The 56,535-nt window shown below is 70.1% G+C and carries 53 protein-coding genes and 2 pseudogenes (2 of these 55 cut by a window edge); 38 read left to right on the forward strand and 17 right to left on the reverse strand.

All coding sequences use genetic code 11. The features are described 5' to 3' along the window. Positions 1-455, forward strand: the 3' end of a protein-coding gene (locus VJT49_RS07125; RefSeq protein WP_324163907.1) for a sensor histidine kinase. The gene continues 1,288 nt to the left of window position 1, outside the view; 455 of the gene's 1,743 nt are visible here — the last part of the coding sequence; its start codon lies off the left edge, out of view; its stop codon occupies positions 453-455. Between the two features lie 13 nt (positions 456-468). Here the strand turns inward: VJT49_RS07125 and VJT49_RS07130 are convergent, their stop codons facing one another. Further along, positions 469-846 carry a MarR family winged helix-turn-helix transcriptional regulator gene (locus VJT49_RS07130; protein ID WP_324163908.1) on the reverse strand — a complete coding sequence of 126 codons (378 nt, stop codon included), beginning with the start codon at positions 844-846 and terminating at the stop codon, positions 469-471. A gap of 210 nt (positions 847-1,056) precedes the next feature. On the opposite strand from VJT49_RS07130, the gene VJT49_RS07135 reads away from it, so the two are divergent. Then, positions 1,057-1,206, forward strand: coding sequence for a hypothetical protein (locus VJT49_RS07135; protein ID WP_324163909.1), 150 nt, complete (start codon positions 1,057-1,059; stop codon positions 1,204-1,206). Positions 1,207-1,259: 53 nt separating this feature from the next. Here VJT49_RS07135 and VJT49_RS07140 read toward each other — a convergent pair whose 3' ends face one another. After that, a complete protein-coding gene (locus VJT49_RS07140; protein ID WP_324163910.1) occupies positions 1,260-2,168 on the reverse strand; it encodes a DUF4921 family protein in 909 nt (302 codons plus the stop codon). A gap of 187 nt (positions 2,169-2,355) precedes the next feature. Here VJT49_RS07140 and VJT49_RS07145 point away from each other — a divergent pair. The 5 genes and pseudogenes from VJT49_RS07145 to VJT49_RS07165 form a co-directional block, all read left to right on the forward strand. Beyond that, positions 2,356-2,556: pseudogene (locus VJT49_RS07145) on the forward strand (flavodoxin domain-containing protein); the annotation flags it as partial. Positions 2,557-2,911: 355 nt separating this feature from the next. Beyond that, the gene (locus tag VJT49_RS07150) at positions 2,912-3,178 is read left to right on the forward strand and encodes a DUF1876 domain-containing protein (protein WP_324163911.1); all 267 of its coding nucleotides are present in this window, start codon (positions 2,912-2,914) and stop codon (positions 3,176-3,178) included. A gap of 124 nt (positions 3,179-3,302) precedes the next feature. After that, positions 3,303-5,045 (forward strand): AMP-dependent synthetase/ligase, encoded by a 1,743-nt coding sequence (locus tag VJT49_RS07155; protein WP_324163912.1) that lies wholly within the window; start codon positions 3,303-3,305, stop codon positions 5,043-5,045. A gap of 52 nt (positions 5,046-5,097) precedes the next feature. Continuing rightward, the gene (locus VJT49_RS07160; protein ID WP_324163913.1) at positions 5,098-6,237 is read left to right on the forward strand and encodes a lysylphosphatidylglycerol synthase transmembrane domain-containing protein; all 1,140 of its coding nucleotides are present in this window, start codon (positions 5,098-5,100) and stop codon (positions 6,235-6,237) included. Between the two features lie 39 nt (positions 6,238-6,276). After that, on the forward strand, positions 6,277-6,693 hold the full coding sequence (locus tag VJT49_RS07165; RefSeq protein WP_324163914.1) for a hypothetical protein: 417 nt from the start codon (positions 6,277-6,279) through the stop codon (positions 6,691-6,693). Between the two features lie 59 nt (positions 6,694-6,752). Here VJT49_RS07165 and VJT49_RS07170 read toward each other — a convergent pair whose 3' ends face one another. Further along, a complete protein-coding gene (locus tag VJT49_RS07170; RefSeq protein WP_324163915.1) occupies positions 6,753-7,379 on the reverse strand; it encodes a hypothetical protein in 627 nt (208 codons plus the stop codon). Between the two features lie 303 nt (positions 7,380-7,682). Here VJT49_RS07170 and VJT49_RS07175 point away from each other — a divergent pair, with 303 nt between their 5' ends. Both VJT49_RS07175 and VJT49_RS07180 read left to right on the forward strand, forming a co-directional pair. Then, positions 7,683-8,750 (forward strand): helix-turn-helix transcriptional regulator, encoded by a 1,068-nt coding sequence (locus tag VJT49_RS07175; protein WP_324163916.1) that lies wholly within the window; start codon positions 7,683-7,685, stop codon positions 8,748-8,750. After that, on the forward strand, positions 8,747-9,916 hold the full coding sequence (locus VJT49_RS07180; RefSeq protein WP_324163918.1) for a hypothetical protein: 1,170 nt from the start codon (positions 8,747-8,749) through the stop codon (positions 9,914-9,916). The genes VJT49_RS07175 and VJT49_RS07180 overlap by 4 nt, the downstream gene beginning before the upstream one ends. A 22-nt stretch (positions 9,917-9,938) precedes the next feature. On the opposite strand, the gene VJT49_RS07185 is transcribed toward VJT49_RS07180, so the two are convergent. From VJT49_RS07185 to VJT49_RS07195, 3 genes are all read right to left on the reverse strand, one after another. After that, the gene (locus VJT49_RS07185; RefSeq protein WP_324163919.1) at positions 9,939-10,571 is read right to left on the reverse strand and encodes a response regulator transcription factor; all 633 of its coding nucleotides are present in this window, start codon (positions 10,569-10,571) and stop codon (positions 9,939-9,941) included. Between the two features lie 173 nt (positions 10,572-10,744). Continuing rightward, the gene (locus tag VJT49_RS07190) at positions 10,745-11,392 is read right to left on the reverse strand and encodes a response regulator transcription factor (RefSeq protein WP_324163920.1); all 648 of its coding nucleotides are present in this window, start codon (positions 11,390-11,392) and stop codon (positions 10,745-10,747) included. A 15-nt stretch (positions 11,393-11,407) separates the two neighbouring features. Next, on the reverse strand, positions 11,408-13,642 hold the full coding sequence (locus tag VJT49_RS07195) for a histidine kinase (RefSeq protein WP_324163921.1): 2,235 nt from the start codon (positions 13,640-13,642) through the stop codon (positions 11,408-11,410). 172 nt (positions 13,643-13,814) lie between these two features. Between VJT49_RS07195 and VJT49_RS07200 the strand changes: the two genes are divergently transcribed. From VJT49_RS07200 to VJT49_RS07210, 3 genes are all read left to right on the forward strand, one after another. Continuing rightward, positions 13,815-14,471 carry a DUF4255 domain-containing protein gene (locus tag VJT49_RS07200; protein ID WP_324163922.1) on the forward strand — a complete coding sequence of 219 codons (657 nt, stop codon included), beginning with the start codon at positions 13,815-13,817 and terminating at the stop codon, positions 14,469-14,471. After that, positions 14,468-16,510 (forward strand): ATP-binding protein, encoded by a 2,043-nt coding sequence (locus VJT49_RS07205; protein ID WP_324163923.1) that lies wholly within the window; start codon positions 14,468-14,470, stop codon positions 16,508-16,510. Before VJT49_RS07200 ends, VJT49_RS07205 begins: the two co-directional genes overlap by 4 nt. 235 nt (positions 16,511-16,745) lie before the next feature. Then, positions 16,746-17,474: a DUF4157 domain-containing protein gene (locus VJT49_RS07210; RefSeq protein ID WP_324164016.1), complete on the forward strand. Its 729-nt coding sequence runs from the start codon at positions 16,746-16,748 to the stop codon at positions 17,472-17,474. Positions 17,475-17,573: 99 nt separating this feature from the next. Here the strand turns inward: VJT49_RS07210 and VJT49_RS07215 are convergent, their stop codons facing one another. After that, a complete protein-coding gene (locus VJT49_RS07215; RefSeq protein ID WP_324163924.1) occupies positions 17,574-18,140 on the reverse strand; it encodes a hypothetical protein in 567 nt (188 codons plus the stop codon). 24 nt (positions 18,141-18,164) lie between these two features. Beyond that, positions 18,165-21,980, reverse strand: a complete 3,816-nt coding sequence (locus tag VJT49_RS07220; protein WP_324163925.1) for a hypothetical protein — start codon at positions 21,978-21,980, stop codon at positions 18,165-18,167. A gap of 270 nt (positions 21,981-22,250) precedes the next feature. Between VJT49_RS07220 and VJT49_RS07225 the strand changes: the two genes are divergently transcribed. The 18 genes from VJT49_RS07225 (at position 22,251) to VJT49_RS07310 (ending at position 43,254) form a co-directional block, all read left to right on the forward strand. Further along, positions 22,251-23,786 (forward strand): phage tail sheath family protein, encoded by a 1,536-nt coding sequence (locus VJT49_RS07225; protein ID WP_324163926.1) that lies wholly within the window; start codon positions 22,251-22,253, stop codon positions 23,784-23,786. Between the two features lie 18 nt (positions 23,787-23,804). Further along, positions 23,805-24,251 (forward strand): phage tail protein, encoded by a 447-nt coding sequence (locus tag VJT49_RS07230; RefSeq protein WP_324163927.1) that lies wholly within the window; start codon positions 23,805-23,807, stop codon positions 24,249-24,251. A gap of 2 nt (positions 24,252-24,253) precedes the next feature. Then, complete coding sequence (locus tag VJT49_RS07235; protein ID WP_414635857.1) at positions 24,254-24,697, forward strand: hypothetical protein; 444 nt, start codon at positions 24,254-24,256, stop codon at positions 24,695-24,697. Beyond that, positions 24,694-24,852, forward strand: coding sequence for a DUF6760 family protein (locus tag VJT49_RS07240; protein ID WP_324163929.1), 159 nt, complete (start codon positions 24,694-24,696; stop codon positions 24,850-24,852). Before VJT49_RS07235 ends, VJT49_RS07240 begins: the two co-directional genes overlap by 4 nt. 169 nt (positions 24,853-25,021) lie before the next feature. Beyond that, complete coding sequence (locus VJT49_RS07245) at positions 25,022-27,934, forward strand: hypothetical protein (protein ID WP_324163930.1); 2,913 nt, start codon at positions 25,022-25,024, stop codon at positions 27,932-27,934. An 11-nt stretch (positions 27,935-27,945) separates the two neighbouring features. Continuing rightward, positions 27,946-28,380 carry a phage tail protein gene (locus VJT49_RS07250; RefSeq protein WP_324163931.1) on the forward strand — a complete coding sequence of 145 codons (435 nt, stop codon included), beginning with the start codon at positions 27,946-27,948 and terminating at the stop codon, positions 28,378-28,380. A gap of 1 nt (position 28,381) precedes the next feature. Next, on the forward strand, positions 28,382-29,146 hold the full coding sequence (locus VJT49_RS07255) for a LysM peptidoglycan-binding domain-containing protein (RefSeq protein WP_324163932.1): 765 nt from the start codon (positions 28,382-28,384) through the stop codon (positions 29,144-29,146). 28 nt (positions 29,147-29,174) lie between these two features. Then, on the forward strand, positions 29,175-30,950 hold the full coding sequence (locus VJT49_RS07260; protein ID WP_324163933.1) for a VgrG-related protein: 1,776 nt from the start codon (positions 29,175-29,177) through the stop codon (positions 30,948-30,950). Positions 30,951-30,967: 17 nt separating this feature from the next. Next, the gene (locus VJT49_RS07265) at positions 30,968-31,249 is read left to right on the forward strand and encodes a PAAR domain-containing protein (protein ID WP_324163934.1); all 282 of its coding nucleotides are present in this window, start codon (positions 30,968-30,970) and stop codon (positions 31,247-31,249) included. Between the two features lie 68 nt (positions 31,250-31,317). After that, on the forward strand, positions 31,318-31,728 hold the full coding sequence (locus VJT49_RS07270) for a GPW/gp25 family protein (RefSeq protein ID WP_324163935.1): 411 nt from the start codon (positions 31,318-31,320) through the stop codon (positions 31,726-31,728). A gap of 73 nt (positions 31,729-31,801) precedes the next feature. Beyond that, entirely contained in the window at positions 31,802-33,742 is a 1,941-nt protein-coding gene (locus VJT49_RS07275) for a putative baseplate assembly protein (RefSeq protein WP_324163936.1), read from the forward strand. Between the two features lies 1 nt (position 33,743). Beyond that, entirely contained in the window at positions 33,744-34,292 is a 549-nt protein-coding gene (locus tag VJT49_RS07280) for a phage tail protein (RefSeq protein WP_324163937.1), read from the forward strand. After that, the gene (locus tag VJT49_RS07285) at positions 34,289-35,425 is read left to right on the forward strand and encodes a zinc ribbon domain-containing protein (RefSeq protein ID WP_324163938.1); all 1,137 of its coding nucleotides are present in this window, start codon (positions 34,289-34,291) and stop codon (positions 35,423-35,425) included. The genes VJT49_RS07280 and VJT49_RS07285 overlap by 4 nt, the downstream gene beginning before the upstream one ends. Positions 35,426-35,558: 133 nt before the next feature. Next, positions 35,559-38,810 (forward strand): VWA domain-containing protein, encoded by a 3,252-nt coding sequence (locus tag VJT49_RS07290; protein WP_324163939.1) that lies wholly within the window; start codon positions 35,559-35,561, stop codon positions 38,808-38,810. A gap of 98 nt (positions 38,811-38,908) precedes the next feature. Continuing rightward, positions 38,909-40,249: a hypothetical protein gene (locus tag VJT49_RS07295; RefSeq protein WP_324163940.1), complete on the forward strand. Its 1,341-nt coding sequence runs from the start codon at positions 38,909-38,911 to the stop codon at positions 40,247-40,249. Positions 40,250-40,313: 64 nt separating this feature from the next. After that, on the forward strand, positions 40,314-40,727 hold the full coding sequence (locus tag VJT49_RS07300) for a lytic polysaccharide monooxygenase (RefSeq protein WP_324163941.1): 414 nt from the start codon (positions 40,314-40,316) through the stop codon (positions 40,725-40,727). Positions 40,728-40,849: 122 nt separating this feature from the next. Then, positions 40,850-42,139 carry a glutamine synthetase family protein gene (locus VJT49_RS07305; RefSeq protein ID WP_324163942.1) on the forward strand — a complete coding sequence of 430 codons (1,290 nt, stop codon included), beginning with the start codon at positions 40,850-40,852 and terminating at the stop codon, positions 42,137-42,139. Beyond that, the gene (locus VJT49_RS07310; RefSeq protein ID WP_324163943.1) at positions 42,136-43,254 is read left to right on the forward strand and encodes an amidohydrolase family protein; all 1,119 of its coding nucleotides are present in this window, start codon (positions 42,136-42,138) and stop codon (positions 43,252-43,254) included. The genes VJT49_RS07305 and VJT49_RS07310 overlap by 4 nt, the downstream gene beginning before the upstream one ends. Here VJT49_RS07310 and VJT49_RS07315 read toward each other — a convergent pair. Together VJT49_RS07315 and VJT49_RS07320 are read right to left on the reverse strand one after the other, a co-directional pair. Beyond that, a complete protein-coding gene (locus tag VJT49_RS07315) occupies positions 43,180-45,918 on the reverse strand; it encodes a hypothetical protein (RefSeq protein WP_414635862.1) in 2,739 nt (912 codons plus the stop codon). The two genes, VJT49_RS07310 and VJT49_RS07315, sit on opposite strands and share 75 nt — an antisense overlap. A gap of 188 nt (positions 45,919-46,106) precedes the next feature. Next, complete coding sequence (locus tag VJT49_RS07320) at positions 46,107-46,526, reverse strand: DinB family protein (protein WP_414635858.1); 420 nt, start codon at positions 46,524-46,526, stop codon at positions 46,107-46,109. 10 nt (positions 46,527-46,536) lie between these two features. Here VJT49_RS07320 and VJT49_RS07325 point away from each other — a divergent pair, with 10 nt between their 5' ends. From VJT49_RS07325 to VJT49_RS07330, 3 genes and pseudogenes are all read left to right on the forward strand, one after another. Next, complete coding sequence (locus tag VJT49_RS07325; protein ID WP_324163945.1) at positions 46,537-46,740, forward strand: hypothetical protein; 204 nt, start codon at positions 46,537-46,539, stop codon at positions 46,738-46,740. Continuing rightward, positions 46,737-46,784: pseudogene (locus tag VJT49_RS35110) on the forward strand (hypothetical protein); the annotation flags it as partial. The gene VJT49_RS07325 and the pseudogene VJT49_RS35110, both read left to right, overlap by 4 nt. A 175-nt stretch (positions 46,785-46,959) precedes the next feature. After that, the gene (locus VJT49_RS07330; protein ID WP_324163946.1) at positions 46,960-47,091 is read left to right on the forward strand and encodes a hypothetical protein; all 132 of its coding nucleotides are present in this window, start codon (positions 46,960-46,962) and stop codon (positions 47,089-47,091) included. A 6-nt stretch (positions 47,092-47,097) separates the two neighbouring features. Here VJT49_RS07330 and VJT49_RS07335 read toward each other — a convergent pair whose 3' ends face one another. After that, positions 47,098-47,763: a transcriptional regulator gene (locus VJT49_RS07335; protein ID WP_324163947.1), complete on the reverse strand. Its 666-nt coding sequence runs from the start codon at positions 47,761-47,763 to the stop codon at positions 47,098-47,100. Positions 47,764-47,878: 115 nt separating this feature from the next. After that, positions 47,879-49,009: a GAF domain-containing sensor histidine kinase gene (locus VJT49_RS07340; RefSeq protein ID WP_324163948.1), complete on the reverse strand. Its 1,131-nt coding sequence runs from the start codon at positions 49,007-49,009 to the stop codon at positions 47,879-47,881. Positions 49,010-49,186: 177 nt separating this feature from the next. On the opposite strand from VJT49_RS07340, the gene VJT49_RS07345 reads away from it, so the two are divergent. The 3 genes from VJT49_RS07345 (at position 49,187) to VJT49_RS07355 (ending at position 50,432) form a co-directional block, all read left to right on the forward strand. Continuing rightward, positions 49,187-49,399: a CBS domain-containing protein gene (locus tag VJT49_RS07345; protein WP_324163949.1), complete on the forward strand. Its 213-nt coding sequence runs from the start codon at positions 49,187-49,189 to the stop codon at positions 49,397-49,399. 7 nt (positions 49,400-49,406) lie between these two features. Beyond that, the gene (locus tag VJT49_RS07350; RefSeq protein ID WP_324163950.1) at positions 49,407-49,592 is read left to right on the forward strand and encodes a CBS domain-containing protein; all 186 of its coding nucleotides are present in this window, start codon (positions 49,407-49,409) and stop codon (positions 49,590-49,592) included. A 156-nt stretch (positions 49,593-49,748) separates the two neighbouring features. Further along, positions 49,749-50,432 carry a hypothetical protein gene (locus tag VJT49_RS07355; RefSeq protein ID WP_324163951.1) on the forward strand — a complete coding sequence of 228 codons (684 nt, stop codon included), beginning with the start codon at positions 49,749-49,751 and terminating at the stop codon, positions 50,430-50,432. A gap of 84 nt (positions 50,433-50,516) precedes the next feature. Here VJT49_RS07355 and VJT49_RS07360 read toward each other — a convergent pair whose 3' ends face one another. Continuing rightward, a complete protein-coding gene (locus VJT49_RS07360; protein WP_324163952.1) occupies positions 50,517-50,918 on the reverse strand; it encodes a ChaB family protein in 402 nt (133 codons plus the stop codon). 100 nt (positions 50,919-51,018) lie between these two features. Next, complete coding sequence (locus VJT49_RS07365) at positions 51,019-51,864, reverse strand: SDR family oxidoreductase (RefSeq protein ID WP_324163953.1); 846 nt, start codon at positions 51,862-51,864, stop codon at positions 51,019-51,021. Between the two features lie 74 nt (positions 51,865-51,938). Here VJT49_RS07365 and VJT49_RS07370 point away from each other — a divergent pair, with 74 nt between their 5' ends. Together VJT49_RS07370 and VJT49_RS07375 are read left to right on the forward strand one after the other, a co-directional pair. Then, on the forward strand, positions 51,939-52,985 hold the full coding sequence (locus tag VJT49_RS07370; protein ID WP_324163954.1) for an NAD-dependent epimerase/dehydratase family protein: 1,047 nt from the start codon (positions 51,939-51,941) through the stop codon (positions 52,983-52,985). A 112-nt stretch (positions 52,986-53,097) separates the two neighbouring features. Beyond that, positions 53,098-54,411, forward strand: coding sequence for a M20/M25/M40 family metallo-hydrolase (locus VJT49_RS07375; RefSeq protein WP_324163955.1), 1,314 nt, complete (start codon positions 53,098-53,100; stop codon positions 54,409-54,411). Position 54,412: 1 nt separating this feature from the next. On the opposite strand, the gene VJT49_RS07380 is transcribed toward VJT49_RS07375, so the two are convergent. The 3 genes from VJT49_RS07380 to VJT49_RS07390 form a co-directional block, all read right to left on the reverse strand. After that, complete coding sequence (locus VJT49_RS07380) at positions 54,413-54,634, reverse strand: DUF5703 family protein (RefSeq protein WP_324163956.1); 222 nt, start codon at positions 54,632-54,634, stop codon at positions 54,413-54,415. After that, positions 54,631-55,665, reverse strand: a complete 1,035-nt coding sequence (locus tag VJT49_RS07385; RefSeq protein WP_324163957.1) for a hypothetical protein — start codon at positions 55,663-55,665, stop codon at positions 54,631-54,633. Before VJT49_RS07385 ends, VJT49_RS07380 begins: the two co-directional genes overlap by 4 nt. Before the next feature lie 81 nt (positions 55,666-55,746). Then, positions 55,747-56,535, reverse strand: the 3' portion of a protein-coding gene (locus VJT49_RS07390; protein ID WP_324163958.1) for an aldo/keto reductase. Its footprint extends 168 nt past the window's final position; 789 of the gene's 957 nt are visible here — the last part of the coding sequence; the start codon falls outside the window, past its right edge; its stop codon occupies positions 55,747-55,749.

Here is a 56,535-nt window from a genome sequence, read left to right on the forward strand (position 1 = left end):
CGGCGCGGGCGGCGGAAGCCACCAGCGGATGGGACTTCGCGGCGGACGTGGGATTCCGCGCGGTCCAGGCGGCGTCGCAGTCCGAGCCGACCAGCTACACCGAGGCGGGACTGCCGCGCCGCCGTCGTGGCGAACAGCTCATGCCCGGCGGGATCATCGCGGCCGCCGGCACGAACGTCCCGAAGCGGCTGCCGGAGCCCGGCCAGTCCATCCCCGTGCGCGACGCGGACGATGTCCGGGGCCGCCTGAGCAGCTTCCAGCGAGGCGTCAACCGTGCCCGGCACGCGGCGTGCGAACAGCCCGCCCAGGAGAGCCCGGACGAACCGGCGGCGTGGTCGTTCAACGCCGAGGAGAATCGGACGCCCCGGGAGCCTTCGAGGGGTCTACGGCCGGGAGCGCGGCGAGGGCGGCACCGGGCCGACCCCTCCACCGACCCGGGCGGCGACACCCGCTGACCCCTTCGGGCCGCTATTCCCGGGGGCGGGAACGAAAGCAGGAGTGCTCGCCGCCCTCGAGGTTGGCCAGCACGGCCCGGAAGATGTCGCGGAGTTGGTGGACCTGCTCCGGGGCGATCGCATCGAAGATGATGCGGCGGACGTGCTCGACGTGGCTGGGCGCCACCTCGGCCAGCGCCGCGTAGCCGGCGTCGGTGAGGGTGGCGACGGTGACCCGCGCGTTGCCGGCCCGGCGGTGGCGGCGCACCCAGCCTTTGGCTGCCAGCTTGGCGACCGCGTGGGACATCCTGCTCGGCGACGAGCGGGTGAGGTCCGCGACCTCGCTCATCGTCATCGACCGGTCCGGCGCTTCGGACAGCATGGCGAGGATCAGGTAATAGCTGTGCAACATCCCGGCGCCGTACAGCTGCCGGTCCAGCGACTCGTTCAGCCGCTGGGAGGCGAACAGGAAGGTCCTCTATGCTTCCTGCTCGTCGTCGTCGAGCCACCGCGTCGCACCCACGACTCCAGCATACGGCGATCACTTGAACTCTCAACCGTAGCGGTCCACGGTGACGGTCGAGCGTTGAAATGATCATGCGAGGAGCCGACGACGAACGTTGTGCTGTGGGTTCCGCAGGGCCTGCTGGCCGCGGCCTTCCTGGCCTCCGAACTGATGAAGCTCGGCAGTCCCAAGGAGAAGCTCGCCCCGAACATGGCATGGGTCGAGGATTTCTCCGCGGCCGCGGTGGTGTCAACGTCGTCCTGCTGATCCTGGCCGCGGCCGTGGCTTGGGGACGGTTCGGCCCGTACTCCCGTTGGCCCTCAGGGGATCCGGTCGCGGAGGCTCTTCGCCGCGTGTTCCGGGGTGATCGTGACGACCGGGATGCCGGTGGCGAGTTCGAGTCCGGCCGGGGTGGCCAGCTTCGGCCGGATGTGCAGCGACCAGGACAGGTAGGGCACGTGCTCGAGGCCGACCGGCGTGGTGTGCAGGACGAGGTTGTAGGACGGGTCGTCGAGTTCGTCCCGCAGCGCGGCGAGAACCAGGCGCAGGACCCGGGCGACGCCGGCGAGTTCGCCGGGTGATACCGCGGCGAAATCGGCGCGATGCCGCGCGGAGACGACCCGGACCTCGAAGGGCGCCGAGGGGGCGAACGGGACGAACGCGACCGCGGGGCCATTGGCGTGCACGATCCGTTCCCCGGAGGAGAGTTCACCGGCCAGCACTTCGGCGGCAAAGGGCCGTCCGGAGCGGTCGTAGTGCTCACGCATGGTGGCGAGTTCGCGCCGGGCGGCCGCGGAAAGCACCGGGAGCCCGACCACCTGTGAGTGCGGATGGGACAGCGACATCCCCGCGTCCGATCCCCGGCTGCGGAAGACCACTACCTGTTCCGCGCCGTGACGCAACGCCCGATGACGCTCCTGCCACGCGGAGAGCACATCGGCCACTTCCTCGTCCGTGCCGTTCGCCAGATCCCAGTCGTGCCGTGGGGATTCGATGATCACCTCGTGCCGGTCGGACAGTGGGTACCGGTTCGGCACCGCGCGCACCCGCCAGGTGCCGTTTTCCTCACCCGGCAGGCGCCAGGTTTCCGGTGGTGTGTCCTCGCCCGGCCCGGGACAGAACGGGCAGGGATCCGCCGGTGCCGCGCCGCGGCCAGGGGTGAGCACCGTCCATTCCCCGCCGAGATGGTCCCAGCGCAGCTCTCCACCGTGCCATTGCTTGACGGTCATACCTCCAATATCCGCCTCCCTGCGCCGCTTACGCAGGGTCGGTCGGCCCGAGTCGCCGTCAACGGGTGACGGCGACGATGGCGGGACCCGCGGCCGATCTTCTTCGCACCGCGTCCTCGCCCGCGCGGGTGGCCGGGAGAGTGGGAAGGGGCAGGCGGGCAATCCCGGAGCGAGGGAGGCGCGAGCCATGGCGGTGCTGGTGGCGGTCGCGAGCAGGCACGGCGCGACCAGGGAGATCGCCGAGGAGGTCGGCGAAACGCTCGGTACCGCGCTGGACCGCCTCGGTGACGACTCCCGGGTGGACGTGCTGTTCGCGGAGAACGTGTACGAAGTGTATGGCTACGAAGCGTTCGTACTCGGCGGCGCTGTCTACAATGGACATTGGCTCGACTCGGCCCGCCGGCTGGTGGTCCGGCATCACGAAGTGCTGTCCGGCCGGCCGGTCGGCTGTTCTCCAGCGGTCCGGCCGGATCCCGGCCGCCCGAGGACACGGTCGACGTCGCGGGGCTGGCCCGGCTTTGCCGTGCCTACCGGCATCGGCTGTTCGCCGGAAGACTCGACCGCCGGCGGCTGCGGTTCTCCGAACGGGCCGTCGCGGGCGCGCTCGGGCTTCGCGAGGGTGACTACCGCGACTGGGAAGGCATCCGGAGCTGGGCGCGCGAGATCGCGAGCGTCCTGCATGCCAGCCGCACGCCACTGCTCGCCGGGCAGAGGTGGGCGGCGCGTACCACGGAGGCGACGAAATGGAACGGAAGCAGTGGCGAGTGGACGTGCTCATCGACGAGCACGAGAACCGTACGCGGGCGCACGCCCGGTTGCGCGATCCGGACGAAGCCCACCTGGTGGGGGTCGGGACGGCGCGCTTGAATCCGAGCGACGTCAACGTGCCCGAAATCGGTGACGAGCTGGCCGTGGCACGCGCGCTCACCGACCTCGGGCACAAACTGCTCGACCTCGCGGCCGACAACATCGAAACCGTCACCCACGAGAAGGCCCATCTGCGCGGCTGAGCAAAATGTATAACGACCTATACGGCGTCGGTTGTTCCGCCCGGCTCAACACCACGGTGACCCAGGCTCAGGCAAAGACGGCGCGCGGACTGCGACATTCGGCGTAACCGTTCAGACTGGAAAGATGCCGAACGCGGCCGATGACGTCTTCTCGCTCGCCGACGCCGAACCCGAGCACGCCTTGTTCGCGCTTCGTGACCTTGGCGGCCGGCGGACCGTTACCGCCAAGGAGTTCGCCAACGAGGTCGTCGCGGTGGCCAAGGGGCTGGTGACGGCGGGAATCCGTGCCGGCGACCGGATCGCCGTCATGTCGGCGAGCCGTTACGAGTGGGTCCTCGCCGACTTCGCGATCTGGACCATCGGCGCGGTCGGTGTGCCCCTCTACGTGACGGATTCGGCCGAGCGGGTGGCCTGGATCCTCGCCGACTCCGGGGCGATGGCCGCCATCGCCGAGGACGCTCGGTGCTCGGCGCTGGTGGAGCCGGTCGGCGGCCCCATCTGGTCCATTGAGGACGGTGGGCTGGACGCGCTCGTCGCGCAGGGCGCGTCGATGGCCGCGGAGAGCGTCGAACGACGCCGTGCCGCCGGCCTGGACTCCCCGGCGACCATCGTCTACACGTCGGGCACGACGGGCCGGCCAAAGGGCTGCCTGATCACCCACCGGAACCTCGTCGAAGCGGTGGACAGCATCGTCGCGGCCGAAGGCGTCAGCGAATCCGTGCTCACCCCGGAAAGCTCGGTGCTGCTGTCCCTGCCGCTCGCCGACATTCTGGCCAGGGTCGTGCAACTGGCGATCGTGCGGAACGGCGCCCTGACCGCCCACGCCGGGGACGCGGACCTGGTGAGCGAGCTGCGGGAGTTCCGGCCCACCGTGGCCGTCACGGAGCCACGGGCCCTCGAAACGCTTTACCACACCCTGGCCCGGGAAGCCGTCACCGCGGGCCGGGGGCGGTTGTTCGGCGCGGCCGCGAGGGCGGCGGTCAAGCACAGCGAGCGAGGCGGGACAGCCCTCGCGCACCGGGTGTTCGACCGGCTGGTCTACCGGCGGCTGCGCGCCGCGTTCGGGGGCCGGGTCACTCACCTGATCTGCGGTGGAGAGCCGCTTTCCGCGCGCCTGACGCATTTTCTGCGCGGCGTGGGAGTTCCGGTCCTCGAGGCCTACGGCCTCACCGAGACCACGGGTCCGGTCACGCTGCACCTGCCGCGCGCCCAGCGCATCGGGACGGTGGGCCGGACGCTGCCCGGCTGGACGATCCGCATCGCGCGCGACGGCGAGGTGCGGGTGAAAGGGCCCGGGGTGATGCGAGGCTACTGGCGTGACGACCGGTCCACCCGCGCCGCTTTCGACGAGGACGACTGGCTGCGCACCGGCGATCTCGGCGAAATCCACGACGGCTACCTGAGCATCACCGGGCGCCGGAAGGAACTGATCGTCACCGCCGGGGGCGAGAACGTGGCGCCGTCGGCGTTCGAGGACCGGCTGCGCACGCACCCGCTGATCGACAACTGCGTCGTCGTCGGCGACCGGCGGCCCTTCGTCGGCGCGCTGATCACCTTGGACCCGGACGGTTTCGCGGACTGGAAGCGCCTCAGGCACAAGCCGCCGGGGGCGAGCGTGACCGATCTGCGCACCGATTCCGACCTGGCCACGACCCTCCAGGGCGTGATCGACGACGTGAATCACGCGGCCGCCCGTACCGTGTCCGGCACCCGGTCCGACGCTGTGGCTATCAAGCGGTTCCGAGTGGTGCCGGGCCGGTTTACCGTCAACGACGAGCTGACCCCGACCCAGAAGATCCGCCGTGAGCACGTCCTGGTGAAGTACGCCGAGGACGTCGACGAGCTCTACCGGTCGCCGCAGCGGTGACCTGTCCCGCGCACCGCTGATCTCCTGGGCAGAACTCCGACGGTGGTGGGACGTGTCTGGATCGAGCGGTGAATGGCGGGCGCACGGCGCGCCCATCCTGCGCGAGGTGCTGCACGCGGTCCGGCGCCCGACCTGGCGCCTGGTCATCGACTGGGTGCTGACCACGGCGGGGATCGGCATCGCCGTCTGGCGGCTGGCGCCGACCCTGGCGGCCGTCGGTGATCTCGGTGCCAGGCTGACCGGCCTTCGCTGGACCTGGCTCGCGCTGGCGGTTCCGGCCGCGGTGGCCTCGCTCGTGGTCTACGGCGAACTGCACCGTCACCTGTTGCTGGCCGGGGGAGCGAAGCTGAAGTTCGGCACCGTGCAGGCGGTGAACTTCATCGGCAACGCGATCGCGCAGACCGTGCCCTCGGCGGGCGCCACCGCCGGCATCGCCTATTCGGTCGCCGCCTTCCGGATGCGTGGTGTGGACACCGGGCTGTCCCTGTGGGCTTCCCTGCTGGCGGCGCTGATCTCGGGGGTGGCGCTGGTGGTGCTCGGCCCACTGGTGGCGGCCTTCGACGGCCTGCTTCCGCTGACGGCCGCCGCGGCGCTGTCCGGCGCGCTCGCGGTGCTGAGCGTCACGGCCTGGCTGCTGGTGCGCCGCCGGAGGTCGCTGCACGGGATCGCGCACCTCACCACCGCGATCGCCCGGCACATCCCGGTACTGAAGAACGCGAAGTGGGTGAGCGGTGGGCCCGGCCGCGCCGACGCGGTGTCCGACCGGATCGCGCTGCTGCGCCCGGGTTTCGGGCAGTGGGCGTGGTTCTTCGGGATCGCGCTGCTCAGCTGGGCGCTGGACTACGTGGCGCTCGCGGCGTGTGTCGCGGCGGCCGCGAACACGGTGCCGTGGGCCGCGCTGGCCGCGGGTTACCTTGCCGTGCAAGGGAGTATCGGGTTGCAGCTGACCCCGGCGGGCGCGGGTCCGGCCGAAGCCGGCCTGCTCGCCGCGCTGGTGGCCGGCGGGCTGCTGGACTCCACCGCCGCGGTCGCCGTCGTGCTCTTCCGCGCCATCACCTGGCCGATGCTCACCTCCGCGGGCTGGGTCGTGTTCCTGGTCACGTCGCGCAGGCGCAGCACTTCCGGAAACCCTTTGCCGCAACACTTTTCCGCTCGCCGGCGCTGGGGAAGACGTGACTACACTGAGAAATGACAAGGTTGGGATTCACTACCAGTTTCCGGGGAGTTGATCGTGCCCGCGATCCCGTTGACGCACGCCGAGTGTTTCCGGCTCGTCGGGTCGCCGGAGCGCGGTCGCAGAGCGATGGTGTCCATCGACGGGCGGCCCCCGGTCCCGCTCGGGTGCCTGGTGCTCGAAGTCGGCCGGCTGCTGATCCCGACGGGCACCGATCGCACGCTGGTCCGCGCCTCGGCGGGCCGGCCGGTGTTCGTCGAGTTCCACTCCCGCGAGCACGACGGTACGAAATGGACGGTGGCGGGGATGGGGCTGGCCCGTCCGATGGGCTACGCGGACCTGCCCCGCCCGCTGCCGCGCACCACCGTCACCAAGGAAATGGCGTCCCCGTTCGAAAACGGCATCGTCGTCGATGTCGCCCGCCTGACCGGTCAGCGGGCGTGCCCGCCGGCTCCTGAGGTGACAACGGCGTGACGGTCAGCCGGTGACGAGCTGGCGGAGTTCAGGCGTCCGGCTCCGGATTCCGCCGCCGGTCAGATCCGCGCCGCGGAAACCGCCGCGGCGGGGCTGTCGTAGGTGCCCGGGACCTGGACCCAGCCCCGGACCCACCGGCCCGCCATCCGCACCCGCATCAGCGGTTCGAAGGCGTTACCGTCGATGCCTTCGTAGCCGTGCCTGATCAGGGACCGGTAGATGTCCTGCGAGACCGCCAGCACCAACGGCGCGTCGGCCTGCCGGAGCGTTCTCTTCAACGCGGGGGCGTTGAGCAGGCGGAAGGTGAGGTCGATGTCCTCGCCGTAACAGCCGCGGTCGTCGTAGTGGACCTCGCCGGCGTGCACCGCGGCGCGGAGCCGGAGGCGCTGGTCGGGCTCGCGGGCGGCGTGCTCGGCCAGCAGCGCGCTGAGTGTGGGGATGACCGTGGTGAGCAGGAGGGTTTTCGGCGCCTCGTCGACCGGGCGGATCAGGACGAGCACGCCGTCGCCGCGGTCGCTGAAGTCGTCGTGATGTTCGGGGGTGATCCCGCTCACCCGCAGGGCCTCTTCGAGCAGTTGGTACATCACCCGCCGGAGCAGGGCCCGTCCGGTGTTGGTTCTCGTCGTGGATCCTTCGGCGTCCAGGCTCAGGATGGTCCTGGTCCGCGGCACCACCAGCGTGTTCATGTCGGCCTCCACGTTCGCTATGGCCCGCTGACGCGGGCGGTGCGGCTGGGCTGACGGTCGTGGGCGAGTCCGTTCATAACCGTTCCCCTCGCTTCGCTGAACTTCACTGAAGTTTGGTATACTTCAGAGTAAGACCGGTGACAGAATTCGACAATAGGGGAATTGCCGAGTAGGTGCGCTATTACCGTCAGCGCGTGTTCACGCCCACCGGTAACTCGCCGCGCACCTGCTGTCCGTGGTGTCGATCGGCGTGTATCATCCACCTCCCAGATGTTCGACTGAAGTTCACTGAAAGGACTGGTTGTGGTTTCCCCAGGCGAATCGCGCTTGGCTCTCGCGCGGCGTCTGAAGGCCCTCCGCGAGGAGCACTGGCCGGACCGCGGCATCACGCAGCTCCAGCTCGCCCAGGCCTTCGGCGGCCGCAAGCCGCTGTCGGTGTCGCTCATCTCTTCCTGGGAGAGCCTGGTTCAGCCGGTGGTCCCGCCGGTCAACCGCCTGAGCGCCTACGCCACGTTCTTCGCCACCGAGCGCTCGGTCGGGCAGGAGTCCTACCGGGTGCTGCCCGTGTCGCAGCTGTCCAGCGAGGAACTGGCCCGCCGCGAGGAACTGCTGCGGGAGCTGAGGGGGCTGCGGAGCGGGGCGCTTCAGGAAGCGGATCCGGTGACCAGCCTCTGGCACTTCCCGGACCTGCACACGGTGACGATCGTGTGCGCGCAGCTACCCGTCGAACTGCGCATGGACCACTCGTACACCGATCGCGACAGTCCCGACTACGTGGAGCTCTATACCTACGCGGACCTGGACGCGCTGATCGAGTTGTACGGGCACATCCGCGCGTTCAACCCGCCGATCCAGGTGAACTTCCGCACCGCGCAGGACCTGATGCCGGACGACTACACCACTCATCTGGTCCTGCTGGGCGGCGTGGACTGGAACGTGGTCACCAAGGACCTGCTCGACCGGGTCGAACTTCCGGTCAGTCAGGTGGCGCGTGCCGAGAAGTCCGACATCGGGGGGTTCGAGGTGTTCCCGGACAGCGGGAAGCCCGAGCTGTTCACTCCACGGCTCGACCGGAACGGCTACCTCATCGAGGACGTGGCCCACTTCTACCGTGATCGCAACCCCTACAACCTCAAGCGGACGGTCACCATCTGCAACGGCATGTTCGGCCGGGGCACGCTCGGGGCCGTCCGGGCGCTGACGGACGCGCGGTTCCGCGATCGCAACACCGGCTATATCCGGCGCCGCTTCGGCAACGCGGAGGCGTTCAGCGTCCTGACCCGGATCTCGGTGGTCCGGGGACAGGTGCTCACGCCGGACTGGACCCTGCCCGAATCCGTGCTGCACGAGTGGTCGAGGCAGCACGGGTGACCGCCGCGTGTGAGGCGGTGCTGCCTGGGGGACAGCCCCCGAACCCCCGGCCGGGGGCAAGCCGCCAGACCCCCGAGGCGGGCTCGGACTACCACCGGGGATCACACCGTGGCCTCCTGGTCCGCGCGGCGGTCGCCGATGCCCGGCCCGCCGATGTGGACGCGATCATCGTGCCGACCGCGCGGCCGGCGGTCTACCTGCGCAACGCCTTCGCGCTGGGCCGCGAGCTGGGGTGCCCCCTGGTCGCCTTGTGCAGCAAGCGGTCCCGCGCCTGGGAGGTCGAGAAACTCGCGCGGCACGCGGGGGTGACGGTCATCGCCGTGGACACCGACCGGCTGCCGCACCGGCAGATGCCGGACTTCGAGACCACGGAGATGGTGCGCGGTACCAGGTTCAGCCGGCTGACCGACACCAGCTTCAAGCGCAATCTCGGGCTGCTGCTCGCCCGGATCGCCGGCTGGCAGCGCATCGTGTTCCTCGACGACGACATCACGGTGCCGATCCCCGGTAACCTGCGCGACGCCGCCGGGCTGCTCGAACGGCACGCCACGGCCGGCCTCGCGAACGGTGGCTTCCCCGACAACTCGGTGGTCTGCCACGCCTACCGGGCTTCCGGTGGACCGCAGGACACCTTCATCGGCGGCGGCGCGCTCGCGGTGTCGGTGGGTGGCTGCACGACCTTTTTTCCCAGCATCTACAACGAGGACTGGTTCTTTTTGCTGGACGACGACCGGCTCCGGCCGGCCGCGGTCACCGGCCTCGCCGTCCAAGCCCCGTACGATCCCTACGCCGATGTCCGCCGGGCGCGTGCGGAAGAGCTCGGGGACTGCCTGGCCGAGGGGGTGTTCGGCCTGCTGGACATCGGCTGCCGCATCGCCGACGCCACCGCCGGGTACTGGCGGGACTTCCTCGTGCGGCGCCGGCTGTTCATCGACGAGGTGATCGGCCGGGTGCGGGCGATGGACGCCGAACCCGCCGAGCGGGCCCAGATGATCGCCGCCCTCAAGGCGGCACGGGGAAGGAGCTGGCTCATCGAACCCGAACTGTGTGCCGGCTACCTGAAGGCCTTCCAGGCGGACCGGGACGCCTGGCGGTGCTACCTCGACGGTCCCGGTCCGGAGAAGGTGGTGGCCGAACTGGGCCTGGCGCACCGGCTCCGGAGCTGAGGACTTCTTGCGGTTCGCGAACTCAGATCAGCCCCTCCCGCATCGCGTAGGCGACCGCGTGGGACCGGTTGCGCAGCTGGAACCGGTTGGTCACGTCGTGCAAAATGCTCTTCACCGTCCGCTGCGAGTAGCACAGCTGGTTGGCGATCTCCTGCGTGGACAGGCCCGACGCGACCAGCCGCAGCACCTCGGTCTCCCGGGTGGTGATGCCCGCCAGCTTGAGGCCCTGCGGCTCCAGCACCTGCCGCTGGAGGCGGGACACCCGGTCCAGCAGCCGGCCGAGCAGGTCCGGGGGCAGCGCACCCTCGCCGGCCGCCGCGGCCTTGATCAACCGCACCAGCCCGTCCGCCGTCACTTCGCTGCGCCTGGTGACCGCGCACACGCCGTGCTCGATCGCGTTGAGCACCTCGGCGTCGTCGACGTCGCCGGCGATCAGCACGATGCGGGACCGGCCCTGGCGCTGCAGGGAACGCAGCAGCTTGGCCGCGGCCTCGTCGAGCCGGTCGGCGACCAGCAGCACGACCGGCGGGGTTTCGGTGGAGTCGTCGGAGACCAGCCACACGTCGTCCCGGGTTCGCAAGGTCATCGCGACCCCGTTTCGCAGGATCGGGTCGGTCGCGCAGATCATCACGGGAATGCGCTTCGCTACCACCATGGTCGGTTGCCCCCTCGTTGTCCGCTTCCTGTGGGTCGTGTCCACTTTGCCCGATCGGGTGTCCCGGGCACATGGGACCGATGTCCTGTCCGGACCCGATCAGCGGCCCGATTCGCTGCCCCATCGAGCGAGTCGCCGGTCGCGGCAGCCAAGTGGCGCGGAATCCAGCGCGGTCATCGCTGCCCCAGGCCGGCTTCGCGGGCGCGGATGATCGCCTGGGCGCGGTCGGCCACCTGGAGCTTGCCGAACACGTTCGAGATGTGGTTGCGCACCGTTTTCTGGCTCAGGAACAGGGTTTTCGCGATGTCGGCGTTGCTGCGTCCCGCGGCCAGCAGGTCGAGCACCTCCCGCTCGCGCGCGGTCAGTTGCGGGAAGACCGGGCTGGTGGCCACCGGCGCGCCGCTGAAGAAACCCAGGACATGGGTGGCCACGTCCGGCCCGAAGATCGCCTCGCCCCGGCCGACCGACCGCAGCGCGTGCACGATCTCCTCGGGCTGCGCGCCCTTGAGCAGGTAACCCCGTGCGCCCGCGCGCATCGCGGCGAACACCGACTCGGTCTCGTCGGACATGGTCAGCATGAGCACTCCCGTGCCCGGGACGGCGGCCACGATCCGGCGGGCCGCCTCGACCCCGCTGATGTCGGGCAGGTGCAGGTCCATCACCACCACCTCCGGCTTCAGGGCCTCGGCGGCCCGCACGGCGGCCTGCCCGTCGGCCGCCTCGCCGACGACCGTGAACTCGGGTTCGGCCTCCAGCATCGCGGCGAGGCCGAAGCGGAACATCGGATGGTCGTCGACCACCAGCACGCGCAGGGGATCCATCTACCGCACCTCCTTTTACAGTGCCTCTTTGGGCAGGGGGAGTGTGGCGACAACGCGCGTGCCGCCCGTGGAAAGCCGTTCCGCGCGGAAATCGCCGCCGACCTCGATCGCGCGCTCACGCATCGAGGACAGGCCGACGCCTTCGTCGTGCTCGCCGGTCAGCCCGGTGCCGTCGTCGACGACCGCGATGTTGATCGCGTGGTCGATCCACAGGTGCACCACGCAGGAACGGGCACCCGCGTGGCGGACCACGTTCGTCAGCGCCTCGGAAACGATGCGGTAGGCGGCGACGTCGATGGCCGGCGGCAGTTGCGGCAACTCCTCCGGCGCGCGCAGCACGATAAACAGGCCTTCGATGTCGCTGTTGATCGTGTCGATGTAGTCCTTCAGCGCGGCCAGCAGCCCCAGCTTGTCGAGCATCGGCGGCCGCAGGTCCCGCGCCAGCTTGCGGATCTCGGTGACCGCCGCGGACAGCGAACCCTGGAGTTTGCCCAGCACCATCGCGGTGGGGGAGTTGTCGCCGATCGCGCGCCGAGCCGCGTGCAGGCCGATCGTCACCGCGGCCAGGGTCGGGCCGACTCCGTCATGCAGTTCGCGCAGCAGCCTGCGGCGTTCTTCCTCGCGGGCGTTGACCAGCCGGTCGCGGGTGTGCACGAGGTCGGCTGTCAGGCGCGCGGTGTACGCGGCGGCCCCGGCGTGGTGGGCGACCTCGGCGAGCATGGCCCGTTCCTTGCGGCGCAGCGCGCCGTGCTGGGTCCGTCGCGCAATCACCAGCTGGCCGACCGGCTCGCCCTGGTAGGTCAGCGGCAGCCGGTCGGTGAGGCCGGCCGGGACGCCGAAGCTGGCGGCCATTTCCCGTCCGGCACCGCGATTCAGCTCGATGGCCACATAGGGTATTCGCAGCGCGCGCCCCATCGTTTCCACCATGGTCGACAGTTGTTCCGCGGGGGTGCTGCTGTTCTCCAGGCGGGCGGCCAGGGTCGACACGATCCAGTACGGGTCGTTGCGGTCGCCGAAGAGGCGTTTGTTGATCAGGGAACGCAGGGCCGCGTGCAGCGGCTGCACGGCCAGCGCGATGATGGCGGCCGCGAGCGCCTGTTCCCAGGGCCCGACCATCGCCGGGAAGAGCGCGTTGAGCAGGGTCACCACGCCGACGTAGAGGACGGCGAGCAGGACGGTCAGGCCACCGTAGGCGAGCGAGCGGCCGATGACGACGTCGATGTTGAGGGCGCGGTGGCGCAGGATCGCCGTGCCGACCGCGATCGGCACCGGCAGGAACGCGAGGGAATGATATTCGGGCGGCACCGGGGACTGGCCCGTCAGCAGCCCGGGAATCACCCAGGCCGCCAGGTAGATGGCCGCGCCGCCGCCGAGCGCGATCGCCAGCCACCGCAGGCGTCTTCGAAGCAGCCGGTCGCGGCGCCGGAGGTAGGTCGCGACCAGGACGCCCACCACCAGCAGGGGGTAGACGTACAGCGCGCCGAGTGCCGGCGAGGAAACCGCCACGAATTTCAGGAGCGGGTCGTCGAAGAAGAGATACGCGAAACCGGCGATGACCCCGTGCAGGACCGGCGGAGCCGTGTACGAGACGAGCACCGAGACGCGGTACCGGCGCGGATCGGTCACCTCCGGGAACGACAGCGCGAAATGCAGGATCGCGCCCCAGAGCAGGGCGAAGCACAACTCGCCGCCGTACCACCGCCAGAACTGGTCACCGGCGGCCAGGTCGAGCGCTTCGAGTGAGATGAACCCCGAGGCCGCCACGGTGGTGGCCGCCAGCGCCGACGCGGTGACGGCCGCGTGCGCGGCCGGGTCCTGGGGACGGGCCGCGAAGATCGTGCCCGACGCCACCAGGAGCACCAGGGTGACCAGGACCGAGGGCCAGTTCCGCAGCAGGTTCCGCCCGATCGGGTAGGCGCGCAGGCCTACGTCGACGATGATCGTGCGGCCGTCCCGGACAATCTCGTACGGCAGGATCTGGCCGGTGTGGACGGGCGTCCGGTCCGGCGTGGGCAGGCCGGTGCCGGCGATCTTCAGCACCCGGTCGCCGGGGCGGAGCGGGCTGTCCGGCGCGGCCCGCTGGACGAGCACGCCGTCCGGGGAGAAGGCCAGGTCGGAGACGGAGACCTCGGAGGCGTCGCTCGGGGCGAGGGCACGCCAGGTGATCGCGAGCGCGGCGGCGGCCAGCAGCCCGGCGGCGAGCAGCATGAACAACGCCGGCGCCCGCCATCTCCCCTTCGCACCCCACACGAGGTGCAAGCATTGCGCAGGCACTTCCTCGCGGAAAGCAGTTCCTCCTCGTCACGCCCGAACGGCCCAGCGGTCACCCGTTCGGGCAGCGATCCGTTCCCGAACGTCCGGCGACTCGCGACTGCCGGGCCGGGCCCGTGGCGGCCACGCTGGGACCAGGAGGTGCGGGTCGGTGATTCACGAGGTCGACGAGGCATTGCGGCAACTGGTCCGGGAGGAGGCACTGCGCGGGACCGACATCGAGGTCGCCTTCGACGCGCCCACCAAGGACTGGGCGGCGCGTCGCAACGCCCCCACCGTGAACGTGTACCTCTACGACGTCCGGGAAGACCTGCGGCGGCGGCAGCGTGGCCTGCTCAATGAGTACGACGAGGACAACATCGTCACCGCGCGGCACCTCCCGCCCCGGCACATGAAGCTGTCCTACCTGGTCACGGCGTGGACCCAGCGGCCGGAGGACGAGCACCGCCTGCTTTCGTCCCTGCTGCACGGGTTCCTGCGCCACGACGCGTTGCCGCCCGAACTGCTTGCCGGATCGCTGGCCGAAATCGGCCTTCCGGTGGCGATGACCGTGGCCCTGCCCCCTCCGGAAGATCGTGCCTTCGCCGACGTGTGGAGCGCGCTCGGCGGCGAGCTCAAGCCGTCGCTGGACGTCGTGGTGTCCGCGCCGGTCGATCCTGGCCGCGTCTTCCCGGCCGGGCCGCCCGCCCGGGAAGGCGTCCGGCTCGATCTCTCGCGCGGTCTCGGCAGCGCCGAGGAAGTCGGGCATCACGCCGAGCCCGAGGGTGGCCGGGTCGCCATGCGCAGGGTACGGCGGCCGGCCTCATGAACACCGAGGCGAGCCTGCTGCACGTGCTGGACCGGTTGGTCTGGCTGGAACGGCGGATCCGCGCCGCGGTAGCCGCGCGCCGCGCCGCGGATCCCCACCCGGACGACCCGTTCCGGGGGCTGTATCTGTCCGAAGAGGCCATCGACGCGCTGCTCGAGGCCCGGCGCGAGCCGTTCGCCTCGTTCACCGAGACCGCCCCCGACGGGCGTCTCGGCAGGCTGGCCGCGACCGTGCCGCTCACCGATCTCGACGTCGAACTGCTCCTCGTCGCACTCGCGCCCGACGTGGACAGCAGGTTCGAGCAGTTCTACGGCTACCTCAACGACGACGTGACTCGCCGCCGCGCCACCATCGGGCTCGCGCTGCGGTTGTGCGGGGTCCCCGAGGCGTCCGCCGCGGGGCGGGCCAGGCTCGATCCGGGCGCGCCGCTCATCGCGGCGGGCCTGCTCCGCGTCGACGAACTGGAACGGCCCTTCCTCTCGCGGGGGCTGCGCGTGCCCGACCGGGTCGTCGGCCATCTGCTGGGCGACGACCGGCTCGATCCCGCCCTCACCGACTTCGCCCAGCCGGTCACCACGACGGTGGAGATGCCCCACGCCGACCGTCTCGCGCGGGCGCTCCGCGATGCGGTCCGGTTGGTCTACCTGCGGGAACGTCCCGGGGGAGGGGCCGTCGACCTCGCCACGGCCGCGCTCGCCCGAGCCGGTTTCTCGACGCTCGCGGCCGAGGAGGCATGGCTGCGCACCGGACCCGACGGGGCCGAGACGACCCGCGCCCTGCTGCGGGAAGCCCTGTTGCGTGGCGCCGGCGTGGTGCTCGGCCCGGTCGGTGAGCTTGGTTCCGGCCGGGGTCCGGGGGCTGGGTCGTCAGAAGGCAGAGCGGGCCCGCCGCTGACCGGACTCAGCCACCCGGCGGTCCCCGTCATCCTCTACGGCGCCGGCCTCTGGGATCCGCGCTGGAGTTCCACCCCGCCGTTGCAGCACGACGCGCCGTTGCTGCCGATCCCGATCCGTGCCGAACTGTGGCGGGTCAACCTCGGCGGCCGGCTCGCCCCCGGCACCGACCCGGCCGACGCCACGGCCCATTTCATGCTCGGCCCCGGCCAGATCCGCGCCGCCGCCGCGGCCGCCAAGATGTCCGCGGCCGCCGCGGGCGAGCGCATCGGCGTCGAACACCTGCGGGCGGGCGCCCGCAGCCAGAACGCGGCCGGCCTGCAACGGCTCGCGCGGCGGATCGAACCGGCCGTCGGCTGGCCCGATCTCGTGCTGCCGGAAGGCGTGCTGACCCAGCTCCGTGAGCTGGCCACGCGCGCCCGGTTCCGGGACCGCGTGCTCGACGAGTGGCGGATGCGGCCCGGCGGGGGGCGCGGGCGCGGCGTCACGGGCCTGTTCGCCGGGGACTCGGGGACGGGAAAGACGATGTCGGCCGAGGTGATCGCCTCGTCCCTCGGGCTGGACCTGTACACGGTGAACCTCGCGACCGTCGTCGACAAGTACGTGGGGGAGACCGAGAAGAACCTCGAACGGATCTTCACCGAAGCGGCCGGGATCAACGGCGTCCTGCTGTTCGACGAGGCGGACGCGATCTTCGGCAAGCGATCCGAGGTCCGCGACGCGCACGATCGCTATGCCAATATTGAAAGCGCTTACCTGTTGCAGCGCATGGAGACCTTCGACGGCATCGCGATCCTGGCCACCAACCTCCGCGCGAACCTGGACGAGGCGTTCACCCGGCGCCTGGACGTGATCGTCGACTTCCCCCTGCCCGACTCCGCCAACCGGCGCCGCCTGTGGGACCAGTGCCTCGGCAACCGGCTGCCCCGCGCCGACGACCTGGACCTCGACTTCCTCGCCACCCGCTTCGAGCTCGCCGGAGGCCACATCCGTTCGGCCGCCGTCACCGCCGCCTACCTGTCCGCCGAAGCCGCCCGCCCGCTGGCCATGATCGACCTGGTGGGCGCGGTCGCCCGGGAGTACCGCAAACTGGGCCGCCTGTGCCTGGAACGCGAGTTCGGCCACTACCTCCCCCTCGTCGCCTGATCCCCCCGCGAGTCGGGCTTTCGCGACCCGCGAGTCGGGCCTTCGCGGCGGCCGAGTTCCGCGTTCAGGCAGGTCGAGCGACCTCTCCAGACCGTTTTCCCGGCGTGCAAACCTGTCCCGGCGTGATTTGCCCGATCAGGCAGCGATCCTTGCCCAGACGGGCGAACGTAATCCCTTGTTCTTCGTCCAAGGAAGGGTCAGGCTTGTGGCAGGACTGCCGACCGGAGGGGTGACTATGCGCGGGCACGGCCACGAACACGATTTCGAGACGGGCTTCCGTCCCAAGGGCGACCGGATCGAACGCGACGACCACGACCTCCTGGGACGCGCCGCCGTCGCCGGCCGGACCGACGTGCTCGGCCCGGCCGGGATGCTCGGTCTGCAACGAGCCGTGGGTAACGCCGGCGCGAGCACCCTGGTGGAAGAGGAACGCTCACCGGTCCACGACGTGATCAACTCCGGCGGCGCGCCCCTGGACAACGAGACCCGCTCCGATATGGAATCCCGCTTCGGTCAGGACTTCTCCAACGTCCGCGTGCACACCGGCGGCGCCGCCCACGAGTCGGCGAAGTCCGTCAACGCGCAGGCCTACACCGTCGGCTCGGACATCGTCTTCCAGAGCGGCAAGTACGACCCCTCCTCCGACGCCGGCAAGCACATGCTCGCCCACGAGCTGACCCATGTCGTCCAGCAGCGCAGCGGCCCCGTCGACGGCACGGACGCGGGCGGCGGCGTCAAGGTCAGCGACCCCTCCGACCGCTTCGAACGCGAAGCCGTCGCCAACGCCGACCACGTGATGTCCCAGTCCGCTCCCGCGGCCGCCGCTCCCGCCGGCGCGGCCGTCCAGCGGATGGAGGACACGGCGGCCGTGCAGCGCGAGGAAGCCCCGGAGGAGGACGAAGCCGACACTGCGCAGACTTTCGTCCAGCGCGAAGCCGAGGAAGAGGAAGAAGGATCCGAATAGGGTCCACGCAGCCGATTCGCCGCCGCGTGGTCTGCCCCACGGCAAACCTCTGTCGGAGCCAGGAACTTGAGAATCCGTGGTGCGCGCTGGATCTCGTCGTCAAGGTGTGTCGAGCGTTTCCAGCATTGCCTGCGCGTCAGCCCTGATTGCCGGGGAGGCGTCTGAAGCGGCCATCCTGCCGAGGATTTCGCGTAACGCGGACCAGCCAGGAAGGTACGCGCCGGCAAAGACCACGGATTCTCGAACTTCTTCGGACGGGTCTTGAGCGGCCGAACCGAAGGCGGCGACACTTGCCTCTTCCTGGTCGCTCGGCGCGCACAACGCAAGGATGCGTACTCGTTCCGCGCGTAGCTGTGGTGACGGTGCGTCCCGCAGTGAACCAATTGTTTCCTCAACCGACCAGACGTGGAGCCGGTCCTTCACTTCGTCCAGCACGGGCTCGCGGTCAGCACTGTCGAGCAGGAGATAGGAAAGACCAACAAACGGATCTTCCACAAAATGGACCTCGTGACGTTGTCCCCGTGTTCCCCAGGCTTCCTCGAACGGCTCGTCCGGGAGATCTTTTCCGAATCCGCGGACAGTCCACCCCAGCACGCTGGCGAGCCGCCGGAATTCGTGGCGGGTCACGCCGGGGTCGAGCACCAGCTTGATCAGGTCCTGTGGCACAGGCTATCCTTCGTGTTCTCGAGGTCATGGTACTCCGTGGAAGTGTAGCAGCCAGTCCTTCATTATGCGCTTCGCGTTGTCCGCGCTGTCGACTATCATGCCTCTCCTGTGGTTCAGGAAAACAGTTGCCCAGCGCCACACAATTTGCTTTTCGCGCTCGATCATCTCCCGATTTTCTTCATCGGAACCGCGTTGCTCCATTGCCGCGGCCGCCCCCCGCATCGAGGCGGGATACTCGCCGCCGGTGTGCACGCGGTCATCCTTGGCGGCCGGCGCGTGGAAGAGGCGAAACGCGTCGTCGACCGACATGTGACCTTGCTGGATGAGCGCGACGGTCATCGGGGCGAGAGCTGCGTTCTGCGCGCCGCGGTGGGTTTCCCGGCCGAACATGAGGACGGCCAGCTGGCCCAACATCTGCTGATCGCTCGCCGTGACTCCCGCGGGCATTCTTCCCGTTTGTGCGACCTGTTGCAGCGCGAGGCCCATCTCGACGTCCGTCATCGTCTTCGGCAAACGGTTCGGCAGGGTATGGTAATGGCCGACGTTCGGGCCTCCGGTGACCGGGTTCTGGACGCGAACCGTGCCCTTCGCCTCGTTTATGCTGACTCGGACCTGGCGCGGTTTCGGCTGGCGTCCGGTCTTGGCGAAGAAATTCTTGATAAATCGTGTTACGCCGCCGTGCCATTCCTGGACGTCGACGGTGCCGGGGGAGATGGCGTACGTCTGCTTGTTCGCGGGTACGGCGGCCCCCCGGTTGTGGAAGAATTTCGCCAGCCCGAGGAACCCGCCTCGCCCGGTTACCGGAACCGTCGCGTTCGGGTCGTTCTTGCGGAGTTGAGCCATATGTCGCGCGTGCGACTTGACGATGGGGTTGTCGAGTACTTCGCCGGAGACTTGGACGGCGATATCGCGCAGCATCTCCATGCTCAGCTTGACGACCTGGCCGGCCTCCTTCTCGGGGTTGATCTTGGCCCAGATCGCGACCGTGCCGGTGTCGCCGCGAACCTCGAGCGCGGTGAGCCGGTGTTGTGCGCGCCAAGTGGCCAGCTTCGAACGGAAGTCCATGCTGGACGGCCCAGCGGTGGCGGCCGCCCTTATCTTCGGGCGCAGGCTCAGTATGATCGTGTCGAGCTTTTCCTCCTTTTCCTGCCGACTTTGCTCCTTGGTGGCCGGCCCGCCGCCGTCCTTTTTCGCCTTCTTCCCGAACCTGTCCTTGATCTTCTTCCCCGCGGCCTTCATCTTGGCCCAGATCTTCTTGCCGAACTTGACGATCTTGTCGACCACCCAGTCGACGGCCTTCATGACCGGCTTGGACAGCGCTTGGAAGAACTTCTTGACCTTCTCGGCGATGCCACCGATGCCGAGGATGGCGGCCAGGGCGCCGATCAGCACCGGGATCGACTTGGCCAGCGCGCCCTCGATCAGGGCCGGGACGCCGCCGGTGCCACCGCCGGCGATGGCGATGACGGCGTCGAGGACGGCGTTGACGAATTCGATGATCTGGGCGCCGCGTTCGATGATGAACGTGACGATGTCGATGATCATCTTGCAGGCCTTGACGAAGGCCGAGGCGGGGTTGAGCAGCGAGATGATCCAGGTGATGCCGGCGATCAGGACGGTGGGGATCAGGTATTCGGTGATCTTGGCGAACAGGTTGGCCTTGAGATCGCCGACCTTTTCCTTGATGTCCTCCCAGATTCCCCCGATGCCGCCCGAGGCGAGTTTCTGCGCCACGGGCACCGACTTTTCCGCGGCGTCCATGGCGGGGGCGGGCACGCCACGGGAGATCACCCGGCTCTTGATCGCCTGCCAGGTCAGGCCCAGCAGGGAACCGATCATCATGATGATGCCGCGCAAATCGAACTTCGACGGCAGTTGCAGCCCGGCCGAGGCCATGGCGCCGAGCAGCCAGCCGAGCAGGCCCTTCTTCAGGTGCTCGCCGATGTTGGCCATGAAGGCGCGCAACCCGGCGCCGACGGCGGAGACCAGTTTGCCGAGGAAACCGATAGGGTCGGAGATGATCGCCATGACGGCCGAAGCGGCCTTGGCGAGCACGCCCATCAGCATGTCCTTGAGCTTCAGGATCGTTTCGATGACGCCCTTGACCGCGTCGACGGCCTTGGCGATGAGCCCCTTGTTCTTCTCCTTTTCGGCGGCGATTTCGTCGTCGACCGACTTGAGCGCCTCGGTGTACTTGCCGGCCAGGGTGTCGACCAGTTCCTTGCCCTTGGCGTCGACGGACTCGGTGAGTTCGTCGAACTTCGCCGAGAACTGCCCGGCGGCCTGCTTGCCGATCGCCTGCAGATCGGCCGGCAGCTTGCGAACCTCGGCCTGGAGTTCGTCGCGGCCGGTGGCGATACGCTGCTTGGCGCGGTTCAGCTCGCCGCCGATCAGGTCCGCGATCCCGGAGATGACCTGCTGCATCCGCGCGACGTAGCCCTTGCGGGCCTCGACGAAGATCTGGTTCGCCTCTTCGGGCAGGCCCGCGAACTTGTCCTTGACCCACCGCAGCTTTCCGGTGAAACCCGAGTACCGTTCGTCCTTGTACTCGTCCATTTTCCGCTTGTGCTCCGCGGTGAACGCGTCACGAGCGGCCTTTTCGTCCTTGGTGAACCTTTCGTCCACCTTTTTGTCCAAACCGGACAGTATGTCTTCGACATCCTTCTTCGTGGCGTCGAAGACTTTCTGCAGTTTCGCGGTGGCCTGCGCGCGCTTCTGCTCGTCGGAGCCTTTCGCGCCCTCCCTGCCTTGGCCGACCTGGGCGCCGGTCTGCTTCCGGTGGTTGGCCAGCGACGTCATCGCGGTCGCACCGGCCTGCTGGGCCTGCGCTTTCGCCCCCGCCAGCGTCTGGGCCTCCTTCGCGCGGATCTGGCCCGGGGAGGCGGCGGCCTGCTTCTCGCCTTCCTTCTTCGCGTCCAGCGCGCCGGTGAACTCCGGCTCGTTCGACTTGGCCAGCTGCTCCTCGGTGACCTGTGCGTCGGCCAGCTGGTTGTCGACCTTTTCCGGACCGTCGGAGAAATCGGTCGCCGACGCGGGTGCCTTGTCCGGCACGGCCTTCGATGGGTCGGGCGCGGCCGGGGTGGGCGGCGGCTGGTCCGGCCGGAGCGGCGTGACCTGTTTCTCTTTCGCCTGCGAGGTGTCCGGCGGGGCCTTGGTGGTGGTCTCGATCGCGCCTGCCGAGGCCTTCCTGCCCTCGCCGACCTTGCCCTGCACCTGGCTCTTGACCGCGTCCGCCTTGCCGGATTCGGAGAACTTGTCGGCCTCGTCGAGATTCTTGGGTGCCTGCGCGGCGATCGCGTCGTTGACCGCTTTGACGAACGCGGCCTTGTCGAACTCGCCCGGCTTGGCGGCGTTCATCTTCTCCGCGTTCGCCGCCTTGCCCTGCGCCTCCTTGTCATCCTGCGGCGGCTTCGCCGCGGCCTGGGACGCCTGAGCCTCCGACCGGGCCGGCGGATGCTTGCGCATCGTCTGTTGTTTGGCGCGGATGTCGGCCTGTAGTGCTTTGAACTTCGGGTCCCCGTCCGGGCCCGGCCGGGCGGGAGCTTCGCCACCCTCGGCGAGCCGCTGCACCTGCGACGTGTCACCAGCGGCGGGTGCCGGTGACGGCGATGGACCTGGTCGCTCGGCGGCGGGTGAAGCCTTCGTGGGCGCGGGGCGGGCACGTCGTGCCAGCAGGGCCGCGGCGGCGCGGTTCCCCGCGACCGATTGCAGCCGCTGGACCGCCCCGGCGCTCAACGGCCGGTTGGGGGCCGGGGAAGGCTCGTCATCCCGGCGCTCCGGCGAAGATCGGTGGTCCGGACGCCGGCCGGGCTCCCGGTCCTCCGCCGGTGCCTTCACCATGTACCCCCCCCGTGGGCAGCCGATTTCCCTGGTGCATACCAGTTTTGGGCGTGCCGTCCGGCACCGAAGGAGCGGATGGCCGTACTTCCGGGCACGGCTGCCTGCCCGGAAGTACGAACGCCCGAGCGGCGTCGTGTTCCCGGTGCGTGACGGCTGCCTTTTGGGGCAGTGATCGGTTCCCTCCCGCACCGTCACGTGGTCGTTCTGCCCGCGCCGCTGGCCACGGAGTATCGCGGAGGTAGGCAATCTGCTCATCAAGGAGGCAAGGGGATGCCCACTTATCTCTCGCCGGGCGTGTACGTCGAGGAGGCCGAGGCGGGCTCACGGCCGATCGAGGGCGTGGGTACCTCGGTAGCCGCATTCGTCGGGTTCGCCCAGCAGGGGCCGTTCGACACAGCGACGCTCGTGTCCAACTGGACGCAGTTCACCTCGATCTACGGCGAGTTCGTCGACGGGTTCTATCTCGCCCAGGCGGTCTACGGCTATTTCCTCAACGGGGGCACGAACTGCTACATCGTCCGCATCGGCGGGGCGCGCGGTAACGGCAACGGTCGCCGGCCGGAGCTGACCGCCGGGCCACAGGCGACGCTCGGCGGCTACCGCGTGCTGGCCAGGGAACTGCCCGCCGGGACGAAGGCGTCGGACATCACGGTCGAGGTGGCCGACTCCGGCGACGAGAACGCCCCGGACGACCGCTTCACCCTGCTGGTCAAGCAGAACGGCAAGGTCGCCGAGACACACAACGTCACCACCAAGCGCACCAAGGACAACATCATCACCGTCGTGCGCGAGAAGTCGAAGCTGATCGCCATCGAGGAGGTCGGCGGCGGAGCGCTCACCAAGCCGGAAAAGGGCACCGTGGCGCTGCAGGAGGCCCCGGCGCCGGTGCCGACCACGGTCGCGCCCGACGACTTCGTCGGCGACGTCTCGGACCGCACCGGTTTCAGCGGTCTGGAGGCCGTCGACGAGATCACCATGGTGATCGTGCCGGACCTGATGAGCCAGTACGAGCGTGGCGCCATCGACCTCGAGGCCGTCAAGTCGGTGCAACTGGCCATGATCGCGCACTGCGAGCTGATGGGGAACCGCCTGGCGATCCTCGACCCCCCGCCGGGGCTTTCGCCCCAGCAGGTCAAGGACTGGCGCACCGACTACGCCGGCTACGACTCGAAGTACGCGGCGCTGTACTACCCGTGGATCAAGGTCTTCGACCCGGGCAGCGGCATCAACAAGTTCGTCCCGCCGAGCGGGCACATGGCCGGTGTCTGGGCCCGCACGGACAGCACGCGGGGCGTGCACAAGGCACCCGGCAACGAGGTCGTGCAGGGCGCGGTCAGCCTGGCGACCCAGGTGACCAAGGCCGAGCAGGACCTGCTCAACCCGATCGGCGTGAACTGCATCCGCTCGTTCTCCGGCCGCGGCATCCGCGTCTGGGGCGCGCGCACGCTCTCCAGCGACCCGGCGTGGCGCTACCTGAACGTGCGGCGGCTGTTCAACTATTTCGAGGAGTCCATCCTCAACGGCACCCAGTGGGTGGTCTTCGAGCCGAACGACGAAGCGCTGTGGGCCCGGATCCGCCGCACGATCAGCTCCTTCCTGGTGACGGAATGGCGCAAGGGTGCCTTGTTCGGCCTCACCCCCGACGAGGCGTTCTATGTCAAATGCGACCGCGAAACCAACCCGGCCGAAAGCATCGACCTCGGCCAGGTGCTCTGCGAGGTCGGCATCGCGCCGGTGAAGCCCGCGGAATTCGTCGTCTTCCGGCTGGCCCAGATCCAGGGCGGCACCAGCCTGGTGAACGAATAACAAGGAAGGGTTGTTGACATGGCTCTCGCCGAATTCGACAAGGCGGTCGGTCATTCCTACGGGCTGGAGGTCGACGGCATCCAGATCAAGCAGATCTCCGAGGTGTCCGGCCTGAAGATGGAGCAGGACGTCATCGAGATCAAGCAGAACAGCGCCGCCGACGGCAAGTACATCATCAAGAAGGTGCCGGGCCGCCCGAAGGCGGGCGAGGTGACCTTCACGCGCGGTCTCACCGACGACACCAGTTTCGAGAAATGGGTCAAGGACTCCCATTTCGGCAAGATGGGCGAGGCGCGCAAGGACGGCGCCGTGGTCATTTACGACTACGAGGGCACCCCGCTCAAGCGCTACAACCTCAAGCGCTGCTGGCCCAAGAGCCTGGAGATCGGCACGCTGAAGGCGGGTGACACGAGCATGCTCACCGAGAAGCTCGTGGTGACCTACGAGGAACTGGAACCCGAATAAAGATGCGGCGCACCACGATAACGGTGCCGGTCCCGGCCACTCCGGAGCCGGCGCCGGCCCAACCCCAGCGTGAAAAGATGCGGACCGAGTTCGCTTTCGAACTGCCCCGGGGCTACGTCGACGATTCCGGCGTCACACACCGGTCGGGCGTGATGCGGTTGGCCACCGCCCGGGACGAGCTCGTGCCGCTGCGGGATGACCGGGTTCGCGAGAATCCGGCGTACCTGACGGTGGTGCTGCTGGCCCGGGTGATCACGCGCATCGGCGACATCACCGACGTGCACGCCGGGATCGTGGAGAACTTGTTCGCCTCGGATCTGGCGTTCCTCCAGGATCTCTACCGGCGCATCAACAGCGAGGGCCACACGCGGGCCGGGGTCACCTGCCCGGAGTGCAGGCACGAGTTCGCGGTGGACATCGCTGGTGGTCGCCTGGGGGAATCGTGACGTACGCGGCGGACCGGCTGCACGAGGAAGTCGCGTACGTCGCTTACCACTTCAACTGGTCGATGGACGACATTCTCGACCTCGAGCACCCCGACCGGGTGCGGTACGTGACCGAGATCGCCCGCATCAACACCAGGATCAGCGAAGGGAGATGAATCGCGATGTGGGCTGGCGGGGGTCCGGGGGCCTTCCCCCGGCGGGGGCCTGGCGGCTGGGCCCCGGACAGCACCGCGGTGAGGCTCCGACGAGGCCGGGGGCGATGAGATGAGCCGGTTGTGGGGACGAAGAGGAAGCACGGAAGCTGTCCGGCCGGAACCGCTTCCGGTGTCCCGTGGCGAGTGGCGTTCGCTCGCGCCGATCCAGCGTGTGCTGCCCGAGCATCCGCTGGTCAACCCGGCCCAGCGGTTCAGTTCGTCGCTCGCGACCTGGCAGAGCCCGGCTTACCTGGCCCCCTTGGGGCACCGGGTGTCGGTGAACGAGCCGTCGGGGACCGCGGACCTGGCCCGGCCGGTGACGGTGTCGCGTGCGGTGGCCATGCCGGTGGCGCAACCGCTGAAGACGTCGAAGCCGCCACGGGTCCCGCTCCTGTCGCGTATCCGCGACGCGGTGTTGCAGCGCTCCGCGGAGGAGGCGGTCTCGCCCGAACCGCCGGAAACCACGTCGTTCGAACCGGCTCCGGAGGTCGTTTCGGTGGAGCCGGCGGTGCCGGTCTCCGATGGCCCCGCGCTCGATCCGGCGCCGAACGCGACGCTGGGGCAGCCACCCTCGCCGGCGCTTCCCCAGGTCCAGCGGGTGGTCGAAAACCCCCGGCAGGTGCCGGTTTCGCCGGAGTCCGCGGGCCGGCCGCCGGCCCTGGGGGTGCAGCGGGCCGCGGACCCGTTGCCGTCGGCCGGTCCTTCGGGAAGGCCGCCGGTAGCCATACGAAACACTTTGGACGGTCCGGTGCCTGGTCACGCTCGCGGGCCGGCCGAGGTGCAACGAGTCGCGGAAACCCTTCCCACGCCGGGTGCCCGGGAAACCCGTTCGGATCAGCTGCCCCTGGTGCGGTTGCGGTCTGTGCAGCCGGTTCAGCGGACCACCGACTTCACCAGGGCAGGGCCTGTTGAACTGCCGATGTTGCGGCTTCCGAGCGTCGCCGCCCCGGTGGTCGCGAGAACCGCGGAGCCGTCCCACGCCGAGGTGGGGCCGGACGCCGATTCCGCGCACGTCCAGTCCGTGCGGCCGGACCCGGTGCAGCCAGTCTCCACCATGGACCTCGGCGCCGCACATGTCGACACCGTCGGGACTGTCGGTGCCGCGGATTCCGGTGCCCTCGACGTGGGCGCTGCGGAGGTCGGTACCGCGGGCACCGGCGCGGTGGGCCCGGTGGTTGCCGGAGACGCTGTGAGCGCTTTCACCCCAGGAAATGGTTCCAACGCGGAAGGTGCTTTCAGCGCGGGGGATGCTGGCGGCGCTATGGGTGTCGGCGCGAGCCCCGCGGACCTGCCCGCCGTGCAGCGCGCTCCGGCCTCGCAAGATGTCGGCATCTTACCGCTCCGGCCCGTGCCAGCACCGCAATTCGGTGACAACTCGCCGTCCATCGGGGATGTGGAGCCCGGCGGGGGCCGAGGGATTTCCCGCGCGGACGAACCAAGTTTGCCGCTTGCGGGCGGGACCCCGCCGGGTGGTGAAGCGAGCGTGGCTGTGCCGGGCGCCGGTGGGCTGGACATCGGTGTGCCGGGGACCCGGGAGGCGAGTGCTGGTGCGGTGAACGTCGGTGACCCGGGTGCCGACCGGCCGGCGGCTGGGTCGGGTGCCGCTGGGGCCGGCGATGGCGGGTTCGTCGTGCCGACGCTGAGCCGCCTGGCCGATCCGGCCCCGGCCGCGGATCCTGCTCCGGAACCCGGGCCCGCGACTCCGACACTCGGCGCGCTGAATGTCGCGACACCGGCCGGGCTGAATGTCCAGAGACACCAGGAGCCGGCTGCTCCGGCGCCTGACCTGCCGGTCAGCGTGCCGGTGTCGAGCGGGCCGAACAGCGCGGACACTCCGGCCGGCCCAGATATCCCGGACAGCGCTGACAGCACGAACAGCACGAACAGCACGAACAGCTTGGGCACTGTGGACAGTGGCGGCGGGCCGACGCTCGGCGTGTCCGACGGAGGCGGCATCACGGCGCTTGCTGCCCCGGTCAGCACCGGCCAGGACCAGGAGACCGTGCCGGAGGGATCGAACGCACAGGTACAGGGCGCGTTGAACGCGCCGGTCGTGAGCGAGCACGGTATCCAGGCCGGTCTAGGAGTGCCCGCGGTGCAGCGAGCAATCGAAGGGCGGAACGCGACCGGAGAGTCGAGCGCACCGCTTCTCGGGGGCCAAGAACCGTCCACTTCGGACTCCGCCGCCCGGGCCGGATCGGGGAGCTCCCCCGCGCCCGGCGGGGTTTCCCGGACCGTGGACGGCCATCCGCCGGTAGTGCAGCGTGCCGGCGCGGCATCACCCCGGCGGCTTGGTCTCGGCTCGCCGCTGATCCCGGGCTCACCACCGGGCCTGGCACCGATGTCCACACCGCCGATGTCCGTGGCCGAGCCGGTTTTGGAGCCGGCGGCGATTTCCGCGACGGCACCGCTGACCGGTGAAGCCCCCCTCGAAGCGCCACCGCCACCCGAAACGGTGCAACGGCAGGAAGAAACGGCAGCGCCCGGTGAGGCGCTGCCGATCGCCGCGTTACCGGTGGCCCGCGCCCTCGATGGTCCTCCGGCAGTGGGCCGAGCGGCGTTTCCGGCCGCGGTGCCCGTGACGGTCTCCCGCCTCATCGGCGACCGCGCTGCGCAACCCGTGCTCGCCACGACCCGCGAAGGGGCGCACCAGCAGGGGCTCGCCAGCGAGAACGTCCGGCCGGGCACGGCGCCCTCGGTCCAGGAACTCGTTCCGCCCCCGGCCCAGCGGGCACCGGCACCACCCACGGTGCAGACGGTGGTGCAGGGAACCGTCCCGGTCATGGCGGGGCCCGTAGAGGTCACCGTGCAGCGGGAGGACACCGGGGCCGCACCGGCCGCGGTCGGGGCGCCGCCACCGGCGGACGCCACCGAATCCGCCGCCCTGGCGGCACCACCACCATCGGCGGCGGCCGCGCCCGCCCCCGGCCAGAGCCCGGACGAGCTGGTGAAGAAACTGTTCGATCCGTTGCTGCGCCTGCTCAAAACCGAGCTGAGGCTCGACCGTGAGCGCCGTGGCGCGCTCACCGACCGCTGGCACTGAAGGAGAACGAAATGGCCGAAACCGAAGCAGTCGCCGTGTGTTTCGTCGTGAAGATCGACGACAAGAGCCTCGGCGTGTTCAACAGCTGTGACGGGCTCGGTGCCGAGTTCGTCATCGAGCAGCGTGAGGAGGGCGGCAACAACGGCATGGTCTGGCAGTTGCCGTCCCGGATCAAGTACTCCAACGTCAAGCTGTCGCGGCCGGTCACCAAGGACAGCGCGAAGATCACCAGGTGGTTCTCCGAAATGGCGGGCGGGATCAGCCGCAAGACCGCCACCATCGAGGCCCGCACCCTGGAGGGCACGGTGATCGCGAGCTGGTCGCTGGACGGGGTCGTACCGGTGCGCTGGAGCGGGCCGCAGTTGTCCGCCGACTCGCCGAAGGTCGCCACGGAGACCATCGAGCTCGCGCACCACGGGTTCCTGGGCTCGGGAAGGGGGAACTAGGATGTCCGCGTCACCGGTCACCTTCACGTCGGCGGGCAGTTCGGCGGGGGCGAACTACGGCTCGGGGATGCCCAGCAACCTTCAGCACGCGCTGCTGGAAGTGCACCAGCCGCCCAAGACCGGCAGTTCTTCGCAGCCGGGCGCGAAAATGTTCGACATCACGTTCCAGTTCAACCCGAAAGAACTGTCGCTGACCAAGAACGCCAAGTGGAACCGCGAATCGCACGCGAACGCGAAGAAGAGCGCGCCCCCGGAGTTCAAGGGGCCGGACCCGTGCAAGCTCACCCTGGAAATGTTCCTCGACGCCACGGACAAGATGGACGACAAGGTGGTCAAGAAGGTCGAGCAGCTGTTCAGCTGCTGCGTGGCCACCGAGGAAAGCCGCCAGGGCGGGAAGGGCTCGCCGCCGTGGGTCATCTTCAAATGGGGCAGCATGACCGGCTTCCCCGCCTACGTGTCGAGCGTGACCGCGAAATACACCCTGTTCACCCCGGGCGGGGTGCCGGTACGCGCGGTGTGCACGCTGAACCTGGAGGAGATTTCCGGCGAGCAGGGTGGCCAGAACCCGACTTCGCGGGCCCTGGCGGCGCGTAACGAGCACGTGCTGGTCGCGGGCGACACCTTGCAGTCGGTGGCGTACCGCGCCTACGGCGATGCCGAGCTGTGGCGGGAGATCGCCGAGGCCAACGAGATCGACGATCCTATGCGCCTGCGTCCCGGTTCGCGATTACTGGTGCCGGCGCTGGACGAGGTCGTGGCGAAATGACGTCGCGGCACGCGGAGGTTGTCCAGAGATGACCAACGAAACCTTCAGCAACACCCTTGTCGTCGAGGTCGAAGGCGCGCCCCTGGCCGACGATGTGAAGAGCATGCTCTCCCACGCCTGGGTCGAGGACAGCCGGAACCTGCCGGACGCGTTCCTGCTGCGGTTCCGCGATCCTGGCGGGGTCGTGCTTGCCAAGGCCGGGTTCAAGGTCGGCGCCAAGGTGAAACTGAAGGCCGCGACGTCGGATCCGGGCGCGGCGGAGCTGTTGTTGTCCGGCGAGGTGACCGCGATCGGCATCGATCTCGACCGCACCGGCACCTTCACCGAGGTGCGCGGCTACGACCATGCCCACCGGCTGTTCCGGGGGCGGCGGGTCGCGGCCTATCCCGAGATGACGATCTCCGACGTGGTGCGCAAGGTGACCCAGCGCGCCAATCTCCAGGTCGGCACGATCGACGCCGTGCGCGGGGTCGGTGGCCGCCCGCACACCCAGTTCAGCCAGGACAACGTGAGCGACTGGGAGTTCTTGTCCCGGCTCGCCGACCTGGTGGGCGCCCAGATCGTGGTGAAGGACGGCAAGCTCGACTTCCGGTTGCCGGAGAAGCCGTCGACCGCCCCGGCCACCTCCGCGAAGGCCACGACCAACCCGCTGGTGCTCGAGGCCCACCGCAACCTGATCGCGTTGCGGGCCGGGATCACCGCGGCCGAGCAGGTGCCCGAGGTCGAGGTGCGCGGCTGGGACTTCGAGAACAAGCAGGAGGTCACCGCGACCGCGCCGGCGAAGGCGGTGGGCACGGAGGCCGGCGGCGTCGACCCGGTCGGGCTTGCCCGGAAGTTCAGCGCCCCGTCGTTCCTGGTGGCCGATGGGCCGCGGCGCACGCAGCCGGAGGCGCGCGCGGTCGCCGACGCGCTCGCCGCCCAGCTCGGCGGCGCCTGCGCGGAACTGGACGGCGTGGCGAGGGGCAACCCGAAGCTTCGCGCCGGTACGGCGGTCGCGCTGACGAATGTGGGGGAGCCGTTCGCCGGCAAGTACACGCTCACCAGCACCCGGCACCTGTTCGCCGATCATGTCGGCTACACCACGGAGTTCACCGTCTCGGGCCGGCAGGAGCGGTCGTTCTACGGGCTGGCGACGGGCGGCGCCGGGTCCGGTCCGTCGGGCACCTCGCTGGTGCCCGCGGTGGTCAGCGACAGCAAGGACCCGGCCAAGCTCGGCCGCGTCAAGCTCACCTTTCCCTGGTTGTCCAAGGATTTCACGAGCACCTGGGCACGGGTGGTGCAGGCCGGCGCGGGCAAGGAGCGGGGCACGCTGATCGTGCCCGAGGTCGGGGACGAGGTGCTGGTCGGCTTCGAGCACGGGGACTTCGAGGCGCCCTACGTGCTCGGCGGGCTGCACAACGGCAAGGACAGCGTGCCCAGGTTCTCCACCGACCCGGTGGACGGGACCAGCGGCGAGATCGCCGTGCGGGGGTTCGTCTCGCGCAAGGGACACAAGCTGGAGTTCGTCGAGACCGGCGGCATCACGATCGCCAGTGGCGACGGCAAGCTGGTGATCAAGCTCGACCAGAAGAACTCCACGATCGAGATCACCAGCGGCAAGGACGTGAAGGTCAAGGCCAGCAACGGGGTGTCGATCGACGCGGGCAGCGGCCTGCTGGAGCTCAAGGGCCAGCAGGTGTCGATGAAGGCCGACACCCAGTTGAAGGTCGAAGGCAACACCGTTTCGGTCGCCGGGCAAGGACAGACCGAGGTCACCTCGAACGGGGCGCTGACCGTGCGCGGCAGTGTCGTGCGGATCAACTAGTTGCGCGAAGGAGAGAAATGCCACCAGCGGCGCGGGTCGGGGACCCCACCGGGCACCCGGGAGTCCTTACTGGACCGGGAGTGCCGACCGTGCTGATCGGCGGTCAGCCCGCGGCGACCGTGGGCACCATGCACGCCTGCTCGTTCCCGCCGCCACCGCCCCATCCGCCGAGCCCGATCCTGCCGCCCGGCTGCCCGACGGTGCTGATCGGCGGCCAGCCGGCGGCCCGCCTGGGCGACATGGCGGGGTGTGGCGCGCCGATCGTGTCGGGCTGCGTGACTGTCCTCATCGGAGGGTGACGATGACGGGGTTGAGATTGTCGACGGAAGTGAGCCGCCCGCGCGCCGAGAAACGGAGCGGATGATCGATGGACTTCATCGGCAGGGGAGTGGCGTTTCCCATCCACACCGACGCCACCGGGTCGATCGCGCTGGTGAGTGGCGAGCGGGAGATCGTGGAGAGCATCCGGCTGATCCTGGGCACGGCACCGGGGGAGCGGCCGATGCGGCCGGAGTTCGGCTGCGCGATCCACGACCTGGTGTTCGCGCCGGCCGACGCGGCCACCGCGGGCCAGATCGCCTACGAGGTGCGGGCTTCGCTGGAACGGTGGGAGCCGCGCATCACCCTCGACGACGTGGTGGTGAGTTTCGCCGAAGCCGAGTGGGGCACGTTGCTCATCGACATCCAGTACACCCTGCGGAACAGCAATGACCCGCGCAACCTGGTGTTCCCGTTCTATGTGATCCCACCGCACGACGGTGGGCCGGAGGCGACATGAACGGGCGGCAGACGAGGCGACCACCGGGCGCGCGCCGTCGCGCGCGGACCGCGGAGAAAGTGGGGGTCGGGTAATGCCTTTGCCCACGCCGAATCTCGACGACCGGCGCTTCCAGGACCTCGTGGACGAGGCCAAGCGCGGGCTGCAGCAGCGCTGTCCGGAATGGACGGATCACAACGTCTCCGATCCCGGTGTGACCCTGATCGAGACCTTCGCCTCGATGGTCGAGCAGTTGCTGTACCGGCTCAATCGAGTGCCGGAGTCGCACTACCTGAAGTTCCTCGACCTGATCGGGGTGCGCCTGTTCGCGCCGACCACGGCGGGGTGCGACGTCACGTTCTGGCTGTCGGCGCCGGTGGAGGAGCCGGTCGTGGTGCCCAAGGGCGCGCAGGTGGCGACCTCGCACAGCGAGGTGGAGGACCCGGTCGTGTTCAGTGTCCGCGAAGAACTGCGGATCCTGCCGTGCGGTTTCGAACGGCTGGCCACGGCCGAAGCCGACGGCGCCCCCGTCTTCGAGTACACCGACGAACTGCTCGCCGGGAAGTCTCCGGCGTGTTTCGCCTCGCCGCCCGCGCCGGGCAATGCGATGTATTTCGGCTTGTCGAACGCCGTGCCCGGATGTGCGGTGCTGCTGCGGATGGAGTGCGCCGTCGACGGTGTCGGCGTCGACCCGCGTGACCCGCCGCTGGTGTGGGAGGCGTGGAACGGCGACCGCTGGGAGCGGTGCGAGGTGGAGAAGGACACCACGGGCGGCCTCAACAAGGCCGGTGACGTGGTGCTCCACCTGCCCGCGACCCACACCGCCTCGGTGCTCGCGCGACAGCGCGCCGGGTGGCTGCGGTGCCGGATCACCGTTCCGGCCCGGGACCAGCCGTTCTACCAGGCGTCGCCGACGATCGGTTCGGTCACCGCGGCGACGATCGGCGGCACGGTCGCCGCGGAGCACGCCGAAACGGTGCGCGACGAGACCGTCGGGGTCTCCAGCGGGGCGCCGGGCCAGCGGTTCCCGCTGGCGCACAGCCCGGTGGTGGCCGACGACCAGGCGCTGATCGTGGAGGTGGCCGGGCAGGACGGCTGGGAGGAGTGGCGCGAGGTCATGTCCTTCGCCCAGTCCGGGCCTGCCGACCGGCACGTGATGATCGACCGGACGGCGGGGGAGATCATGTTCGGCCCCGCGATCCGGCAGCCGGACGGCTCACTGCGCCTTTACGGTGCCGTGCCCGCGAAGTCGGCGGCGATCCGCGTGCCCGAGTACCGCACCGGCGGCGGGAAACGGGGCAACGTTTCGAAGGGGATGCTGCGGGTGCAGCGGGATCCGGTCCCGTTCGTCAGCAGCGTCACCAACCGCAGGCCGGCCGACGGCGGGGTCGACGGAGAGTCGGTCGCCGACGCCGCCCGGCGCGGCCCGCTGCTGCTGCGCACGCTCGACCGGGCCGTGACCGCCGAGGACTACGAACAACTCGCGCGGGGCGCGGCACCCGAGGCCGCGCGGGTGCGGTGCATTCCCGTCGACGAGTCGTCCGACGCCGTTCGCGTGCTCGTGGTGCCGTCCGTACCGGGCAAGGGGGAACTCGACTTCGGTGCGCTGCGGCTGAATCCGGCCATGCGCAAACGGATCGAGGACTGCTTGTCCGAGCGGCGGTGTATCGGCGCGCGGGTGTCCGTCGAACCGCCCTACTACCAGGGCGTGACGGTCGTCGCCCAGGTGCGCGCGCAGCGCCGCACCTCGCACGAGGGGTTGCGGGCGCGGGCGATCCAGGCGCTGTACGAGTACTTCAGCCCGGTCAGCGGCGGGCCCGACGGGGACGGCTGGCCGTTCGGGCGGCCAGTTCAGGCTGGTGAGGTTTTCGCCGTGCTGCAACGGCTTCCGGGCGTCGATCTGGTGCACGAAGTGCTGCTGTTCGGCTCCGATCCGGCGGCGCGCGAGCGCGGCGAACCGGTGCAGCGGATCAACCTTCCCCCGAACGCCGTGGTGTTCTCGTTCGGTCACCAGATCCGAGTGCAGGGAGAGTGACATGCGCGCCGGTTTCCCGAACCTGCCGACCCCCTATCCGATCTCCGACCAGTTGCCCGCGATCTACCTGCAGGACGATTTCACCCAGCGGTTCACCGAAGCGCTGGACGCGGTGCTCGCCCCGGTGTTCACCACGCTCGACAGCTTCGCCGGTTACCTCGACCCGCGGCTGGCCCCGGCCGACTTCCTGAACTGGCTCGCCGGCTGGGTCGCGCTCGACTTCGACGACGGCTGGACCCCGGCGCAGCGCCGGGCGCTGGTCGCCAACGCGGTGGAGCTGCACCGCAGGCGCGGCACCCGGCGGGGTCTCGCCGCGCACGTCCGGCTCATCACCGGCGGCGACGTGGAGATCACCGACAGCGGCGGATGCACCTCCTCGGACCGCCCGAACGCGCCGCTACCCGGCACCAGCCCGCCGCGGGTCGGGGTGCGGGTCCGGGTACCCGATCCATCCACAGTGGACAGACGGCGGCTCAGGGCCGCGGTCGTGGAGGCCGTGCCGGCGCACGTCCGGGTGACGATCGACGTGCTGCCGGCACCGGAGGGATGACGATGATCATTTGCGCACGCTGCGGCGAACGCAACGGAGACGGTTCGAGGTTCTGCGGGGCGTGTGACGCCTTCCTGGACTGGGAGGGCACCAGCGCCGAGCAGCCCCAGCCGCGCGGGGTGCCCGCGAACAGCCAGCCCCAGGTCGTGCCGCAGCATCCGGTACCGGGCCCGTACACCCCGCGGGCCCCCGGCCCCCACGGCCGGCAACCCGTCCCGCAGCCGGTGCCCCAGCCAGCGCCACAACCGGTACCCCGGCCGCAGGTCGGCCAGGCGCAGGTCGCGCAGCCCACCGACGAAGTGCGGCAGCGGCGCTACACGCCACCGCCCACGGTGACCGAGCGCCGCCCGCCGCAGCCCGGGGAGCTGATCTGCGGGCAGTGCGGCGCGGGCAACGCGCCGACGCGGAAGTTCTGCCACTCGTGCGGGGCTTCGCTGCAGGACGCGCCGGCGGTTCCGGAGAAGTGGTGGCGCAAGCTGTTCCGGGGCCGCAAGGGCAAGCGGTACGAGGCCGGGGCCCGGCCCGGCCGGGAGGGGGTCCGCGCGCGCACGGGCAAGGCCAAGCCCGCCGTGCGGCGGGTCATGCGCTGGGTGCGCAACGTCGTCGCGCTCGTGGTGGTGCTGCTCGGGCTGCTTTACGGTGTGGTGCCCTCGTTCCGGTCGACGGTGAACGAGCAGGTCCTGGGACTGAAGAAGGGTGTCGAGCACGACCTGGGCCTCAACCCCGTGCCGGTCCGGCCGACGTCGGTGACGTCGCCGACGCAGCTGCCCGGGCACGACGTGGCCCAGGCGGTCGACGGGTTCACCAACACCTACTGGGCCGCGGCGCCCGGCCCGGCGGAACCGGTGCTCGTGCTGCACTTCGACAAGCCGACCGACATCCGGCAGGCGATCCTCCGCATCGGCATCGGTCAGAACTTCCAGTCCTCGGCGCGGCCGCAGCGGTTGCACCTGGTCTACTCGACGGGCAACACCTTCGACATCGACCTCGCCGACACACCGAACGAGCAGAAGGTGGAGGTCAAGAACGGGGCCGGGGCGAAGGACATCGAGGTGCACGTGGTCTCGACCTTCAAGTCGCTGCAGGGCAACGACGTGGCGATCTCCGAAATGGAGTTCTTCCAGCCGGGATGAGCCGGGACCAGCCGGGATGAGCCGGGATGAGAACTGCCCGTTCGGACGGGCCGTGCTGCCCGAAGGGACGTCCCGGAACCGGGTTTCCGTGTGCGGGAAGCCCCTTACGGTCACGGGTGTGCAGGAGGGTGCCGTGAGCAGACGTGTGCTCGTGATCGTGACCGTGCTGGCGATGGCCGGGGTGCTGATCGTGATCGGCTGGCCGGGCCGGACGGTCACCGCGCAGCAGGCACTGGCCCCGTACCGCATCGGGTACGCCGGCCAGGCGCGGGCCGGGAGCCAGGACGTGTTCTCAGCCAACAGCGCGGGAGGGGACCAGCGGGACGCGACCAACCGGACCGGGGGTGACGAGGGCGATCCCGCCTACTCACCCGACGGGTCCCGCCTGGCCTACACCGAGTTCGGCCCGGACGGCGGCAGCCGGGTCATGGTCGCCGCGGCCGACGGGAGCAACCCGGTCCCGCTGGACGGCACGGTCGCCACGCGGGAACCCGAGCGCGACCCGGCCTGGTCGCCGGACGGCTCGCTGATCGCGGTCACGCACAGCAAGCCGAGCGGTGAGGGCTCCACGAGCGTCGTGCGGATCATCCGGGTGGCCGACGGCCAGGCGGTCGGCGAAGTGCCGATGCCCTCCGGGCTGGCGGGCGAAGACCTGCAACCCGCCTGGTCGCCGGACGGCACCCGGATCGCGTTGTCCCGCCGGGCCGCGCGCACCGCCGTACCGGCGACGAACGTGCTCCCGGCGGTGGTCGAGCGCCCGGCGCGGCGGGGCGAAACGTTCACTGTGGACAAGACCGTCCGCACGCCGAAAATTCCGGCACAGCCGGACATCGTGCTGGTCATCGACGCCACGGGGTCGATGGGGTCGGCGATCGTCGGCGTCCGGGACAGCATGAAAGCGCTCGTCACGCAGATCCAGTCGCAGGAGCCGTCGGCACAGATCGGCGTTGTGGTGTACCGGGACACGAGCGACCCCGACCCCGGCTGCGACCACAGCGGGGCGTTCCAGGTGATATCGCCGTTGGTGCCGGTGAGTTCGCCCACCGGGTTCCAGCAGTTGCAGGATGCGCTCGATGGGCTGGTCAAGGCCGTCGGGGGTGGTTGCGACGACCCCGAGGACTGGATCAACGCGCTGCACCAGATCACCGACCCGAGCCAGATCGCCTTCCGCGAGAACAGCAGCCGCGTCGCGGTGCTCGTGGGTGACTGGTACAGCCACGACCCGAGCAACGGCTACACGCTGGGTCAGGTCACCGGCGAGTTGCAGGCCAAGCACGTCCGGTTGGTGGCGGTGCCGACCGTGTCGAGCCCGCCGCACAGCCATCTCAACGACCGTCAGCAGGCGTCCGATCTGGCCACCGCGACGAACGGTGTCCTGATGCCGGAGCAAGCCGATCCGACGCACATCGTCGACACCATCGTCACCGGGATCGGTGATCTGAGCGTCACCGTCACGCCCGTGGTGACCCGGTGCGACCCGGGCCTGTCGGCGACCTTCACGCCCAACGGCCGGACGGTGCCGGGCGGGCGGGACGCGACACTGACCGAGAATGTCCACATCGGACAGCCGGCGGCGGTCGGCTCGACCCTGCACTGCGCGGTGGAGTTCCGGCTCAACGGCGAAAGCATGGTACGGCCGGGTTACACCGAGTCGATCACCGTGCACGTCACCGATCCGGCGCTGCCGCTGATCGTGTTGTCCCCCTTGACGACGTATTCGGAGAATCCACTCGGTAGGGCGGTCCAGTACCCGGTGTCCGCGGTCGACTCGGCGGGGACCACCCTGACCCCGGTGTGCACCCCCGCGCCGGGCAGCACGTTCCCCCTCGGCGTGACCTTCGTCGTGTGCACGGCCACCGACTCGGCCGGCCGCACCGGGAGCTTCGGCGTGCCGATCACCGTGCTGCCCTCCGGTGAGGACGGGGACGAGTTCGACCACGTGTGGATCGTCCAGCTGACCAAGGCGAGCCCGGACCGCATCACGGTGACCGGCCAGCTGGACATCTCCGCCCGTCTCGGCAAGCCGTGTGACAACGGTCAGGACGCCGCGCCGGACTGGGCGCCGGACGGCAGGTCGCTGGTGTTCCAGCACCGGTACGAGACGTTCACGGTCTGCGCCGCGGCCCCGGACGGCAGCGGTGCCCGGCAGGTGATCGGTGATTCCAGCCGGGCCTGGCTCGATCCGGTGTTCTCCCCGGACGGCACGTTCCTCGCGGTGTCCGGTTCGCTGACCGAAGCCCCCGGCGTGATCTACACCGTTCCGTTCACCGGGGCGGGCGCGCCCACGGCGCTGATCTCCCCGGCGGGAGGCGCCCGGCAGCCGGCCTTCCAGCGCCTGCCCGACCTGGCCGTGACCGCCACGGCGACGCCGGCGTCGATCCAGTTCAACGGCACCTCGGCGCTGCAGTTCACGGTGACCAACCACGGCATCACCACGATTCCCGACGCGCAGCTGACCGCGACACTGCCCGCGGGTCTCCAGCGAAACCAGGTGCAGCCGAGCCGGGGTACCTGCACCGCGCTGACCTGCGCGATAGGTGCGGTGGCGCCGGGGGAGTCGGTGATCGTCAAGGTCACGGTGACCGGTATCGAGGCCGGCGCGCAGGTCGCGCAGGTCACCGTGCGCACCGCCCGCCCGGACCCGAACGACCAGGACAACCACGCGTCCGTCACGGTCACCGTGGCCGCGAAGCCGACCACGCCACCGCCTGCGACGACCACCCCGCCGGCCGGCACGGTTTCGGTCACCGCCGCGGTGAACCCGACCCCGGCGGCCTACGTCGGCGGCGACGACGTCGTTGTGGTCTACACCATTCGCAACGGAACCGCGACCGTGGCGCCCGCCGTCGGCCTGGCCGTCACACTGCCGCCGAACCTGCCCGCCCCCAAGCTGGTCGAGCCGGCGACCTGCACGCTGACCGGCTGCCCGCTGGGCGACGTGCGACCGGGGCAGAGCATCGACGTGCGGCTGACCTTCCCCGCGACGGTCGCACTCGACGGGACCACCACGGCCACCGTGACGAGCGCGGGAAACACCACCACGGCGAGCGCGCCGATCGTCGTGCTGCGGCCGGCGTTGCAGCTGGTTCCGGCGGTCGGTGCGGAGGGCTTCGTGACCCGGGTGCTGGGCACCAGCCTGCCGCCGGGCGCCACGATCAGGCTCATCTGGTCGCCGGGGATCTCCCAGCTGCCCGGTGAGGTCGTCGTCCGGCCGGACGGCACGATCGACGCGCAGATGCTGGTCTTCCACCATGACCAGACCGGGCTGCGCACGCTGGCCGGCCGGTGGGTGGCGGGCACGAAGTTCGGGGACGTTTCCCCGCCGCAGCAGTTCCTGGTGCTGCCACGGAATCTTCAACCGAACCAGTTCGTCTCCCGGAACTAGGACGGCCCCCTGGCTGCCTTTTCGGGCAGCCGGGGGTGCCCCATCCTCCCCCCGTCCGCTCCTCAATTCCGCCTGGCCGCGGCAGAATACTTCCCCGCATGGGTGCAAACGCGACGCTGTCCACCACCGCGCTGACCGTGGAAGCTGGACAGGAAGTCAGTTTCTCGGTCGGTATCCGCAACGCGGGTACGGTGGTCGACCAGTTCACCGTCGACCTCCTCGGCGAGGTCGCGGCGTTCGCGACGGTGGATCCCGGAATGGTCAACCTGCTGCCGGGGCAGACCGGTTCGGTGAACGTCCGGTTCGCGCCCCCGCGCTCGCCCGACGCGCTCGCCGGTTCGTGGACCTTCGGGGTGCGGGTGGCTTCGCAGGAGGACCCCGGCGGGACGACCGTCGAAGAAGGCGTCCTCGAGATCCAGCCCTTCACCGAGCTGACCGCCGAGGTCGTGCCGGCCAAGGTCGAGGGCAGCAGGAAGGCCAACTACGAGGTCGCCGTGGACAACCGCGGCAACCACCCGGTGACCGTCGCGCTCAACCCGGTCGACACCGAAAACGAGCTGGACTTCCGGCTCCAGCATTCGGCCGTGGTGGTCGAGCCCGGCACGGCCGCGTTCGTCCGCCTGCAGGCCAGGCCCAAGGAGCGGTTCCTGCGGGGCAGGCCGGTGGTGCACCCGTTCCGGGCGGTCTGCTCGGTCGGCGGGGTCGAGCCGGTGGTGGCCGAGGCGGTCATGGTGCAGCGGCAACTGCTGCCCAAGTGGTTGCTGCGCGCGCTGATCGCCCTGCTCGTCGTGGCCGGCATCATCACCGCGCTGTGGTACACCGTGTTCCGGCCCGCGGTCAACTCCGCAGCGCGCGAGGCGGTGCAGCAGCAGACCCAGCAGATGACGCAGGTCGCCCAGCAGGCGAAGACCGACGCCAGTCAGGCGAAACAGGATGCCGGCGAGGTGAAGAACGACGTCGGTGCCGCGAAACAGAATTCGGAGCGGGCGATGCGCGCGGTCGGCCTCGACCCGGCCCAGCCCGCTCCCGCCGGTGGTGACGGCGGCGCGACGCCGTCACCTGGCGCGGTCCTGGCCGCGGGGGACCTGACCGACTTCCGGCTGGAGGCCAACGCCCCGGTCACCGCGAACCTGACCGACTTCAGCTCGCGGGTCATCTTCACCCCGGCGGATCCGAAGAAGACTTTGGTGATCACCGACCTTATCCTGCAGAACCCGCGTGCGGACACCGGCACGCTGCGCATCCTGCGGCAGGCGCCGAACGGCACCCAGACGCTGCTGCTGGAGTTCGGTCTGGCCAACTTCCGGGACCTGGACCACCACTGGGTGCAGCCGATCGCCTTCCGCCCCGGCGACAGGGTGGTGCTCGCGGTGAGCTGCCAGAACCCGGGGACGGTGGCGTGCACCCCGGCGGCGACCTTCACCGGGCGTGTCGGGTGAACTCCCTGACGTGATCACGGCTGCGCGGTCATGGTCTGGACCATGACCTCATCGTGGAGTTGACATGGCTGTCAGAAGCATCGCCGTCAGAAGGGCCGCCGGTGCGCTCACCGGCGCGGCGCTCGCACCCGGCACGGCCAGTGCGCACGGGTACGCGTCCTCGCCGCTGAGCCGTCAGGCCCGACGCACCCAGAGCGTCGTCTCCTGCGGTGACATCAAGTACGAAAAGTACGAGCCGCAGAGCGAGGAAGGATCCAAGGGCCTGCGCAGTCGCAGCGGCGGCAACGCCAGGTTGTCCGAGCTCGACAACGACGGCAAGCGCTGGCGGGTCACCTCCGTCGGCGGCACCGTGACGTTCGACTGGAAGCTGACCGCCCAGCACCGCACCCGTGACTGGAGTACTACATCGGCAACACCCGGGTCGGCTACGTGGACGGCAAGAACTCGGTCCCGCCCCGCGCGTTCTCGCACACCGTGAGCCCCGGCGGGTCCAAGGGCAAGCAGAAAATGCCGGCCATCTGGCACATCGGCGACACCGCCGGCGCCTTCTACTCGTGCGTGAACGTCAACATCGGCTGAACGTGGGCCGATAATAGGGAGATGACGTCCGAACTGACCGGCGCCCGGCTGCTCGCCGGGACGGTGGTCGATCCGGCCGGCGTGCTGCGGTCGAAGCAGGTTCCGATCGCGCACGCCGGCATCTTCGCCTCCAGCGGCATGGGTGCCTCACCGAGTTGGAACGTGTTCTGTATCGACAACGCGGTGAGCTTCACGCCCCGCTTCGGCGTCGTCGGCGACCTGCGGTTGCGCATCGACCTGAGCACCGCCCGGCTGCTCGGCGACGGGCTCGCCTGGTCGCCAGCGGACCTGGTCACGCAGCACGGTGAGCCCACCGCGGTGTGCACCCGGAGCCTGCTGCGCCGCACCGAGGCCGCGCTGACGGAGCACGGCCTGACCGCTCTGGTCGGCGGCGAACTGGAGTTCGTCCTCACCCAGGCCGACGGTTCGCCGCGCCACACCCCGCGCTGGAACGCCTACGGGCTCAGCGCCGTGCTCGACGCCGAGCCCTTCCTGATGGATCTGGTCGAGACGGCGGGGAACATCGGCCTGCCGATGGAACAGATCCACGCCGAATACGGCGATGGGCAGTTCGAGTTCTCCCTCAGCCCCAGCGATCCCGTGACGGCCGCGGACAACATCGTCCTCGCCCGGATCCTCACCGGGAGGATCGCCCGGCGGCACGGCCTCGCCGTCTCCTTTTCGCCACTGCCGTTCGCCGACGGGGCCGGCAACGGGGCGCACCTGCATCTTTCGCTGGCGCGCTACGGCACACGGCTGCTTTCCGGCGGTGACGGCCCACACGGGCTCACCCGCGACGGTGAGGCGGTCATCGGCGGCATCCTCGCCGGGCTGCCGGACGTCATCGGGGTGCTCGCCGGTTCCGTGCTGTCCGCGCCGCGGCTGCGGCCCGGTCGCTGGTCGGGGGCGTTCGCCTGCTGGGGCCTGGAGAATCGCGAGGCCGCGGTCCGGCTCTGCGCGGCGACGCCCGGAACCCCGCATGGCGCCAGCGTCGAGGTCAAGTGCGTCGACCCGTCCGCCAACCCCTACCTGGCCGCCTCGGTGCTGCTCGGGTTGGCACTCGACGGCCTGGAGCGTGGCGCCGGCCTGCCGCCGGAGGTGACGGTCGATCCCGCGGAAGTCCCGGGAACGGTCCGACTGCCCGCCGGCCAGGACGCCGCGCTCGCCGCGCTGGGGGATTCACCCCTGGCCCGGCGCCTGCTCGGCGAAGAGATCCTGGAGGCGTTGACCACCGTCCGCGGGCACGAACTCGAAACCTACGGCAAGGAAGACCTCGCCACCGTCGCCGAGAAACTCCGCTTCACGTGGTGACCGACGAACTCGGCGAATACCTGGCCGCCACCCGGTTGGTGGACCACCATGTGCACGCCCCGTTTTCGGTGGACCTGTCTCGTGCCGATTTCGAGAGGGCACTCAACGAGGGATCGCCGGAACCGGTGCCGTCGTGGATGAGCCAGTTCGACTCGCAACTCGGATTCGCCATCCGGCGCTGGTGCGCCCCGCTGCTCGAACTGCCGCCGCACGTGTCGGCCGACGATTACTGGCAGCGCCGCACGGAACTCGGCGTGCCGGAAGTGACCACGCGGTTCCTGCGGGCGGCCGGCGTGTCCGACTGGGTGCTGGACTCCGGTTACGCCGCGGAGACCATTCTCGACGCGCCCGGCCTCGCCGCCGCGTCCGCCGGCCGCGTGCACCGGGTGGTCCGGCTGGAATCGCTGGCGGAACAGCTGGCGGCCGAAGGGGTGGGTGACTACGCCGGGGAGTTCCGTGCCCGGCTGGCCGGGGAGGCCGTCGCGACCAAAAGCATTCTGGCCTACCGCTGCGGTTTCGACATCGATTTCGGCCGCCCGGAGGAACGCGAGGTGGCCGAGGCCGCGCGCCGGTGGAGGGACACCGCGGGCGAACGACCGCGGCTGACCGATCCGGTGCTCATCTCCTTCGGGCTGCATGCGGCGGTCGAGCGAGGCCTGCCGCTCCAGATCCACACCGGGTTCGGCGACCGGGACCTCGACCTGCACCGGGCGAATCCGGTGCTGCTGCTCGATTTCCTACGCCTTCCCGAAGTGTCCCGGATTCCCGTCCTGTTGCTGCATTGCTATCCGTACCACCGGGAGGCGGGATATCTCGCGCAGGCCTTCCCGAACGTGTATTTCGATGTCGGGCTCGGGCTGAACCACGCGGGCGTGCGCAGCGCGGAAATCGTCGCCGAGTCGTTCGAACTGGCGCCCTTCGCCAAGCAGCTCTATTCGTCGGACGCGTGGGGCCCGCCGGAACTGCATTTCCTCGGCGCGGCGCTGTGGCGCCGGGCGATCGGCCGGGCCTTTTCGCGCTGGGTCGCCGACGGCGACTGGTCACTCGCCGGCGCGATCCGGGTCGCCGGTATGGTCGGCCGGGACAACGCCCGGCGCGTCTACGGTCTCGAGTAACTCCACTTTGGACCCCTGCACCTGGGCCATGGCCGTGCCGAGCCGGCGGCCCAGTTCGGTGTAGGCGGCGAACCGGCCATCGTCGAAAAACTGGTCGCTGGTGCTCTCGTGGGGGAAGGCGGGTCGGTGTGCCGCATAGGAAAGCAGCCAGTACGGCAGGTCCCGCCACAGCACCGCCTTCCCGATGACCAGGCGTCCGGTGGTCCGCTGCCCGCTCTCCTCCGGATAGTGGATGGTTCCGGTAAGCACCGGGCACTCGGCCAGCCGGGGGTCGAGTGCGCTCATCGGGTGGTCGTCGTCCAAGGGCTTCGCGGTACCGGGCTCGATCCGCCACGGATCGTCGAACTCCACCCGCACGCCGAGTTCCTGCTGGGCCAGCGTCAGGGCGTCCGCGAGCGAGGTGGCGCCCGGCGGGGCGTTCACGCCCGCGTCCACGCAGTAGATCTCGGCGCAGCGCCGCCGGAAAAGCTCTACCAGGCCGAGATTGTCGTAGTGCCCGCCGTCGGTGACGTGCAGCAGCCGGTCGCTGTAGGAGTGCACGCCGAGCACTTCCCGTACCAGGTAGGTCAGCCGCCGGGCCCGGGGAAGGCCGGGGTAGGACCAGCCCTGCCCGGACGCTTCGAGCAGGAAGTGCGGGTTGGGCAGCCAGGCGCCGAGGCGGGCGCCCGACACCGCGAACAACACCTGGTACCACCCCGCGCCCCGGCCCATCGCCGAGGCGAAGGCCCCGCCACTGACCGCCACCGCGCTCTGCACGGTCAGGTCACGCCACAACCGGTTGTGCACCAGGCGTTCGAGCTTGTCCGTGCGCACCCAGCCCACGTCCGGCCCACCCACCCAGTTCGCGCTCAGGGTGTAGGAGACGCAGTTGAGGCCGGGCGGGGTGCGGGCTTCCCCGGTGAGGTTGGCGGCCGCGGCGAAGATGACCTCCGGGAAGGACTCCGGCCGCTTGCCGTATGTGGACAGTGTCGTGCCCTCGGCGCTGGGGTAGAGCACCACGATCTCCTGCCCGTCTCGGCGGATCGTGCGCACCGCGAAGGTGCACGCGAGCCGTTCCCGGTAGAACGGGTGCAGGCTCAGCGAAGTCTGGTCGAACAGCCCGAGCACCACCCCGAGGCCGACCGCCGTCCACAGTGCCGCGTCGGTCTTGCCGATCCCGAGCATCGTCACGAACAGCAGGAGCCAGGCCAGGCCGAGCACCGTGGTGGTGAGCATGACCAGGAGCAGTTGCAGCAGGCTGTTGGGGATGGCCGCGGTGATTCCCTTCCTGGCGGAGTGGATCGCGTCATTGAGGGTCTTTCGCTTGCGCCACAGAATCGAGGCGAGCGCGGAAAGATACGCCAGCGCGACCATGCCGACCGGACCGCCTACGCGGATCCCCGGGCTGGTCTGGGCCAGCAACTCCTCCACCAGCCAGCCGAGTACGGGAAGCACGATCGTCAGGACCGCGGCCAGCCCCATGAGCACCGCGAGCCGCCCCGAGAGCCGGCGCATCACCCAAGTCGCCGTCCCGCCGTGGGGCAGCGCGCGGCCGACCAGGGAGACCAGCAGCGCGGCCAGGGCCAGCGTGCCCAGCCCCAGCAGCACGCCCGCCCGGGGTGCGGCCAGCCGCGCGTCCGCCGGCAGTTCGGTCAGGGGCAGGAAGTCGTAGAACCGCCCGGCGAGCACCCCGGCCACGACGGCCGGGGCGAACAGCGCCGCCAGCGACAGCAACAGCCCGCGCGCGAGCACGCCCAGCGCGGTGAACATTTCGGCGGGGGTGGCGGCCAGATAGCCGACGTGCCGGCGAAGGAAGTCCTCTTCCACGCTTCCGTGCGCGAAAGCGGTTTCCGGATCGCGCACGGCACCCGGTGGCGCGGAGGTCTCGGTGAGCAGTTGTTGCAGCGCGCCCGCGGTGAAGCCATCGCCCGAGACCGACACCAGGTAGCGCGCACCGAGCAGGCGGGAACGCATCGACTGCACCACGCCCAGCGCGATGCTCGCCGCCCGGATTCCGCCGCCCGACAGGCAGAAACCGACGGCACCCGGCTCCACGTCCGGCACCTGATAGCCGCGGCGCCAGCGTTCGGCCGCGCGGGGAACCGACGGCGGCGGCCCGGGTGGGTCCGGGTCGCGGTCGGTCAGCGGCGCGCACTCCTGCCCGTCGGAGTCCTCGAGCGTGACCGCTTTTCCGAACGCGCAACGGAACCAGGTCACCAGGATGCCGTAGAGCGCGACCAGCCCGGCGGGGAGCAGGGCCGAATACTTGATCACCGCCAGGGCCACCGAGACCTCCCGCCGTGCCCAGCCGGGATCACCGGTCGCCAGCAGAAGGACCGTATCCCCGCACCCGGCGAGCGCCGCGATCAGTGCCGCCGTGCGGGCGAAGCGGAATCCCTGCAGCGTCCAGGGTTTCCGGGCGCACCACAACGCGGCAGTCGTGCCGAGCAGCAACGCCGGGCCGGCGCAGACGACTGGCACGACGCTCCACGCCACGGACGGTGTTTCGTAAACGAATTCGTCGAGCCCGCGAGGCTCGGTCCGGAACAGTTCCACGCCCCGCGCCCTGGTCGCGTACACCGCGATCCCGGCGGCCAGCAGCGCCGCGGCCGCGAGCGTGGTCCCTACCGCGCCGGCCTTCCCCGGCCGGTGCTCCGCCGGCCTGAGCAGTACGCGCAACCCCATCGCCACCCGTCCCCTCCCCACGGCAAATGGTAGCAGTGGCGGGCGATCGCGGGAGCAAGGTCCGGACCGGGTGGACTCCGGCTGACATGACTGGTTTTCACGTTGCCGCTCGCGGCGAGAGCAGGTCGGCGAGCTCGGTGAACCTGGTTACCGAGAGGTCCGCGGTCACGCCGACGGTCCTGAAGTGTCTATTGTGGACGTCGGCGGTAGAGGTCGCGCAGGAGCAGGATCTCGCCGCCGTGGTGAATGGTTTCACGGTTGATGTGCAGGATCAGCGCGCTCAGCGGGAACTTCGCGTACGGGCCTTCGGCAGGTCCGCACGGCCTGGACAGACCGTCCTCTCCGAGGCCGCGCACGCCATCGATCCAGCGCTCGTAGGCCGCGTCCAGTTGGGCCAGCGCGGGTTTCGCGTCATCCGCGTAGTCGAAGGTGTCCAGATCCGCGGGCGGCCCACCGAAATGGGAAGCGGTCCGCGCGCCCAGCACACCCACGACGATATGCGCGATCCGCCACGCGATCGTGGTGACCGGCGGGGGATCGGGCTCGGGCCGGGCGAACTCGAAGACGTACGCGCTGCTGGTCGGGCCGACCGCGCTCGGGCCACGCATTGGCGGGCGCGTGGGCCGGTGGTGGGGGGCGGTCGGCCGGCGGCTCCGGCTCAGCGGTGACGCCTACCCGCTGCGCATCCCGATGGATCTGGTCAGCCGCCTGGACCGCACGGAGGTGCGTCTGCGGGTGTCGTCGACGGAGTCGCCCGCCGACACCTGGACGCGCGAGCACCTCATCGAACGGATTCCGGGAAGCGGGGAAGGAAGCTCATGAAGGGCGCGGAGTTGATCGGTTGTGAAGTCGTCGACCGCGACGGCAGGAGTGTCGGGCACGTGCACGACCTCGTGTTCCGGAAACAGGACCGCGAAAACGCCGCGCCGCATTTCCAGGTGATCGCACTCGAATGCGGCAAGGCCGGAATCGGTGACCGGCTCGGCTACATGCGCCCATGCGCCAGGCGATGGCGGGGCGGGGCCGTGGCCGCTCACGGCGTTGTTCCGGTGGCTCAGCCGGCACGCGCGAGTGGTCGAATGGTCCGAGGTGCGCCTCGTCGAGCCGCCCCGGATCGAAATCCGCAAGCGGATCGACGAGCTGCACCGGTCGATCGACGTGCTTCCCGCCTGATTTCCGTTACAGGCCTTCGGTGAGCGTGTCCCAGAAGGACAGCTCGTAGGCCTGCAGCAGCCGGGTCGCGCGGCGGGCCAGCGTGGGGGAGTCACCGTCGGCGATGGCTTCCTCGATGACGGCGAGCGCGGTGTTTTCGAAATCCGGCGGCGCCTGGGTGAAGAAGTCGAAGAACGCCACCGCTACGTCACTCGCGCCGTACGCTTCGCGCAACGCGGCCGCGGCCTTACCGCAGTTGTCGCCCCACGCCGCGAAATTGGCCAGCAGCGCGAGCACCACGTCCAGCCGGGAGCCGTTGAGCGCCAGCCACGCGACAAACGCCGGATACGCCTGCGCACCCGGGAGCGGCTCGTACGTGTGCAGGTCGTCGCCGGTCAGATCGAGCCATTCCGCCAGCCCGCGCAGTTTGCGCAGGGCGATCCCTTCCCCTTCGGCCAGGGCGAGAAAGAATTCGCCGGACGGGCCGTCGGGGAACCGGGCGGCGAGTTGCGCGAAGCTGCGGCGGTCACTGTGCACGATCGTGTGCTCCTCGGCGGCCAGCGCACGTAACCGGTCGTCGGGGATCGCACGCCGGCCGAGCAGGTCGAGAAACCGGTGTGACCGGATCTCGTCGGCCGTCGCGGCCAGTTCCCGGCTGATGCCCTCGACCAGCTCCACCGCGCTGATGTGCATGCGTCCTGTCTTACCGGTCGAGCCTTGTCAGCGCTACGGCTCAACTGGTTGGTTACCAGACGTCACCATCCTGCGGAAAGCAAGGTTTCGCGACGCCGGGTTTCCGGGGGTCGCGTCAGCGGAGGCCGGCGGTCCAGGTGAGGCGGGTTCCGCCGCCCGGGACCGGGTCGACGGAGCAGGTTCCGCCCCACCGGGCGGCGCGGCTGGTCAGGTTGGCCAGCCCGCTCCGGCGGGCCGGGTCCCGCGGAAGGCCGATGCCGTCGTCGAGCACGGTGAGGGAGAACCGGCGGCCGTCGCGGTCCACGGTCGCCTCGACGGTGACCGAGGTGGCCGCGGCGTGCCGGGCCACGTTCGCCAGCGACTCCCGCGCGGCGGCGAGGACGTCGATCCGCAGCGGGCCGGTGACCGCGGCTTCGAGTGGCCCGTCGAACCCGACGCGCGGCTCGAAGCCGAGCGCCGCGGCGCTCTCCCGCGCCAGTTCGAGCAGCAGGGACCGGATGCCGCCCTCGGCCGGCTCCTGCAGCGAGAAGATGCTGTTGCGGAGTTCCCGGATCGTCTCGTCGATGTCCTGCATGAACCGGCCCAGCTCCGGCCGGTTCAGCTCCCGCAGGCCGAGGCCGATCGCGAACAGCCGCTGGATGACCAGGTCGTGCAGGTCCCGGCCGATCCGGTCGCGGTCCTCCAGCACCGCGAGCCGCCGCCGGTCGTCCTCGGCGCGGGCGAACTGCACGGTGACCGCGGCGTGCGCGGCGAAATCCCGCACCAGCTCGACGTCGATGTCGGTGAACGGGACCTTGTCGCCGAACTTGGCCACCAGCAACACCCCGAGCGTCTCGGAACCGACCACCAGTGGCACGGCCACCGCGGAGTCGAGATCCTTCACGTTCGCCGGCACGGCCCCGCCCTGCTGCGCGGCGACGTACACCCCGTACTGCCGCACCACCACGGGTTCTCCCGAAGTGAACGCCTGCCCGGCCGCTGTCCCCTCGGTGGGGACCGTGAGCATGGCCAGCCGTTTGTGCTCCGGGTCCGGGGAAGCGATCACGTCGAAGACCAGCGTGGACTCGTCGTCCGGCGCGGGACGGGCGACGGCGCCGACCGACGCGCCCGAGACGGCCCTTGCCTGCTCGGCCACCAGGTGCAGCGTCCCGGCGAAGTCCTCGCCGGACAGCAGTGCGGCGGTGACCTGGTGGCAGGCCTTCAGCCAGCGCTCACGCAACGCCAGCTGGCCTTCGGTCTCGTCCACGCTCTCTCCCCGGCAGCCGCGCTCGGGCACGGTCGTTGAAACGTCCCTGACAACCTCGGCCGGCAAGAGGCCAGGATACCCGGCGCCGTTTCGGCCGCCCCGGAACGGGAACGTCAGGAACGAACCGTGCCGAAGTCAAGGAGGTAACGAACAGCGGCCCAGCTGGTGCGAGACCTGATGACGCCGAACCCGGTGACGTGGCCGCCGGACGCTTCGGTCCGCCAGGCCGCCCAACGAACGCGGGAGCAGGACATCGGCAACGCGCTGGTGGCCGAGGGCGACCGGCTGCGAAACATCGTCACCGACTGGGACATCGTGGTGCGGGGTGGTGCGGGGTGGTGCCGAGCGGGACGATCTGCCCGACGTCCACCAGAGCGACGTGTGCGGTGAAAGGGTCGTGACGGCGGAACTGACCGAACCCGCCGAGGCGACCATCGCCCGGATGCGCGAGAACGCCATTCGCCGGATCGCCGTGGTCGAGAACGGCCGCCCGGTCGGCGTGCTGTTTCCGGGCGACGCCGCACTGGAGCGGGATCCGAACTCCGTGCTGGGCGACATCAGCGCGGCGGCCGGCAACGTGTGATCCGAGCCTGATCCGACTCGGCCTCACGGCGCCCCGGGCACCTCGCCCGGGGCGCCGTGGGTGTGCGTGACTCACCCGAGACCGGTGGAGAAACGCCAGACACACGAACGCGGGCGCATGATGGAAGAAAGCCGTCGCGGGTAAGGGAGCCGTCTCATGCCGGCCTATGTGGAACTTCAGCCGCTGCTGTGGCCGATCATCGCCCTGATCTGGCTCATCGTGTCCATGTACTCGCGCACCGCGGTCCGGCGCCGCTGGCACGCTCATCCGCATCCGGCCTCGCGTCACGCGGGGCGGGTGCCGCCCGATGCCCGCTCCCGGCTGGCCGCGCACGAATTGCTGCGGGCACGCTGGGAGAAGGCCCGTGAGCGGTACGGGCGGGTCGCGGCCGCGTATGGGGAGTACGAGTCGGACGCGTTGCAGGTGCTGCGGTTGCCCGCGCTGGCCGATCCCGAGGTGCCGTCGACCGCGCGGTTCATCGACGCCTTCCACGAGGCGATGGCGCTGCACACCGATCTGTTTCCCCCGGAGGACATGGCCAGGAAGTTCGTCGCCGCCACCGACTCGGCCGCCCTCGCCTGGGACGCGGCCCGGGAGGCGGCGGAGAAGCTGCGCGCCTCCCGGTTCACCGCCGAGGAACGGGCCCTGATCGCGCAGGGCATCAAACTGCTCGAACTCGCGGAAGGCGGGACTACCCCGGCCGAACAGGAGGCCGCCTTCGGTGCGGCCCGCCAGGTGCTGGCCCGGCTGGAACGCAGCGTCGGCGGGCGGCTCGAGTGGCGGGTGCCCCGGCCCGCGCACGAGCACATCGAACACCGGGGAAAGCCGCTGCTCCCGTAATCGCCGTCGCGTCCTCCCCGAGCGGGGAGCTCAGGGAGGGCGACCCGTCACCAGCGGGAGACTCGCGGTGAGGGGCGACTCGCGCTACTTCTGGCGGGCCTTCGCGGTCTGGCGCTGGTTCGCCCGCTCGATCGCCTTGACCAGTTCGGACTTGCTCATCTGCGAGCGGCCCCTGATGTCCAGCTTCTGGGCCACGTCGTACAGGTGTTGCTTGCTGGCCGACGTGTCCACGCCGCCCGCGGTCCTGGTGGGCTTCCGGTTGGCGCCCCGCGCGGCCTGCTGGTCGGACGGGCCGCGGCGCTCCTTCGGCTCCCAGTGGTCGCCGACCTTCTCGAACGAGTGCTTGAGCGCCGCGAACGCGGTCTGGTGGGCGCGCCGGCCCTCGCCGTAGGTTTCCACGGCCGAGTCGTGCGCCTTGATCCAGGTCTCCTGCGCCTTCTTCGGCGAACGCTCCAGCGTGCTGGGCAGGACCTCACGTCCAGGCATCCGCTAGCACCTCCTTTTTCTTCGCCGTGCGGCTTCCCGTTCCGGATCAGCGCCAAACCCCGCCGGCCGCCGGATGCGCGAAGCCCTCCATGGAAAACTCCTATCCCGGATGGGTTTCGCCGCCGAGCGCGGCGATCACCTCGCCGTTGTAGTACGAGGAAAGCCGGTTCGCGGCGAGGAACACGTAGGACGGCGCCAGCTCGTCGGGATGGGCGGGCCGCCCTGCCGGTGCGTGCTCGCCGAAGGATTCGACGTGCTTTTCGGACATCGTGGCCGGGATCAGCGGTGTCCACACCGGACCGGGCGCGACGCAGTTGATCCGGATCCCCCGCGGTGCCAGTGCCTGCGCCATCGCATAGGCCCAGGCGTTGATCGCGCCCTTGGTGGTGGAGTAGTCGATGAGCTTCTTGTTGCCCCGCAACCCGTTCACCGACGAGGTGTTGACGATCACCGAACCTTCGCCGAGGTGCGGCAGCGCCCGCCGCGTCACCCGGAAACAGCTGTGGATGTTGACGTCGAAGGTGTGCAGCCACTGCTCCTCGGTCAGCTCGTCCGGCGACTCGAGTTCCGTTTGGGTGGCCACGTTGTTGACCAGCAGGTCCAGACCACCCAGGAAGCGGACCGCGTTGTCCACGACGTCGCGGCAGTGGTCGGCGCGGGCGAGATCGCCGGGCAACAGCACGCACTGCCGCCCCTGTTTGCGCACCAGTTCCGTGGTGTGCTCGGCGTCGGCGTGCTCGGACAGGTAGGCGATCGCGATGTCGGCGCCCTCCTTGGCGAAGGCCACCGCGACGGCCCGGCCGATTCCCGAGTCGCCCCCGGTGATCAGCGCGCGGCGGTCCCGCAACAGGTCCCGGCCGACGTAGTCGTCCATCTCGTCCCGGGGTTTCGGGCGCATCTCGGCGGTGCTGCCCGGGGGTTCCTGTTTCTGTGGCGGTTGGCTCATACGGCAGGTGTCCTTGATCCAGCCGGGACCAAAACCCGTGGTTGAACGCCCCCGGCACGGGTATGCCGTCCCGTATGCGAGCCGTAGTGACCGGCGCCAGCGGCAACGTCGGAACCAGTGTCATCGAAGCGCTCAGCCCCGCCGGGGAGGTCGACGAGATCGTCGGGGTGGCGCGACGGGAACCGGAGTGGACACAGCCGAAACTCCGCTGGACGGTCGCGGACGTCGGCGAGGACGACCTCGCCCCGCTGTTCCGGGGAGCCGACGTGGTGATCCATCTCGCCTGGCTCTTCCAGCCCACCCACCACCCCACCGTGACCTGGCGGAACAACGTGCTGGGCAGCATCAGGGTGTTCGAGGCGGTGGCGACGGAACGTGTGCCCGCCCTGATCTACGCGTCCTCCGTGGGCGCCTATTCGCCGGGACCGAAGGACTCGCGGGTCGACGAGAACTGGCCGACGCACGGCTGGCCCACCGCCGCCTATCCCCGGGAAAAGGCTTACCTGGAGCGGTGTCTCGACTCGTTCGAGCGCGACAACTCCGGGGTCCGCGTGGTACGGCTGCGGCCGGGGTTCGTGTTCAAGCGGGAGGCGGCCTCCCAGCAGCGTCGCCTGTTCGCCGGTCCGCTGCTGCCGGGGGCGCTGGTTCGCCCGTCCCTGCTGCCCGTGGTTCCTGACGTGCCCGGCCTTCAGATCCAGGCCGTGCATTCCGCGGACGTCGGAGAGGCCTACCGGCTGGCCGCGCTGGGCGATTTCCGCGGCGCGTTCAACGTCGCCGCCGAACCGGTCGTCGACGCGTCGGTGCTCGCCGAGATGTTCGGCGCGCGCAAGCTTTCCCTGCCGCCATGGGCGGTACGGGCCTCGCTGGCCGCCGCCTGGCGGGCCCACCTGGTGCCCGCGTCGCCGGGGCTGTTCGAAACCGTGCTGCGGCTGCCCCTGATGGACACCACGAGGGCGCGCACCGAACTCGGCTGGACCCCGCGGCACAGCGCGACGGACGCCATCGAGGAGTTTCTCAGCGGCCTGCGGGGCGGAGCGGGAACCCGGACCCCGCCGCTGAGGCCCGACGGCCTGAGCGGCCGGGTCCGCGAGTTGCGGACCCACATCGGCGGCAAGCCCTGACGTGCCAGGGCCTCCGGGCCTCCGAGGTGTCGCTCGCCGAGCCAGACCGCCTTGACCTGGAGTTTCCCGGCTGATGGGTGGCTACCGCGGGCGGGGATGATAGGAATGCCGCGTGAGCCAGATCGAGACCGCAGCCGAGGAAGCCATCACCCTGACCAGCGAGCTGATCCGGATCGACACCACGAACACGGGCGATCCGGACACTCTGGTCGGGGAGCGCAAGGCCGCCGAATACGTGGCCGAGAAGCTCGCCGAAGTCGGGTACGAGATCAGCTACATCGAGTCCGGCGGCCGTGACCGGCACAACGTGATCGCGCGGCTGCCCGGCGCCGACCCGGGCCGGGGCGCGCTGCTCGTGCACGGCCACCTCGACGTGGTGCCCGCCGATCCGTCCGAATGGTCGGTGCACCCGTTCTCCGGCGCGGTCCAGGACGGCTACGTCTGGGGCCGCGGCGCGGTGGACATGAAGGACATGGTCGGCATGACCCTGGCCCTCGCGCGGCACTACAAGCGGCACGGGATCGTCCCGCCCCGCGACCTGATCTTCGCGTTCCTGGCCGACGAAGAGGCCGGCGGCAAGTTCGGGGCGCAGTGGCTGGTCGAGCACCGCCCCGAGGAGTTCGAGGGCGCGACCGAGGCGATCAGCGAGGTCGGCGGGTTCTCCATCACCTTGAAGGACGACGTCCGGGCCTATCTGATCGAGACGGCGGAGAAGGGCATCCGCTGGATGAAGCTGCGCGTGCGCGGCACGGCAGGGCACGGGTCGATGATCCACCGCGACAACGCCGTCACCAAGCTGGCCGAGGCGGTCGCGCGGCTCGGCAACCACCGTTTCCCGTTGGTGCTCACCGACTCCGTACGCGAGTTCCTCGCCGGGGTCACCGAGCTCACCGGCTGGGACTTTCCGGAGGACGACCTCGAAGGGGCCGTGGCCAAGCTGGGCAACATCTCGCGGATGGTCGGGGCGACCCTGCGGGACACGGCCAACCCGACCATGCTCACCGCGGGCTACAAGTCCAACGTGATCCCGTCGGTGGCCGAGGCCGCCGTGGACTGCCGGATCCTGCCGGGCCGGCTGGACGCCTTCGACCGCGAGGTCGACGAAATCCTCGGGCCCGACATCGAGAAGGAGTGGATGGAGCTTCCGCCGGTCGAGACGACCTTCGACGGGGCGCTGGTGGACGCGATGACCGCCGCGGTCCTCGCGGAGGATCCGGGCGCCAGGACCCTGCCCTACATGCTTTCCGGCGGGACCGACGCCAAGTCGTTCCAGTCGCTGGGTATCCGCAACTTCGGCTTCGCGCCGCTGAAACTGCCCGCCGATCTGGATTTCTCGGCACTGTTCCACGGCGTGGACGAGCGGGTTCCCGTCGACGCGCTGAAGTTCGGCGTCCGCGTCCTGGACCGCTTCCTGCGGACGTCGTGAGTCAGGAAGCGAGGTAGTTGGCGGCGGTGGCCGGCTGGCGTCTGCGGCGGAGCCAGATCCGGCGGGTGCCGTCGGAGTAGAGCCGCACCATCGACAGCTCCCACCCGGCGAACTCGGCGTGGATCGACAACTGGGTGGCGGCCGCGCGCCGGGAGACGCCGGGCGGCAACTGCAGCCGGCGGTACTCCCAGTCTTCGTCGACCACCGCCTCCTGGTTGTTCATGGCTGGATCACCTGGATCCCTTCTCCTGTTCCCGAGCCGACGAACACCCGCGAGGTCCGCTCGTCGACACTGATCGAGTTCGGCTGGCGCACACTGGGGAACCGGTACTTCTCGACCGGCTCGCCACCGCGGACGTCGAACCCGACAACCTCGTTGCGTTCGGTGAGCGTCACCCAGGCCAGGTCGCGCTTGGCGTCGTAGGCGATCGCGTAGATCCCGCCCGGCACCGGGTAGAGCTGGCGCAGCAGCAGCGGGCTCGTGGAAAACGCGAGCAGCGCGCCGCCCCGGGTGTCGGTGACCAGCACCCGGCCGTAGGAGTCGGACGCCGCGTTGGTCGCGCCCTCACCCGCGCGCAGCCCCTCACCGATCGTGCCGCCGTCGAGATCGACCGAGAACACCGCGGTCCGCAACCTGTCGAGGACCACCGTGCCGTCCGGAGTCCGGACGATCTCGTCCGCGCTGTACAGCCCGCCGGTGACCGACTTGGCCACCTTGCCGCCGTCGAGCACGTCGATCGCCTTCCGGTCCCGCACGGCGACGAGCGTCCGGGTGCCTTCGGCGACCGCCTCCGCGGGCTGGCCCGGTACCGCGACCGTGGTGACCGCGCCACCGGGAAGCGCGATCCGCGCGATCTCGCCCCGCGCGGGAATGCCGGCCAGCACCGCACCGTTGCCGGCGCTCAACTGCTCCACGGGCCCGCCCACGGCGATCTGGACGGGTGCCGCGTTCACGTCGTCCAGCCGGTACAGCAGCACCTTGTCGCCGCCGGCGACAGCGAGCACGCGGTTCGCCTGGTCCGTGGCCATGCTTGTGACACCTGTGCCGACGTTCGCCGCGGACAACGACAGCACCGTGCCCGCGGCCGGCACGGCGGGCGCCGGGGACAGGGGAGCAGTCGCCGCCACGGGGTTCGCCACGACCTGGAGGTCGTCTCCGCCGCTCTTGCTCGAAGAGCAGCCGGTGGCCAGCAGAACGCAGGCGAGCGGGACAGCGGCCCCAGCGGCGCGCCGCCAACCTCGGGACCTTCGCACCCGACCTCCCGATCCTGCCCCGAACTGCACTCTCAGCATCCTCCACAATGCCCGCCACGTCACGTATCTGTCACCTGCTTGTCATTTCGGCCACCGCTCCGGGTAACCGAAGGCCGGTGCGCTGACGTCGTCCAGCGCGGCCCTGATCGCGGTGGGCAGCGTGATCTCCTCGGCCGCCAGCGAGCCGGTGAGCTGGGCGGTGTCCCGGGCGCCGACCACGGGAGCCACCACCTCGGGCCGGTCGCGTACCCAGGCCAGCGCGACCGCCAGGGGAGAGGTGCCCAGCCCGTCCGCGGCGGTCGCCACGGCCTCGACGATCCTGGCGGCGCGCTCGGTCCGGTGCTGCTCGACGTAGCCCGCGTAGGCCGGGGACGCCCCGCGCGAATCGGCCGGCGTCCCGGTGCGGTACTTGCCGGTGAGCACCCCGCGGCCGAGCGGCGCCCAGGGCAGCAGCCCGATCCCGTGATAGGCGGTCGCCGGCACGACCTCCCGCTCGACCCCGCGCTCGACCAGCGAATACTCGACCTGGGTGGAGACCAGCGAGGAACTCGCGGCGGCCGTCGCCAGCTGCCATCCCGCGTAGTTCGACACCCCGGTGTAGCGGACCTTGCCCGAGGTCACCGCGTAGTCGAGCGCCGACAGGGTCTCGCTCAGCGGCACGTTTTCGTCCCAGGCGTGCAGCTGCCACAGGTCGATATGGTCCACGCCCAGGCGCCGCAGCGAGCCGTCGAGCGCGGTCAGCAGCGCACCCCGGGAGGCGCCACCACCGAACGGCCCCTCGGTGCGCCGGGCCACGGCCTTGGTGGCGATCACGACGTCCTCGCGCGGCACCACGTCGGCCAGCAGCGAACCCAGGATCCGTTCGCACTC

The organism is Amycolatopsis sp. (assembly GCF_035276945.1).
GTDB lineage: Bacteria > Actinomycetota > Actinomycetes > Mycobacteriales > Pseudonocardiaceae > Amycolatopsis_E.

What these genes read in the sequence shown, in the direction of transcription:
- VJT49_RS07380 (WP_324163956.1), bottom strand. Translation starts at nt 54,634, where the DNA reads ATGAACAACCAGGAGGCGGTGGTCGACGAAGACTGGGAGTACCGCCGG.
- VJT49_RS07360 (WP_324163952.1), bottom strand. Translation starts at nt 50,918, where the DNA reads ATGCCTGGACGTGAGGTCCTGCCCAGCACGCTGGAGCGTTCGCCGAAG.
- VJT49_RS07260 (WP_324163933.1), top strand. Translation starts at nt 29,175, where the DNA reads ATGACCAACGAAACCTTCAGCAACACCCTTGTCGTCGAGGTCGAAGGC.
- VJT49_RS07365 (WP_324163953.1), bottom strand. Translation starts at nt 51,864, where the DNA reads ATGAGCCAACCGCCACAGAAACAGGAACCCCCGGGCAGCACCGCCGAG.
- VJT49_RS07255 (WP_324163932.1), top strand. Translation starts at nt 28,382, where the DNA reads ATGTCCGCGTCACCGGTCACCTTCACGTCGGCGGGCAGTTCGGCGGGG.
- VJT49_RS07305 (WP_324163942.1), top strand. Translation starts at nt 40,850, where the DNA reads ATGACGTCCGAACTGACCGGCGCCCGGCTGCTCGCCGGGACGGTGGTC.
- VJT49_RS07345 (WP_324163949.1), top strand. Translation starts at nt 49,187, where the DNA reads ATGACGCCGAACCCGGTGACGTGGCCGCCGGACGCTTCGGTCCGCCAG.
- VJT49_RS07355 (WP_324163951.1), top strand. Translation starts at nt 49,749, where the DNA reads ATGCCGGCCTATGTGGAACTTCAGCCGCTGCTGTGGCCGATCATCGCC.
- VJT49_RS07155 (WP_324163912.1), top strand. Translation starts at nt 3,303, where the DNA reads ATGCCGAACGCGGCCGATGACGTCTTCTCGCTCGCCGACGCCGAACCC.
- VJT49_RS07225 (WP_324163926.1), top strand. Translation starts at nt 22,251, where the DNA reads ATGCCCACTTATCTCTCGCCGGGCGTGTACGTCGAGGAGGCCGAGGCG.
- VJT49_RS07315 (WP_414635862.1), bottom strand. Translation starts at nt 45,918, where the DNA reads ATGGGGTTGCGCGTACTGCTCAGGCCGGCGGAGCACCGGCCGGGGAAG.
- VJT49_RS07205 (WP_324163923.1), top strand. Translation starts at nt 14,468, where the DNA reads ATGAACACCGAGGCGAGCCTGCTGCACGTGCTGGACCGGTTGGTCTGG.
- VJT49_RS07270 (WP_324163935.1), top strand. Translation starts at nt 31,318, where the DNA reads ATGGACTTCATCGGCAGGGGAGTGGCGTTTCCCATCCACACCGACGCC.
- VJT49_RS07235 (WP_414635857.1), top strand. Translation starts at nt 24,254, where the DNA reads ATGCGGCGCACCACGATAACGGTGCCGGTCCCGGCCACTCCGGAGCCG.
- VJT49_RS07150 (WP_324163911.1), top strand. Translation starts at nt 2,912, where the DNA reads ATGGAACGGAAGCAGTGGCGAGTGGACGTGCTCATCGACGAGCACGAG.
- VJT49_RS07320 (WP_414635858.1), bottom strand. Translation starts at nt 46,526, where the DNA reads ATGCGTGGCCCGAGCGCGGTCGGCCCGACCAGCAGCGCGTACGTCTTC.
- VJT49_RS07300 (WP_324163941.1), top strand. Translation starts at nt 40,314, where the DNA reads ATGGCTGTCAGAAGCATCGCCGTCAGAAGGGCCGCCGGTGCGCTCACC.
- VJT49_RS07140 (WP_324163910.1), bottom strand. Translation starts at nt 2,168, where the DNA reads ATGACCGTCAAGCAATGGCACGGTGGAGAGCTGCGCTGGGACCATCTC.
- VJT49_RS07285 (WP_324163938.1), top strand. Translation starts at nt 34,289, where the DNA reads ATGACGATGATCATTTGCGCACGCTGCGGCGAACGCAACGGAGACGGT.
- VJT49_RS07220 (WP_324163925.1), bottom strand. Translation starts at nt 21,980, where the DNA reads ATGGTGAAGGCACCGGCGGAGGACCGGGAGCCCGGCCGGCGTCCGGAC.
- VJT49_RS07335 (WP_324163947.1), bottom strand. Translation starts at nt 47,763, where the DNA reads ATGCACATCAGCGCGGTGGAGCTGGTCGAGGGCATCAGCCGGGAACTG.
- VJT49_RS07370 (WP_324163954.1), top strand. Translation starts at nt 51,939, where the DNA reads ATGCGAGCCGTAGTGACCGGCGCCAGCGGCAACGTCGGAACCAGTGTC.
- VJT49_RS07250 (WP_324163931.1), top strand. Translation starts at nt 27,946, where the DNA reads ATGGCCGAAACCGAAGCAGTCGCCGTGTGTTTCGTCGTGAAGATCGAC.
- VJT49_RS07275 (WP_324163936.1), top strand. Translation starts at nt 31,802, where the DNA reads ATGCCTTTGCCCACGCCGAATCTCGACGACCGGCGCTTCCAGGACCTC.
- VJT49_RS07185 (WP_324163919.1), bottom strand. Translation starts at nt 10,571, where the DNA reads ATGGTGGTAGCGAAGCGCATTCCCGTGATGATCTGCGCGACCGACCCG.
- VJT49_RS07210 (WP_324164016.1), top strand. Translation starts at nt 16,746, where the DNA reads ATGCGCGGGCACGGCCACGAACACGATTTCGAGACGGGCTTCCGTCCC.
- VJT49_RS07265 (WP_324163934.1), top strand. Translation starts at nt 30,968, where the DNA reads ATGCCACCAGCGGCGCGGGTCGGGGACCCCACCGGGCACCCGGGAGTC.
- VJT49_RS07295 (WP_324163940.1), top strand. Translation starts at nt 38,909, where the DNA reads ATGGGTGCAAACGCGACGCTGTCCACCACCGCGCTGACCGTGGAAGCT.
- VJT49_RS07190 (WP_324163920.1), bottom strand. Translation starts at nt 11,392, where the DNA reads ATGGATCCCCTGCGCGTGCTGGTGGTCGACGACCATCCGATGTTCCGC.
- VJT49_RS07280 (WP_324163937.1), top strand. Translation starts at nt 33,744, where the DNA reads ATGCGCGCCGGTTTCCCGAACCTGCCGACCCCCTATCCGATCTCCGAC.
- VJT49_RS07130 (WP_324163908.1), bottom strand. Translation starts at nt 846, where the DNA reads ATGTTGCACAGCTATTACCTGATCCTCGCCATGCTGTCCGAAGCGCCG.
- VJT49_RS07170 (WP_324163915.1), bottom strand. Translation starts at nt 7,379, where the DNA reads ATGAACACGCTGGTGGTGCCGCGGACCAGGACCATCCTGAGCCTGGAC.
- VJT49_RS07230 (WP_324163927.1), top strand. Translation starts at nt 23,805, where the DNA reads ATGGCTCTCGCCGAATTCGACAAGGCGGTCGGTCATTCCTACGGGCTG.